Consider the following 53740-nt stretch of genomic DNA (forward strand, 5'->3'; position numbering starts at 1 on the left):
GGTGTATCCGAGGGCGGGACGGGGATTAGGGTAAGCGCGTGGAAATGGGCGGGGATGAAAAAACTTTGTTGTGTTGATTTTGTTGGGGGATTTTCTGAATTCATCCCCCTTTTTTCGGGAAATGGGGCGCGGACGGCGGCTTTCCTCTTCTCCCCAGCGGGGAGAAGGTGGCGCGAAAGCGCCGGATGAGGGGGCGGCGCAGCCGAATGCCGGCGGGCCAAGAATAGTGAGGAACCCTCAACCGCTGTACCATCTTGCCTTGCGCTTCGCGCCCCCCTCATCTGGTCCTTTGGACCATCTTCTCCCCGCTGGGGAGAAGCGGGAGCGAACCGCCGGGCGCAACGCCCATCTCCCCCTTGGTGGGGGAGAAAGCGATTTCGATGAATTAGGCGAGCGCAAGCCGCCTAAACATCAGAAATCGCAAGTGAGGGGGTCGGTTATGTCGTGCCCCCAGCACCGATCCCCTCTCCAGGAAAATCTGAAGTTTAGGCGGCTTGCGCTCGCCTAAGCCTTCGATTTTCCGTCCTCCCCCCGTATGGGGGGAGGTGGGGTGCCCAAAACCACTTCGGCCCGAGGTTTCCCCCGGGCCGAAATCTCGTTCAATTCTCAGCCAATCAGCTGCACCCGCTCGTAGCGCCGCACGTGTCGCACTTCTCGCAGGTGCCGTTCCGCACCATGGTGAAGTTCTGGCATTCCGAGCACATGTTGCCCGTATACCCCTGCGCAATCGAGCGCATGCGGCGGGAGGCCTCGAGCTTCTTGGCGTCGGCCTTGGCAGCTGCCGCCTCATCCGCCGTAGCGTCGGTGAAGACGCTTTCGGAGGCGATCTCCTCGGCCAGTTCCACGGCGCGCTCCTCGTAGTCGCGCTTGAAGGACACGACTTCGGAGGTGGCGATCGCGGTCGTTACTTCGAGCTTGCGGGCAGTGGCGCCCGAAGAGGAGAAGGCGGTGACGGTGGCCGAGGCCTTGGCGGGGGCGGCGGTTGCTGCACCCTTGGGCTCGGCGCTGGCCGCTGCCGGCATGTGGCTCGAGACGAGCGTCGGCTTGTAACCGCGGGTCAGGCCCTTGGAGACGACATCCGCCTTGCCTTCCTTCATGCCGCGGCCGAGTGCCGTGGTCGAGAAGTCCGAGGTGTCGACATGCGCGAGGTCGTGGCGACCGAGATAGGAGATCGCCAGTTCGCGGAAGACGTAGTCGAGGATCGACGTCGCATTCTTGATCGCGTCGTTGCCGGTGACCATGCCGGCCGGCTCGAACTTGGTGAAGGTGAAGGCGTCGACATATTCCTCGAGCGGCACGCCATATTGCAGGCCGAGCGAGACGGAGATGGCGAAGTTGTTGATGAAGGCGCGCAGGGCCGAGCCTTCCTTGTTCATGTCAAGGAAGATTTCGCCGAGACGGCCGTCGTCATATTCGCCGGTGCGCAGGAAGATGGTGTGACCACCGATCTTGGCCTTCTGGGTGTAACCCTTGCGGCGGGTCGGCAGCTTTTCCTGTTCGCGCACGACACGATCGACGATGCGCTCGACGATGCGTTCCGTGATGGTGACCGCCTGGGCCGCCATCGGCTGCTGCAGCAGTTCGTCGACGCCGTCCTCGTCATCCTCGTCCTCGATCAGCGAGGCGTTGAGCGGCTGGGAAAGCTTCGAGCCGTCGCGGTAAAGCGCGTTGGCCTTCAGTGCCAGTTTCCAGGACAGCATGTAGGCGGAGCCGCAATCTTCGACGGTGGCTTCGTTCGGCATGTTGATCGTCTTGGAGATCGCGCCTGAGATGAACGGCTGGGCCGCGGCCATCATGCGGATGTGGGATTCGACCGAGAGATAACGCTTGCCGATCTTGCCGCACGGATTGGCGCAATCGAAGACAGGCAGGTGCTCCTTCTTGAGGAAGGGGGCGCCTTCGAGCGTCATCGCACCGCAGACGTGGATGTTGGCGGCTTCGATGTCCTTCTTCGAGAAGCCCATGTGGTCGAGCAGGTTGAAGCTCATGTCGGCGAGCTGCTCGTCGGAGACCTTGAGGGTCTCTTTCAGGAAGTCGGCGCCGAGCGTCCACTGGTTGAAGACAAACTTGATGTCGAAGGCGGCCTTCAGCGCGCCGTTGACGGCTTCGATCTTCTCGTCGGTGAAGCCCTTGGCCTTGAGCGTCGAGGGATTGATGCCCGGCGCCTGGTTCAGGTTGCCATGGCCGACGGCATAGGCGTCGATTTCGGCGATCTGGCTTTCCGAATAGCCGAGCGAGCGCAGCGCTTCCGGAACGGCAGCGTTGATGATCTTGAAGTAGCCGCCACCGGCGAGCTTCTTGAACTTCACGAGCGCAAAATCGGGCTCGATGCCTGTCGTGTCGCAGTCCATGACGAGACCGATCGTGCCGGTTGGTGCGATGACCGAGACCTGGGCATTGCGGTAGCCATGCTTTTCGCCGAGCGCCAAAGCCTTGTCCCAGGCAGCCGTCGCATGGGCGATGAGGGCCGGATCCGTGCATTCAGCATGGACCAGCGGGACCGGGTTGACGGAGAGGCCTTCATAGCCGTCCGACAGGCCGAGCGCTGCGCGGCGATGGTTGCGGATGACGCGCAGCATGTTGTCGCGGTTCGGCGCAAAGCCCGGGAAGGGGCCGAGTTCCGAGGCCATTTCGGCTGACGTCGCATAGGAGACGCCGGTCATGATGGCGGTGAGCGCACCGGCGATGGCACGGCCTTCGGCGCTATCATACGGGATGCCCGAGGACATCAGCAGGCCGCCGATGTTTGCGTAGCCGAGGCCGAGCGTGCGGTATTCATAGGAGCGTTCGGCGATCTGGCGCGACGGGAACTGCGCCATCATCACGGAGACTTCGAGAACGACGGTCCACAGGCGAACGGCATGTTCGTAGTCGGCGATGTCGATGTTCTTGGTCTTCTGATCCTTGAAGCGGAGCAGGTTCAGCGAAGCCAGGTTGCAGGCCGTGTCGTCGAGGAACATGTATTCCGAGCACGGGTTCGACGCGCGGATCGGGCCCGCTGCCGGCGAGGTGTGCCAGTCGTTCATCGTCGTGTTGAAGTGCAGGCCAGGATCTGCCGATGCCCAGGCGGCATAGGAGATCTTGTCCCAGAGGTCGCGGGCCTTCAGCGTCTTCATCACCTTGCCGTCCTTGCGGGCGGTCAGGTTCCAGTCGCCATCATTCTCGACGGCGCGCAGGAAGTCGTCCTTCAGCGAGACCGAGTTGTTGGAGTTCTGGCCCGACACGGTCAGATAGGCTTCCGAATCCCAGTCCGTGTCATAGGTCTTGAAGTCGAGATCCTTGTAGCCCTGCTGGGCGAACTGGATGACGCGCTTGATGTAGTTTTCCGGAACCTGGTCCTTCTTCGCGGCCTTGATTTCGCGCTTGAGGGCAGGGTTCTCGTTCGGGTCGAAGCAGGCGCCGTTGTCAGCCTCGCAGTTGACGCAGGCCTTCATGATCGCCTTCAGATGCTTGGCGACGACCTTGGAACCGGTGACGAGGGCGGCAACCTTCTGCTCTTCCTTCACCTTCCAGTCGATATAGGCTTCGATATCCGGATGGTCGATGTCGACCACGACCATCTTGGCCGCACGGCGGGTGGTGCCGCCGGACTTGATGGCGCCGGCAGCCCGGTCGCCGATCTTCAGGAACGACATGAGGCCGGACGAGCGACCGCCGCCGGACAGCTTTTCGCCTTCGCCGCGCAGATAGGAGAAGTTGGAGCCGGTGCCGGAGCCATACTTGAACAGACGGGCTTCGCGGACCCAGAGGTCCATGATGCCGCCTTCGTTCACGAGATCGTCCTCGACGGACTGGATGAAGCAGGCATGCGGCTGCGGGTGCTCATAGGCCGACTTGGACTTGACGAGCTTGCCGGTGAAGGGGTCGACATAGAAATGGCCCTGGCCGGGGCCGTCGATGCCATAGGCCCAGTGCAGGCCGGTGTTGAACCACTGCGGCGAATTCGGTGCGACGCGCTGGGTGGCGAGCATATAGGCAAGCTCGTCCTTGAAGGCGGCAGCGTCTTCTTCGGAGGAGAAATACTTGCCCTTCCAGCCCCAATAGGCCCAGGTGCCGGCCAGGCGATCGAAGACCTGGCGAGCATCGGTTTCCGAGCCATAACGCTCGTTCTCGGGGAGGGCAGCGAGTGCCTTTTCATCGGCAACCGAGCGCCACAGGAAGGAAGGAACGTCGTTCTCCTCAACCTTCTTCAGCACCTTCGGCACGCCGGCCTTGCGGAAATACTTCTGGGCGAGAATATCCGCCGCCACCTGGCTGAACTGGACGGGCACGTCGATGTCGGCAAGACGAAATACGATTGAGCCGTCGGGGTTCTTGATTTCGCTGATGGCCTTGCGGAACTCGATCTCCGCGTAAGCGGACTGTCCCGGTTTGGTGAAGCGACGTTCAATGCGCATCTGCCTGTGTCCCTCGATCTAGGGCGCCGGAAATCGGCGCGAGAAATTTCGTTCGGTCGCACGATGGGTCGCGCAGCCGTTCACTGGTTCGTCCGTCAGGTGATTCATCCGGAGATGAGTGCACCCTCTATCTTGTGGTGATGGTGGCTGCAAATACTAAATATAGTTTTACCACACAATTGCCGCCAGACCCAGACCCCCTGTCCGGCGGTCAAAAATCGCACAAATTTCCTGCCGTGGAGGGCGTCGTCAGAACGCCGTTCCACCTCAAAGAAAGCCGCCACAATGTTTGATGACACCCGGCCTCGTTAATGCCCGGTCCAGTCGCCGCCGCAACAGGGTCCATTAACATCGTCCCGACTGATTCCGTCAAGGGGTGGTCTGTGAAGGAAATGTTAACGCTATATCTTGTGGTGTTGGATTGTGGATAACGGGCAAAAGAGCGAAGTCACGGGAATGAAAGGGCTTTCTCGGACGATGTGATGCAAGCGGCCCCGCATGTCGCTCCGTCAACCAGATGTCACGGGATAAAATTCGTGCCGAAATGAGCCGCCGGGGCAAACGGCGCCCCGCATTTGGGGGCTTTCGCGAAAGGCTGCACCTGTTGCTCAAAAACCTGGGGATTAGGCCTGCCAAGAATTTGCTCATTGACACGCTGCATCGCCCGCCCCGTCCGCGCCCCGCGGGGAGTGGCCTAAAAATCATCTGCGTCTTTCCTGTGTTGCGCAGCAACGAAATTGCAACATGTGACGCGTAGAAGAGGTGCAGACGTATGGAATGAGCTCCATGCCCGGCCGGTCAGGGCCGCCTGCCAGGATGGCGGGTTCGCACGGAGTGAGATTTTCCATGAGTATTGCCAATCTTTCCATTCTGAAGAAGGTCAGCCTTGTCGTCGTCCTGATGGGCGTGGCGGCTGCCGCTATTGCAGCCGTCGGCGCAAGCGGTCTCTCCTCGCTGGGCGCGGCCCTCAAGGATACCGGCGCCCGCGAGGAGGTGGCCCGCGAGGCCATGGACCTGCGCGTCGACATCATCGCCATTTCGCGCATGACCTACCAGCTGGCGCTGGCGCCTGAAAAGGCGGCAGATTTCGCGGCCGAAACCGACAAGCGTGCCGCCGAGATGCTCGCACGCCTGCCGAAGATCGCGACCACCGCGAGCCCGGCCGAAGCCCAGATCCTCGATCGCACCAAGCAGGCGCTGGATGCCTATTTCAACCAGATCCGCGCCATGGTGGCCGTCGCCGCCACGCCGGCTGGTCAGGATCTCGCCGTCATGAAGGCCGAGCTCGCCAAGGCGCTCGAGGCGCAGAAGACAGTGACATCAGTCGTCAAGGAATATTCGACCTCGTCGGCCGAGAGCCTAACAGGTTCGCGTGAAAACGCGCTGGCCGCCTCTGGCTTCACCATGCTGGTCCAGATCGTCACCGCCGCCGTCTGCATTCTCGCAGGCGTCGCGATCAGCTTCCTGCTTGCCCGCCGCGGCATCGTCAACCCGATCCGCAGCCTGACCGCCGTCATGACGGAAATGGCCTCCGGCAAGCTCGGCAACGCGATTGCCGGTACCGAGCGCAAGGATGAGATCGGCGAGATGGCGCGTGCGCTCGAAGTCTTCCGAACCAATGAAGCGCAGATGCGTGCCATGGAAGCGCAGGAAGCGGCCCTCCACGCCCAGAGCCGTGACCTGCAAACCTCGATCAGCGATATCGTCGCCGCTGCCGCTGCCGGCGACTTCTCAAAGCGCATCTCCAAGACCTATGAGGATGCGGACCTGCAGCGCTTTGCAGCCTCGGTCAACGAGCTGGTCGAAAGCGTCGATCGCGGCGTGACCGAAGTGCGCCGCGTCATTGCAGCGCTTGCCGATGCTGACCTCACGCATGACATGCAGGGCCAGTTCCAGGGCGCCTTTGCCGAACTGCAGGGCAACGTCAACCAGACCATGGCCGTTCTGCGCCAGACCATGCAGAACATCCTGAGCGCTGCTGGCACCATCACCGGCAATTCCGGCGAGCTGTCGTCGGCCGCCAACCAGCTCGCCCGCCGCACCGAGCAGCAGGCTGCTTCGCTGGAAGAGACCGCCGCAGCGCTTGAGGAAATCACCACCACGGTCAAGACCTCGACCCAGCGCGCCAAGGAAGCTTCGCACATGGTCGACGAGACCAAGTCGAGCGCTGGCAAGTCGGGCGATATCGTTCGCAACGCGATCGACGCCATGGGCCGCATCGAGCAGTCCTCGCAGAAGATCAGCCAGATCATCTCCGTGATCGACGAGATCGCCTTCCAGACCAACCTCTTGGCGCTGAACGCAGGCGTCGAAGCTGCGCGCGCCGGTGAAGCCGGTCGTGGTTTCGCCGTCGTCGCCCAGGAGGTGCGTGAACTGGCCCAGCGCTCGGCGAATGCTGCGAAGGAGATCAAGACCCTGATCAACACCTCGGCCGAGGAAGTGAAGGGCGGCGTGTCGCTCGTTCTGTCCACCGGCGAGGCGCTGAAGGAAATCGAATCGCTGGTCAACCGCGTCAACGATCACGTCGTGACGATTGCCCGTGCTGCCGAAGAGCAGTCGGCAGCGCTCGGCGAGATCAACACCTCGGTCAACCACATGGACCAGATGACCCAGCAGAACGCCGCCATGGTCGAAGAGACAACGGCCGCCAGCCAGGTTCTCGCCAGCGAAGCCCGCCAGCTGCAGGCGCAGCTCGCCCGCTTCAAGCTGGAAGGTGGCGCATCGGCCGGCTCGGCCGGCTATCGCACGGCCGCCTGAGAAACTTCGGGAAATCGCTAACTAGTTAAATGCAGAAGCGCCGCAGCAATGCGGCGCTTCTTTCGTTTGTGTGATGGAACGGGCAGTCTTGGCGTGCATTGAGGCCTGCATTGCGCCTTGGCACTGGCCCTGAGGCGAGACATCGGAAGAGGGAGACGGAATCATGCATCTGTTGCTGTTGGGCGCCACCGGACTTGTCGGCAGTCATGTCCTCAACCTGGCGCTCGCCGACCCACGCGTATCGGCGGTAACCGCCCCGACCCGCCGGCCGCTGCCGGAACGAGCTGGCCTTTCGGCGCCGGTGGTGGATTTCGACAATCTTCCGCAGGATCCGTCGATCTGGGCCGTCGATGCGGTGATCTGTGCTCTCGGCACAACGCTGAAGACGGCCGGATCACGCGAGCGCTTCCGTCAGGTCGACCACGACTATCCTCTGGAGATTGCAAGGCTTGCAAAGGCTCACGGCGCGCGGACCTTCGTTCTCAACTCGGCGAAGGGAGCCGACGTGACGTCGCTCTTCTTCTACAGTCGGGTCAAGGGAGAGACGGAGCGTGATATCCTCAAGATCGGCTTCCACCGGACCGTGGTGGTTCGTCCCGGGCTCATCGATGGTCCGCGCCAAGAGCCACGGCCGATGGAGCATTGGGCGGGCAGGGTGCTTTCGATTCTGGATCCGATCCTGCCGCCCTCCATCAAGCCGAACCCGCCGCACGCGATCGCCCGCGCCATGCTCGATGCCGCCGTGTCGACGACATCGGGGGTGACCATCGTGCCATCGCAGGCTCTGCTGTGACGGCACGCAAGACACCTTCTCAAAGGTCAGTTCGTGCCACCGATCGGTAGATGACGGCGCAGGTCGCCGGCCTCCGGCGCATTGATGTGCCGGTAGCGGGCCTCCACGAAGTTGTAGACGCCGAAGGCGGCGAGACCGACTGCGACCACGGCATAGATGATGCCGCCGAAGGGCAGGCTCTGCACCCAGGCCAAAGCGTCGGCCATGCCGCCGGCCTGGTCAGGATCAACAGTGAAGGCGGCATAGAGGAAGAAGACCCCGATGATGCCGAAGACCAGGCCGCGCGCGACGAGCCCGTAGATCGAAATCAGCACGGCCGGCGAGTTCTTCTCTGCGTCGAGGTCGAGATAGCGGCCGAACTTGCGCCTGATACCTTTCAAGGCCGTGACGATACCGCCGATGACAAAGCCGATGCCGATGATACCGGCGAGATAGCGACCGAAAGGCTGGGCCATCACCCAGGCGGCCAGACCTTCCTCGCCGCCCGAGCCACCGCCACCGGACATTTGGAGCGCCATCAACAGGCTGGTCATTGCAAGGCCCGCATAGGTGATCGCGCTGCCGAAAAGGGCGGCGCGGATCGCATAGCCCTTCATGTCGTTGTCCTGCCCGTCGGCATTGGCGAGCGACTGGGCGAGACGCCAGACGACGAAGCCCGCAAGGCCAAGGCCGATGAGGCCAATCCAGATCCGTCCGAACGGCTGCTGCAAGATTGTCTCCAGCGCCGAATTGGTGTCCGGCTTCGATCCGGCAAAGCTCGAAAACAGAGCGATAGCTGCAATCATCAGAAATACGATGCCGCGGGCGCCATAACCAGCCCGTGCCATCAGTTGAAATTTCGACCGCGTGTTCATGGAAATCCTCTCCTGCTGTGAGGAAGAAACGGAGGAGGGGGGGCAGGGTTCCTTGCCTTCTTGCGTCAGCCAACCGGACGGTCATCGGAACCAAGGGATAATCGACGGGTTACCTGCTGAGGTAACGACAAGGGAGACACTGATGGCGACGGAGCCAAGCGAAAACGGCGAAGGCACGGAGGTGCTACGGACCACCGATTACTCCGCCCAGTCAGACAGTGGCGCAAAGCCCGGCTTTGCGCTCTCGGCCTGGTCACTCGTCATCGGCGGCGGCTTCATCCTGCTGTTTGTCGCTGGGCTGCTACTCTTCTAGAGCTCCCAGATCATCCGTCATTAAACCAAGAGGTTGACAATCGAGTGATGTCCGCAGATATTCAACCACATGGTTGATATTGTGCAAAACCCCTTGGACATGATCTTTCACGCGCTGGGCGACGAAACGCGTCGGCGCATGCTGGCGGCCCTGTCGCAAGGAGAAAGGAGCGTCGGCGAACTGGCCGAGCCTTTTTCCATGTCGCTGGCCGCCGCCTCCAAACACATCAAGGTCCTGGAAGCCGCCGGCCTCATCCGCCGCGAGATCCGGGGCCGAACCCATCTCTGCCGACTGGATCCGGGACCGCTTGCCGGTGCCCACCAGTGGCTGAGCGCCTACGAGCACTTCTGGACCGGCCGGCTGGATGTCCTCGAACGGCTCCTCCACGCGGAGGATGCCGCATTTCCCCGACAGAAACCTGATGGAGAATGACGATGACGGAAAGACTGGACGTAAATCCCTATGGTCGATTGACCGAGCCCTCAACGCTGGTGATCGAACGGCTGTTGCCCGGACCCGCTTCGCGAATCTGGTCATACCTGACCGATGGCGAGATGCGGCGCAAATGGCTGGCGGCAGGCGCGATGGAAGCAAAGGCGGGTTCGACCTTTGAACTTGTATGGCGCAACGAGGAACTGACGGACCCGCCCGGGCATAGGCCGGAAGGGTTCAGTGAGGAGATGCGGATGACAAGCCGCGTGCTCGAGGTGCAGACGGAGAAACGGCTCGTGTTCACCTGGGGCGAGAGCGGTGAGGTCGCCTTCGATCTGAAGGCGGACGGAGATGAGGTGCTCCTGACGATCACCCATCGGCGCATTTCTGATCGTGCCAATCTGCTCATGGTCGGTGCCGGCTGGCACATGCATCTCGACATTCTCAAGGCCAAGCTCGACGGCACGCGGGCGGAGCCGTTCTGGGATGGCTGGCTCAAGCTAAGGGACGAATACGATCGGCGTTTGCCCGCCTGACCACAGAAGCGAGCCTGATCAAATCGAAAGCCCTCCGCCACATCCGGCAGAGGGCTTTCTGGTCTTTGGAAGCCGCAAAAGGTCAGGGCTGAGCAGGCGCTGGCGTTGCAGGCGTTGCATCCTGGACAGCACCCTCCGGTCCCGTTGCTGGCACATCCGTCTGGGGCGGTGTCGGAGGTGCGAGCGTGCCATCGCCAGTATTGGCCGGCGCATCCGGGGTTGGTGCTACCGCCGGATCTTCTAAGGTCGGCGGCGTGGAGGACGGCGTTGTGGCGTCCGGCGCAGGGGTGTCGCTGGCTGGTGTGCCCTCGGCCGGTGCGTTCGCCGGCGGTGTGCCTTCGACGGCTTCCGCCGCGGCAGCCTGTTCCGCGGCAACCGGAGAGCCCGGCGGCATTTCGTCCGTGCCGAGCGGTTCGGAAATCGCCGTCGCATTCTGCGCCGCGACGCGCCAGACCGTATTGCCGGCATCGTCGGCGACAAGCAGAGCGCCGGTGCCGTCGAAGCCGAGGCCGACGGGGCGGCCGCGTGCCTGTTCCTCGCCATTGAGGAAGCCGGTCACGACATCACGCGCCTCACCTGCGGGTGCGCCATTCTCGAAGGGCACGTAAAGCACCTTGTAGCCGTTGAACTGGTCGCGGTTCCAGCTGCCGCGATTGCCGACAAAGGCGCCGTTGGTAAAGTCGTCAGGCATGGCCATGCCCATGGAGAAGGCGAGACCGAGCGCGGCGACATGGCTCGAGAGCGCATAGTCCGGCTTGATCGCCTGCTCGACCATGTCAGGCCGTGGCGGATGCAGGCGCGGATCGACATGCTGACCATAATAGCTCCACGGCCAGCCGTAAAAGCCGCGGTCCTGCACCGAGGTCATGTAGTCGGGCACGAGATTGGGGCCGAGTTCGTCGCGCTCGTTGACGACTGTCCAGAGCGCGCCGCTCTCCGGATTGATCGTCAAGCCGTTCGGGTTGCGCAGGCCTGATGCATAGACGCGCGAGGCACCGGTTTCCCGGTCGATCTGCCAGATTGCGGCGCGGCCCTTCTCGGCCTCGAGACCGCGTTCGCCGGCATTCGAGTTCGAGCCGACCGAGGCGTAGAGGAAGCGGCCATCTGGGCTGAGCGCCAGATCCTTGGTCCAGTGGTGATTGATCGGGCCACCCGGCAAGGGGCTGAGCACGCGCGGTGGCGTGGTGATCGCGTTCTGCCCGAGCTGGTAGTCATAGGCGAGCACTGCATCGGCAGCCGCGACATAGAGCGTGTCGTCGACGAAGGCGAGGCCGAAGGGCGAATTGAGATCGGTCAGCAGATCGTGCCGTTCATCGACCGTGCCGTCGCGGTCCGTGTCGCGCAGCAGTGTGATGAGGTTGGTCGGCTTGTCGCCACCACCCCCACCCGATGCGATCGACATGATGAAGCCGCGAATGACGTCCTTCGGTCGCTCGACCGGCTTGCCGGGAGGTGCCTTGCTCTGCACGACAAGCACATCGCCATTCGGCAGCGTGTGCACCGTGCGCGGATTGACGAGATCTTTCGCATAGGCCGTGACCGTGAAGCCGTCGATGACGTCGGGTGTCTCGTCCGCACCCCAGCCAATGACCTCCGCGACCTTGAGGTCGGGCACAAGCGACTGGCTCGGTTCGGGCAGGACGGGGTCGGGTCCGATCTGGCTGGTGACGTCAAAATTGCCGTTGTCGTCGCTGCAGCCGGCAAGCGCCAGCGCCAGGACGGCGGTGGAGGCGAGGGCGGCGTGACGGAGCGTGAAGGTGGTGCGGGTCATGGTGTTCTCCAGGCGTCGGCGCTGCGCTGTTCGGCGGTGAGGTAGACGCAGGCGATCATCGCGATCACGGTGATCAGGGATGCGGCAAGACCGTAAGGTACGATCGCCGTCCAGCCGTCGCCGGCGTGGATGAAGCTGTTGATGAAGGCGAGCACCAAAACCGCGAGATAGGCCAGCACTGCAGGCCAGCTCGGGCGCAGCGCCCGAGTTGCCGGGCGGGCGAGATCGACGAGGCCGGCCAGGATGGACAAGCCGCCGAAGATCAGGCCGAAGAACAAGAGCCAGTCGGAGAAGTTGCTCCACATCAGATGTGACGTGCGCCAGTAGAGGATGTCGGTGATCAGCGTCAGCGTGAAGCAGACGAAGGGGAAGGGGACAAATAGCGCCGAAGCCGGATAGGCGTTCGAGGCTGTCGGCGGCGAGTGGAGGGTGGCCATCAGTTGCTCTCTACCGTTGGGAGTGGAACATGAGAGCCATACGGCCGAGCGGCCGAATTGTTCCGTCCTGTCATCAGGCGTGCGCAATAAGCGAGGCGTCTGGCCGAGATATTGGAGGGTAGGAGGGCTTTTGCCGGCCAAGAAAAAACCCGCCTGCGGGTGACAGGCGGGTTTGATGCTGGCGGCGGGGCTTGGATCAGCCCTTCGAGCCCTTGGCGATCGGCTCCTGATAGGTGAAGCCCATGTCCCAGGGGAAATAGATCCAGGTGTCCTGGGACACTTCGGTAACGAAGGTGTCGATGGTTGGCACGCCCTTCGGCTTGGCATAGACGCAGGCGAAATGCGCCTTCGGCATCATTTCGCGCACTTCAAGCGCGGTCTTGCCGGTGTCGGTCAGATCGTCGACGACGAGCACGCCTTCGCCGCCATTGACCATCAGCTCGGCGGTGATGCCCTTCAGGAGGTTCATTTCGCCCTGGTTGACGTAGTCATGGTAGGAGGCGATGCAGACCGTCTCGATCAGGCGGATGTTGAGTTCGCGCGAGATGATCGCCGCGGGTACCAGGCCGCCGCGGGTGATGCAGACGATGGCGCGGAAGTCCTGGCCGAGGCCGGCGAGGCGCCAGGCGAGCGCACGCGCATCGCGGTGGAACTGATCCCAGGAAACGGGAAAGGCTTTATCGGGGAGAGACATGCACGGGGCTCCGCTGGCTGGATGATATCGTCCGCGCCGGATTGCGGCGCCGTCGACCGGATCCTTTCAGGCGGACCGTCTTGCGCGGTCCCGAAACGCGTTTCGCGCGGCAGATACCGCGCGAACCTCGTCCCCTCAAAGGGTTCCAGTCTTTGGCCGTTGCTATTAGCGGGAATCCGAAGCCTCTGGCAAGGCCTCGCGTTCCCGCCCGATCAGCCGATCAATCAGCGCGACAGAAGCGTCAGTGCCGTCATCGAATCGAGCAGTGTGCGGGTGACGCCGCCGAACAGCATTTCCCACCAGCGTTTGTTGCCATAGGCGCCCATGACCAGGAGATCGATGGAGCTGTCCGACAGCCGGTTCTCGATGGCGATCGCCGGGTCGAGGCCGGTCTTTTCCGACGCCGTGACGGTCACCTTGATCCCGTGGCGGGCAAGCGAAGCGGCGATCTCGGCGCCGGCGATTGCGCCGGTCTGTGTGGAGGTGTCGGAAGCGTCGACGGTGAAGATCTCGACCTCTTCCGCCGCCATCAGGAAGGGCACGGCGTCGAAGGTGGCGCGGGCCGCCTCGCGCGAGCCGTTCCAGGCAACGAGCACCCGGCGGATCGGCTTCGGCGCCTTCAGGATATGCGGGATGAGCAGCACTGGGCGTCCGCTTTCGAACAGGAAGCTCTCGAGTTCGGAACGGGTCTCCGACAGCATGCCCGCTTCACCCTGGGCGGCGATGACGAGATCGACGCTGCGCGCACTGTCGATCAGGGCGGCGGAATTGAAGCCGGAGGATGTGACGAAGCTGCGCCATTCATGCGACAGGCCTTCGCGGTTGCCGATACCGCGGAAGATCCGCTCCACGCTTTCCGTCTCCTGATGCGCCATGTCCTGCAGCGCCTGCACGGTGGCGGGATCGGGGATTTCCATCGGCGCGACCAGCGGCACCATGGCCACGGCCTCCGCATGGGCGCCGATCACATGCGATTGAAACTGGTTGGCAATGGCGACGGCAAAATCCGTCACCTGTTGCGTGGTTTTCGGTGTGTCCAATATGGCAAGAAGTGTGCGGTAACCCATGGTCGTCTCCTCTTGCGGCCCATATTTAATGTCCGCATGAGATAACTATGGGTTCCATCACCAGGTTCCGCCTTGACCGAGGTCAAGTCGGGAGTGGCTTGAGCCGCGAAGGAAAGCGGGCTCAGGCCACCTCGCCGGTGCCGAGATCGCGCGTGGCGGCCGCATCCTTCTCGTTCCGGATCGCATCGATCATCGCCTCGACATCGGCGGCTGCCGCATCGACGATCGCCTGGTCGCGCGCCCGGACAATGAGTTCGGTCGAGAAGCGCCGACCGTCGAAATGCGGATAGGAGCCGATCGAGGTTTCCGGATGCGCTTTCTGGATCGCGCCAAGCGCCGTGCCGATATCCCCTTCACCGAACGGGCAGGCGATCGAGCGCGACAGCACGCGCTGGCCGGCCGGCAGTGTTTCGATCACATGCGCCATCATTGCCTGGAAGACCTGCGGCACACCCGCCATGACATGCACATTGCCGATGATGAAGCCGGGGGCGGTCGAGACCGGGTTCGGAATATGGCGGCTGCCTTGCGGCATGCGCGCCATGCGCTGGCGGGCCTCGGTGAATTCGAGACCGCGGCCGGCATACATGTCGCCGAGCAGCTTCATGGCGTCAGGGTCATGCAGGCACGGCACGGCGAAAGCCTTCGACACGGCATCCGCCGTGATGTCGTCATGCGTCGGGCCGATGCCGCCCGAGGTGAAGACATAGGTGTATTTCGACCTGAGCGCATTCAGCGCCTCGACGATCGCATCCTCCTCGTCCGAGACGATGCGGACCTCTTTCAGATCGATGCCGGCAACCGTCAGCAGGTCGGCGAGATGGCCGATATTCTTGTCCTTGGTGCGGCCGGACAGGAGTTCGTCGCCGATGGCGAGCATGGCGGCGGTCTTGATCGTCGAGGTCATGGATGAAGTCCTATGGGAATGGGGCAGGCGGGGACCGAGAGGTTACCGTTTTATGTCCGTGAAGAGAAGTAAAGGCACTCATTGATTGAACACTGCGTTCCCGCAGCCGCGACTGGTTCCCGGCGTTGAATGCGCTACATGTCGCACATCCACAGCGCGGCAGGGCCGCATGTTCAAAGGGAGATACGACATGGCCAAGGTACTGGTTCTCTATTATTCCGCTTACGGTCACATCGAAACCATGGCCTATGCCGTTGCCGAAGGCGCAAAGTCGGCCGGTGCCGACGTCACCGTCAAGCGCGTTCCGGAACTGGTGCCGGAAGATGTCGCCAAGGCTTCCTATTACAAGATGGACCAGCAGGCCCCGATCGCCGACCCCTCCGAGCTTGACCAGTATGACGCCATCATCGTCGGTGCCGGCACCCGGTACGGCACGGTCGCCTCGCAGATGCGCAATTTCTGGGATCAGACCGGCGGCCTCTGGGCCCAGGGCAAGCTGACCGGCAAGCTCGGCTCGATGTTCACCTCGACCGCGACCCAGCATGGCGGCCAGGAAACCACCATCATGGGCTTCATCCCGACCTTCCTGCATCACGGCATGGTCTATGCCGGCCTGCCCTATGCCTTCCAGGGTCAGATGGGTGTCAGCGAAGTCATGGGCAACTCGCCCTACGGCGCCTCCACGATCACGGCCGGCGACGGTTCGCGCCAGCCCTCCGAGATCGAACTCGAAGGTGCTCGCTATCAGGGCGCCCATGTGGCGAAGCTTGCTGCCAAGCTGGCCTGAGCATAGAATTGACTATCGTCAAAAGGCGGAGCGCAAGCTCCGCCTTTTTCGTCTTTGGGGCAACTGGGCCACCCGATCGGTAAAATGCGATCGATCGTTTCAAGGGTCTCTTGAGCGCTTTGGCGCATGCTTCGGGTTGTAAGACCTGAAAGGACGCATGCCATGGAACAGCCAGATCGTCGTCGCCAGCCCCGCCTGCGGGCGCTCAAAGCCGGCCGCGCCATCCTCCCCGGCGGCCATTCCACCTTCGACTGCATGATTCGCAATCTGTCGCCTCTCGGCGCCAAGATGAGCTTCGAATCGACCGCCGACATTCCCCCTCAGTTCCGCCTGCGCCTGGAGGACGGCACGACCCATGACTGCGCCGTCAAATGGCGCAGCCCCCGCGAGATCGGCGTCGAATTCCTGGATGCGCTCGCAAGCTGAGTGATCGATGACACGGGGCGGGCCACAGCATTGGCCCGCCACCCTTGACGCGTCCGCCGATCTGATCGAAACAGGGCCCGCACGCGGACGTGGCGAAACTGGTAGACGCAAGAGACTTAAAATCTCTCGGCCTTAGGTCATGCGGGTTCGATCCCCGCCGTCCGCACCAAACTTCCTGTGTTTTGACTGTTAGCGCTGGCCCGTTCTCTTCGGGACAGGTTCTTGATGTCGTACATCTCTTTGCACTCAATGCGCCAAATTTGTGCAAATCCATTGTTGGCGAAAGTTTGAGCATTTTTCCGCTTTGCGGCCTGCTCGATTCCTGCTTTGATGCGACCACCAAAAACAAGGGGAGCTCAAATCCATGATATCAAGACGTCTCTTTTCGGCCGCCGTTGTTGCGGCGGGTCTACTTGCCGGCGTGACGCTGCCGGTCGGTCAGGCGCATGCCGAGACGGCCATCAAGTTCACGCTCGACTGGAAGTTCGAGGGCCCGGCCGCCGGCTTCCTGCTGGCGCAGGACAAGGGATATTTCGCAGCGGAAGGCCTGGATGTGACGATCGATTCGGGCAATGGCTCGGTCGAGGCGATCCCGCGCGTGGCAACCGGCGCCTATCAGATGGGCTTCGGTGACATCAACTCGGTGATCAAGTTCTTGGACGAGGATCCGAGCCAGAAGGTCAAGGCCGTGATGATGGTCTATGACAAGCCGGTCTTCTCGGTCGTCGGCCGCAAGTCGCTCGGCGTGACGGAAGATCCGAAGTCGCTGGAAGGCAAGAAGCTCGGCGCACCGCCGCCGGATGGCGCGTTTGCCCAGTGGCCGGCCTTCAAGCAGGCTGCCGGCATCGACGACAGCGGCATCACCATCGAATCGATCGGCTTTCCCGTGCGCGAGCCGATGCTCGCCAAGGGCGACGTCGATGCCGTCTTCGGCTTTGCCTTCTCGGTCATCCTGAACCTCAAGGCGCAAGGCATCCCGGCAGACGACATCGCGACCATCCTGATGGCCGATAACGGCCTGAACCTCTATGGCAACAGCGTTCTGGTGAACTCCGACTTCGCCGCCGAAAACCCTGAGGCTGTGAAAGGCTTCCTGAGGGCGCTGGCCAAGGGCTTTGCCGATGCCGTTGCCAATCCGGAAGAGGGTGCCGCCGCTGTCCTGAAGCGCAACGAGACGCTGAATGTCGACATCGAGAAGGAACGTCTCGAAATGGCCAACGCCATGAACATCAAGACGCCCTATGTTGTCGAAAACGGCATGGGCAGCGTCGACATGGCGCGCCTTTCCGCCTCGATCGAGACGCTCAAGGTCTCCATGGGCCTGAAGGGCAATGTCACGGCCGAGCAGGTCTTCGACGCAAGCTTCCTGCCGGCCAAGGAAGAGCGGATGTTGCCTTGATGACCTCACCCTCCCCTTGAGGGGGAGGGTCGAACCGCAGGTTCGGGGTGGGGTGACCTTTTGCGAGATCACCCCACCCGCCGCTTCGCAGCGACCTCCCCCTCAAGGGGAGGTTGGGTAATCCCATTTAGACCGGAGCCCCGATGTCCCACCTCGTTTCCATCGACAATGTCGACATGCGCTATGGCGGCGCCGACGGAACGCTTGCCGTATCCGGCCTCACCATGCGCGTCGACAAGGGCGAATTCTCCGCCGTGGTCGGTCCGTCCGGCTGTGGCAAGTCGACCCTGATGAAGCTCGTGACCGGGCTGCACATCCCGCAATCCGGCGTCGTCATCGTCGCCGGCCAGCAGGTGACCAAGCCGGTGTCGATCGTCGGCATGGCCTTCCAGAACCCGACCATGTTGCCCTGGCGCACGACGCTCGAGAACATTCTTCTGCCGCTCGAGATCGTCGAGAAGCATCGGCATCGCCTGCGAGCGAACAAGAAGGAATATGTCGAAAAGGCCGAGAACCTCCTGGAGATCGTCGGCCTGAAGGGTGTCGGCTCGAAATTTCCCTGGCAGTTGTCGGGCGGCATGCAGCAGCGCGCCAATCTCTGCCGGGCGCTGATCCACGAACCGGAACTCCTGATGCTCGACGAGCCCTTCGGTGCGCTGGATGCCTTCACCCGCGAGGAGCTATGGTGCGTCATCCGCGATCTGCATGCGGCCCAGGGCGTGACCATCGTGCTTGTGACCCATGACCTTCGCGAGGCGGTCTTCCTCGCCGACCGGATTTTCGTGATGAGTGCCAGACCCGGCAAGGTGGTCAAGGAACACACAGTGCCCTTCGCGCGATCAAGGGATCTGGAGTTGATGTACCAGACCGAATTCAACGACATGGTGCATGTGCTGCACGGCGAGATCGCAAAGGCGAGGGTTGCGGCATGACGATGACGATCGAGACAGCGCCGACCCGCCCGGTCGTAAAGCCCCTGATGCAGCGCATCAACTGGGTGCGGGCAGCGCCCTTCCTCTACACGCTGGCCCTGTTTGCCATCTGGGAACTGACGGTCATCGTGCTCGACATGCCACCGACCATCCTGCCGGCACCATCACGGGTATTCGAGGCGGTGGTACAATACTGGTCGCCGATCTGGAAGAATTCGCTGCAGACGCTCTACACGACGACGCTCGGCTTCATGATCGCTGTTGTCGCCGGACTGGGGCTCGGGCTGTTCATCGGCTGGTCGAAGTCCATCTATGCCGGGCTCTACCCCCTGATGATCGGCTTCAATGCGATCCCCAAGGTGGCACTCGTGCCGATCCTCGTCATCTGGTTCGGCATCGGCACCGTGCCGGCTGTGCTGACCGCCTTCCTGATTTCCTTCTTCCCGATCGTCGTCAATGTCGCGACGGGTCTCGCCACGATCGAGCCGGAGACGGAAGACGTGCTGCGGGCGCTGGGCGCCAGGAAGCTCGACATCATGCTGAAGGTCGGCATTCCCCGGTCGATGCCCTATTTCTTCGGCTCGCTGAAGATTGCGATCACGCTCGCCTTCGTCGGCTCGGTTGTCTCGGAGACGGTGGCCTCGAATTACGGTCTCGGCAACATGATGAGCTCGGCCCAGAGCCAGTTCAACGTGCCCCTGGTCTTTGCCGGGCTTCTGGCGCTCGCCGTCGAGGGCATCGCCATGTATGCGCTGATGGCCTGGCTCGAAAAGCGCATGACCGGCTGGGCGCATCGCTCGACCATGGCGAATTGATCCGAAAAACTGGACGCCCGATGTGGGCGTTCAGCTCTTGTCCTTCAGCGTGAAGGGCAGTTCAAAAGGCGTCGAGCGTTCGGCGATTACGTCGTTTACCGTGTAGCGCAGCACATAGCCGCCGGGCTTGGCGCCATCGACGTCGAGCGTCAGATGCGTATAGACCTCGATCGCATCCGAATGGCCCGTAAAGGTGAAGTTGCCGAATTCCTTTTGCAGGGCGAGCGTCTTGCCTTCGTCGTCGGTGAGTTCGAGATCGACGGTGAAATGCGATTGCCGCTGGTTGTTGGGCGCCGGCTGCCATTTGAGCCCAGCCACCTCGACATAGGTGATGAGCTTCTCGCCGGTGACGAAGACCGGCTCCGCTTTTGCGGTATAGGCCCTGTAGGCCTTCGGGACTTCCGTGATGAAGACGGCGTGGGGGACCGTGAGCGGCAAGCTCTGGCTGAAGGCTGCAAGCCCCGAACGCATGGCCTCGAAGGCGCCCTTCGCATCGTTTTGTGCCGCAAGTTTCTCCGCCTCGATCGCCGCATCGAGAAGCGGGCCGGCCGCAACCGGTGCAGCAGAAAGGAATGCGCCGATCAGGGTGACGGCAAGGCCGCGGGCAGGGGCTGAGGACATCAGGGACACGTGATTCTCCCGCATTGATCTTGCGGGAGTGTGGGAAGAACCAGGCCCGGGCGTCAAGCGCAGAGCGGTTCTGTGCGATCACGTTGGCCTGATGGTCACGAGCGCCAGAACATTGGCACCAGCAGCACCATGACGGTCAGCACTTCGAGACGACCGAGCAGCATGGCAAGCGACAGGATGTAGAGTTCCGGATCGTGCATCGTGGCGAAGTTGCCGGCCGGGCCGATCAGCGACCCGATGCCGGGGCCGACATTCGAGAGCGCCGTGATCATGGCGGATGAGGCAGTGGCGAAATCGTAGCCGGCCAGCGCCATGGCGAGGCTGCCGATCACCCAGATGAAGATATAGGCGCTGAAGAACAGGAACACGGCGCGCTGCGTGTCTGCATCGACGATCTGGTTGCCGTAGCGGACAGAATATACGGCGTTCGGATAGATGAGCCGCTTCAGCCCCGTCACGATGATGTTGAAAATGATGACGAAACGGTAGGCCTTGATGCCCCCGGCCGTCGAGCCGGAGCAGCCGCCCATGAAGGTGGCGAAATAGGCTGCGGCCACTGCAAACGGCCCCCACAGAGTGTAGTCTTCACTGGCATAGCCGGTGGTCGACAGGATCGATGCGAAATTGAACAAGGAATGCGACAGCGCGAGCGGCAGGTCCACGCCATTGCGCAGGTGGTTGTAGAGTGCTGCAGATACGGCGAAGGCTGCGAGATAGCCAAGAAAGACGAGAATCTGTGGATCGCGCAGGGCGTCGAGGCGCCCCTTGATGAAGAAGACGATCAGGATCGAGAAAGGCAGGCTGCAGACCGTCATGAAGAAGGTTGCGATCCCGCGAAGCGCATAGCTGTCGAAATAGCCGAAGGAGGCGTCATGGGTTGAGAAGCCACCTGTGGCGATCGTCGTCAGGGCATGGTTGAGCGCATCGAAATGACTCATGCCGAAGATGTCGTAGGCGATCATGCAAATCAGGGTGATCGCGACATAGATGGCGACGAAGGCGCTGGTAAAGGTGGCGATCCGCGCGAACGGCTTGTCTGCGATGTCGGAGGATTCCATCTTGAAGAAGGAGACCCCGCCTACTCTCAGGAATGGCAGCACGAACAGCCCGAGCGCCACAATCCCGATGCCGCCCAGCCATTGTAGCAGCGAGCGCCAGACGAGAAGCCCGGGCGCCATGTCGTCCAGTCCGGCAAGAACCGTCGAGCCTGTCGTGGTGATGGCCGAAACCGATTCGAACAGGGCCTGGGCGAAGGTCAGGTCCAGTTCGGAGAAATAGATCGGGATCGCACCGACCAGCGAAAAGGTGGCCCAGAGCACGTTGACGAGCAGAAAGCCCATACGCTTGGAGAAGGCCGGCGGCGGCCCCCGCGTCGCCATGGCAGCCGTGACCGATAGACCGCCGACCATGGCGGCAGACACCGTGAAGACAGACCAGTGCGGGTCGCCGTAATAGAGGTCCACCATGGCCGGGATCAGCATGGCCGTGGACAGATAGAGCCCGCAAAGGGCTGCGATATAGACGACGGAGCGGAGCAGATTGGTGTTCAAGGAATGACTTCCGTCTGTTGCAGCGCAAAGAGGCTTTGTCTCTGCCCGATGTCTATGCCATAGCGGGGCTCTGTCCAAAATTCAACGGAGGCTGACGTGACCCCCGATCAGGTCGACGAAGCGCTGGAAGCCATGCGCGGGCTTTTTCCCGAGACACCGCTGCAGCTCAACGAGCATTTGAGTGCCCGTTACGGTGCGAATGTCTATCTGAAGCGCGAGGACCTGACGCCGGTTCGCTCCTACAAGATCCGGGGCGCCTTCAATTTCTTCCGGAAGATCGTCGAAGACAGCCCTTCCGGCACCACCTTCGTCTGCGCCTCTGCCGGCAATCATGCCCAGGGCTTTGCCTTTGTCTGCCGTCATTTCGGCGTTCAGGGCGTGGTCTTCATGCCGGTGACGACGCCGCAGCAGAAGATCGACAAGACCCGCATCTTCGGCGGCGAATTCATCACCATCCGCCTGATCGGCGACATTTTCGATCAGTGCTATCAGGCTGCCCGCGAACATGTCGAGGCGATCGGCGGCTACATGGTCCCGCCTTTCGACCATCCCGATATCATCGAAGGCCAGGCGACGGTCGCGGCTGAAATGATGCAGCAGTTGCCGGAAGGCGTGACGCCGGATCTCGTCATCATGCCGGTCGGCGGTGGCGGGCTCTCGTCGGGCATGACCGGCTATCTCGCCGGCAAGGTTTCGCCCGAGGCGATGATCTTCTGCGAGCCCCAGGGCGCGCCGAGCCTGAAGAAGAGCCTCGAGGCCGGCAAGGTCGTCACGCTCCCCAAGGTCGACAACTTCGTCGATGGGGCAGCCGTCGCCCGGATCGGTGACCATAATTTCGAGGCGCTGAAGGCTTTCCGCCCCGATCAGGTGCTGATCGTGCCGGAAAACGCGATCTGCGTGACGATGACCGACATGCTGAATGTCGAGGGCGTGGTTCTGGAGCCGGCAGGCGCGCTGGCACTTGCCGCACTCGACCTTCTGCCGCGGGTTGCCCTGAGTGGGCGGACAATCGTCGCCGTCGTCTCCGGCGGCAATTTCGATTTCGAGCGGCTGCCTGACGTCAAGGAACGCGCCATGCGCTACGCCGGCTTGAAGAAATACTTCATCCTGCGTCTGCCGCAGCGTCCAGGCGCCCTGCGCGATTTCCTCAATCTTCTCGGGCCCGAAGACGATATCGCCCGCTTCGAATATCTGAAGAAGTCGGCGCGCAACTTCGGTTCGATCCTGATCGGCATCGAGACGGGCAAGCGCGAGAACTTCGCAGAGCTGTTCGACCGTTTCGATCAGGCAGGTCTTGGCTTCGAGGACATCACCGAAAACGAGATCCTGGCCAACCTGATCATCTGATGCCCTGGCCGGCGAGCCAGTCCACAATGATCTTCGCGATCGGCTCGGTGGTCTCGGGCGAATAGGTGTCGCCGGCAATTACATGGTTGTTGGCGTCGCCGGTCGGGCCTGGATCGACGAGCTTGTGATCGGCACCCCAGCGCGCCGCAACCGCCGCCGTCCGATCCGGCCTGACAACCTTGTCCTCGGCCGACTGGAGGAAGAGGGCGGGGACGCGGATCTCCCGAACCGGTGTGTGGTTGGCCAGTTGGACCGATTGCGCCATGGGAATGAGCGCGGCCACCGGGTAACTTGTCGTCCAGTTGTGCGCGTTGAGCGGGCTGATCGGTTCAAAGCCGGCGCGCTCGCCGATGATCAGGCGGGCCAGTTGGACGCCGAACGGGCCTGTCAGCAGGAAGCTGCCGGATGCCTGCACGCCATAATTGGGTGAGAGGAACACAGAAGCCGCGATCTTGTCCGCAAGCTTAGGGCGACCGAGCGCCCAGGTGACAAGCGAGGCGCCGGTGGATGTCGAGATAATGACGACCCGCTCCCCCAGATGTTTACCGATCGCCAGCGCTTCACCCACATCCGCCGCCCAGTCATCGATCGTCGCGAGGCCCATGGCATCGGGATCATCAAGGCCATGACCGGTGAGCCGGGTGAGAAAGAGATTGGCGCCGAGCGCTTGTGCCACGAGGTCGGGCAGGGGGCGAACCTCGGCGGATGAGGCGGAAAAACCGTGCACATAGACCACCGAGACCGGCGTCTTCGCTTTGCGGATGGGGTCCGCCCAGACGATCTGCTTGGCAAGCCCTTCGCGGATGCGGCCTGCGTCATGCTCATTGTCGGCGATCAGGGCTTCAAGCGAATCGAGCGGCGTGTCCGCACCGATCTCTGCCTCTCGTTCCGGGGCGAGTACCGGAGGTCTGAGATAGAGAAAGACGATAGCCGCGATGCTGAGAGAAACGAGTGCAAGCAACAAGCCCATGACGATCCGCATCCTCAAGCCTCCCACGGTCCCTCCCGACCGGTGCCGACTGTATCACGCCATCATGATGCGGGAAGCCGCCCCACCTGCTCTTCCTCGGCAGGCCCGGTTATGCTAGGTCAGGCCATGTCTATTCTGTCCAGCATCCTCTCCATTTTCACCGGTGGTTCCTCTTCCGAGACCGCTACCAAGCCCCTGGCCGAGCCGCAGACCTATAAGGACTGCGTCATCCATGCCGAACCCATGCGTGAAGGCAGTCAGTATCGTCTGGCCGGTCGCATCGTCCAGACCGTGGATGGTCGGGTGCTCGAGCGCAAGTTCATCCGCGCCGACGTCTTCACCTCGCTCGATGATGCCCTCGATTGCACCTTCCGCAAGGCGCAGCAGATCATCGATCAGAATGGCCCCTCGCTGTTCGGTGATGGCGAGCAAACGCGCATCGTCTGACGTTGCACTTTGATATTGCGAAGAAATGTTTCTTCGCGATCACCGAATGTTAATGATGCGCCGCAACACTGGCCCCTGAGATATTGTCCGGGTTTTCCAGTGATCATTGCGTTTCGCTCCGTTTCATTCCTTGCTTTTCACGGTTTGGCAGCGAGCCTCGTGTTCGGCTTAGCGCTCCCTGTTCATGCCGCTGACGCAGTGTCCGTTCAGGCGGCCAAGGCTTCTGCCGATCTCGCCTGGCTGATGGCGGCGGCCGGCATGGTGATGATGATGCAGGTGGGATTCCTGCTTCTTGAAGCCGGCATGGTGCGCTCGAAGAATTCCATCAATGTCGCCCAGAAGAACCTCCTGGATTTTGTCTTCGGCGTTGTCGGCTTCGCAGTCGTGGGTTTCATGCTCGCCTTCGGTCGCTCCGGCTTCCTGCCGGTCGGGCTCGATCCTGACTATTTCCTGCTGCAGGGCCTAGATAGCTGGCTCGCCGGGTTCTTCGTCTTCCAGGTGATGTTCTGCGGTACGGCGGCGACCATCGTTTCCGGTGCCGTCGCCGAGCGCATGACACTCTCGGCCTATGTTCTCGGGTCAATCATTCTGTCGACGCTGATCTATCCAATTTTCGTGCACTGGGTCTGGGGAGCGGCGATCGGGCCGAACTCAGGTGCCTTTCTCGCCAATCTCGGCTTCGTCGATTTTGCCGGCTCCACGGTTGTGCACGCCACGGGTGGCTGGGTAGCACTTGCTGCATGCCTGGTGATCGGCGCAAGACGCGGGCGTTTTGATGCCGAGGGACGCCCGGTACGCCTTGCTGGCAACAATCCGGTTCTGGCGACCACCGGGGGCCTCATCCTGTTTTTCGGCTGGATTGGCTTCAATGGCGGTTCCACCCTGGCAGCCAATGCGGATGTGGCGCCGATCATTCTCAACACGGTTCTCGCCGGCGGAATGGGCACCTGCGTCGGCTATGTGATCGGTGCGAGGCAAGATGGTGTGGTGCTGCCGGAAAAGGCGCTGTGTGGCATGCTGGGTGCGCTGGTCGCCGTCACGGCGGGCTGCCACCTGCTTGAGCCGGGTGGGGCCCTCATCACGGGCGCGCTCGGCGCCATCGTCGCCATCGTCGGCAACCAGTATCTCGAAGAGAAGCTCAAGGTCGACGATGCCGTCGGAGCCGTCGGCGTGCACGCTTTCGCCGGTGTCGCCGGAACCGTGGCACTTGCACTGCTGGCGCCGGTCGATCGGCTGCCGCTCGGTGGACGATTCGATCAGCTCTACATCCAGATCTTTGGCTCCGCGCTGAACTTCTACTGGGCCTTCGGCCTCGGCTATGCCTTCTTCTGGACGCTCGACAAACTCGTGCCGGTTCGCGTCACGGCCGAGGCCGAAGACATCGGCCTGAACGTCGCCGAACATGGGACGCGGCTCGGTGTCGGCCATGTCGAGGACGCTCTTTCAAAGCTCGTTTCCGGCAAGGCCGATCTGGGCGACCGGTTACCGGTCGATCCGGGCGACGAGGCGGAGAAGCTGACCCGGCTGTTCAACCACCTGATGGACAATATCCAGCAACAGGAACGCAATCGAAGCGTACTCGAATCCCAGGTCCGCGACCAGGAAGAGGCGGATCGGGTGTCGGCGCTCGCCAACGCCACCTTTGAAGCGATCGTCATGCACGAAGGCGGCGTGATCATTGACGGCAACGAGCAGTTCGAGGTGCTGACTGGTCGCAAGATTGCAGATCTCATCGGAACGTCGATCCTCGATGTTGTCGACCAGACCGGGCGGCGCATGCTCATCGAGGATCCCAATCCGGCGCCCGACGTGTCGCGAGAGTTCCAGATCGTCCGCGCCGACGGCTCAAGCATCCCGATCGAGGCTCGGGGCCGCAATATAGAATATCGCGGCCGGCATATCCGGATCAGCTGCCTCGTCGATCTTCGTGAGCGCAAGGCCGTCGAAAGCCGCATGCGCCATCTGGCGCAGCACGATCCGCTGACAGGGCTTGCGAACCGTGCGCTGTTTACCGAAACGCTCGCCGCCCATGTCAAACAGGCGAATGACGGGTGGGGTTGCGGGGTTCTTCTGGTCGATCTCGACCATTTCAAGGACGTCAACGATCTTTACGGGCACCCTGCTGGCGACGAGGTGATCAGAGAGACGGCGCGGCGTCTGTCCGCAGCACTCGGTCCCGCCGACATGGCGGCTCGCCTCGGCGGTGACGAGTTCGCGATCATCCTCGGCAATTGCCATTTCGAAGCCCAATGCGAAGATTTCGGTCGCCGCCTGGTCGAAGCCTTCCGGCAACCCTTTGACACCGGCCAAGGCGAACGCATCAAATGCGGTGTCAGCATCGGTGGTGCGCTTTGCCCGGAGCATGCGGGCGAGCTCGACGAACTGATCGGCCGTGCTGACATCGCCCTCTATCACGCCAAGAAGTCCGGTCGGAACACGTTCAGATCCTACCGCAGGGGCATGGACGAACTGATCGAGAAGCGACGTGCGCTCGAAGCCGATATCGAGCGCGGACTGGAGCGCGGTGAGTTCGAGCTCTATCTCCAGCCTCGGGTGTCGGCATCGGATGCTCTGATCGTCGGATACGAGGCGCTGGTGCGCTGGAAACATCCGGAGCGCGGCATGGTGCAGCCGGGTGATTTCATCCCGGTCGCCGAGGTGTCCGGCAAGATCATCGAACTGGGAGAATGGGTACTGATCGAAGCCTGCCGTCTGGCAACCGATTTCCCAGAGCATCTGCATATCAGCGTCAACGTCTCGCCGGTACAGTTCCGCCATCCGCAGTTTCTGGAACGGATCGAAGCGATCCTGGATGCGTCCGGGGTTTCGCCGCATCAGCTGGAGCTTGAGATCACGGAGAGCGTGCTGATCGACGACGATCAACGGGCGCGCCTCATTCTCGGCCATCTGAAGACGCTGGGCTTGAGGATTGCGCTCGACGATTTTGGCACCGGCTATTCGTCGCTCAGCTATCTGAGCCGCTACCCCTTCGACGTGATCAAGATCGATCGCAGCTTCGTGTCTGCCCTCGGCACAGAGGAGACCGCCGACGCCATCGTCCGCACCATCATCGATCTCGGCAGCGGGCTCGGCATGCGGGTCGTGGCGGAAGGTGTGGAGACGGTGGACCAGGCTCGTTACCTGAGCGTCGCGGGCTGTGACGAGCTGCAGGGATATCTGTTGGGCCGGCCTCAGCCGCTCGACAGCGTCGCATCCGAGGTGAGCGCAGAGGTTGTCTCCGAGCTGACCAGTGTCGCGCGGCTGGCAGCGCATCGCCACAAGCGCCTGTCCCGAACTGGGAGCGAGACAGGGCTCGCTCTGGCGGCAAACGGCAACTGAAGGTTCTTGCCGTTTGCAGAAGTGGGGCGCCAGCGAGGCTGCCGCGCTGGATCGTCAATGGATCAGGCGGCGCGCGCCAGTTCCTCGACCTTGGCCTTGGCTGAAGCCACGGCCTTTTCGGCGGCTTCCGGACCGTATGCCACGCCTTCGACATAGACAGTCTCGACCAGCTCGATGCCGAGGAAGCCGAGGACCGTCTTGAGATAGGGTTCGGCATGGTTCATCGGGGCGCCGGGGCCGGAGGAGTAGATGCCGCCGGCGGCGAGCACCAGATAGGCCTTCTTGCCCTTGGCGAGGCCGACCGGGCCGTTTTCCGTGTAGCTGAAGGTGAGGCCGGCACGGGCTATGTGGTCGATCCAGCTCTTCAGCGAAGAATAGATGTTGAAGTTGATGAGGCCGGTGCCGATGACGATCGTGTCGGCGGCCATCAGTTCGGCGACGAGCGCGTCGGAGATGGCAACAGAAGCGGTTTCTTCAGCGGTGCGTGCATCGGCCGACTTGCGGATCGCAGTGGTGAAGGCGCCGTCGACGTGGTCGAGCTGGGTTTCGACGAGATCCCGGCGGACCAGCGTACCGGTTTGACCGGCGAACTTCTCGGCGAGCTCGGTGGCGATCGCGTTCGAGAGGGATTCCGAGCCGCGCGGGCTGGAGGTGACGAGAAGGATGGAAGACATGTGCAATTCCTCGAATGGTGTGGGCCCTTGGGAGCAGGCCTGCCATGCATCTATGTCCGAGCACGCATCAATGAAACTGTGATAATCTAGATCGGTCATATCGAATAACTGGATGGATGCCCGATCGCATGGATGCCAATCCCACTCTCGACCAGTTGCAGGTCTTTCTCACCGTGGCTGACACCGGAAGTTTTTCGGCCGCCGCCCGGCAGCTCAATCGCGCCCAATCCGTGGTGAGCTATACGATCGGCAATCTCGAAAGCCAGCTCGGCGTGACCCTGTTCGAGCGGACCGGCACACGGCAACCAAAATTGACGGAAGAGGGCAGGGCCATGCTGACCGATGCCCGCCGCATCGTCGGTGATCTGCAGGTGATGCGCGCCAAGGTGCGCAGCATGCATCAGGGGCTTGAGGCGGAACTTTCGGTTGCCATCAGCGTGCTCGTCCCGACCGGCGCCATGCTGGCGGTGCTCCGCGAATTTCAGCGGCAGTTTCCGTCCGTTTCGCTGCGGCTGGAAGTGGGCGAACTCGGGCGGCTGGTTGAGCTGGTGATGAGCGGCAGGGCGACCATCGGCATCGGCGGTGCGCCGACCCGGCAGGACGACACGCTGATCGTCACCCGCATCGGCCACAATTTCCTTCTGCCCGCGGCGGCGGCCGATCATCCGCTCGCTGAGCGCAGAGGCACGCTGTCCCTGCAGGATGTGCGTGAGGAAACCCAGATCGTCGTCAGCGACGCCTCGGATCTGACGTCGGGGCGTGATTTCAACGTGCTGTCGTTCAAGACCTGGCGGGTGAGCGACATGGCAACCAAACATCAGCTGATTCGTGGCGGTCTCGGCTGGGGCGGGCTGCCGGCCTCGATCATTCGCGAAGACATGGCAAGCGGCCGGATCGTGCATCTCGATCTGCCGGCTTATGAGCAGGGGTCTTACAATCTCTATGCCATCAGGCGGACCGACAATCCGCCGGGCCCCGCCGGAACCTGGCTGATCCGGGCCTTCGAAGAACAGCTTTCGAACTGCCCCATGGATCTGGCATCCCCACCGCCACTTGCAACGGCAGTTTAAGGAATCGATTCAACATCCTGAATCGACTCCGTTCTTGATGGATCAGCATCATGCTGGCCCTGCTCAGAGCATCAGCCGGAACTTCGCGAAACCTTCCGCCGCTTCGCCTGCATCTTCGATTTGGCCGCCCTTGAAGTCGGCGAGGAATTCGCGTGCCTTCGGGCCGGTCTCGAAGATCACGCTGGTCTCGCCGATCGGTGCAAACGACCAGTTGCCGTCGGCGGACGGATTGATCGTGCCCTGCTCGACGATGTAGCGGACGATGATGTCACGGTTGGTATCCGGGCCGACAAAGATCACCTTGTCGGATGCAATCTCCGGGAACTTGCCGCCGCCGCCGGCGCGGTAGTTGTTCGTCGCGACCGCAAAGGTCTGGCCGGGGTCGATCGGCTTGCCGTCGAATTGCAGGTTGACGATGCGGCTTGATTCCGGATGGACGACGACGCCGTCCTTGTCGTAGCGGGCGGGCTTGGTGAGATCGATCTGATAGGTCACGCCGTCAATGACGTCGTAATTGTAGGACGGGAAATCCGGATTGATCAGGGCCGCGTCCTTCGCGCCCTTTTCGACCTGGTTGAAGATGCCGGCCGACATTTCCAGCCAATTCTTCACCTGCTCGCCGGTGATCGCCACGGCCTGGATGGTGTTCGGATAGAGATAGAGGTCGGCGACGTTCTTGATCGCGATGTCGCCGGCCGGCACGTCGGTGAAATAATCGGCGCCGCCACGACCGCCAGCCTTGAACGGGGCCGCCGCCGACAGGACGGGCAGATCCTTGTGAGGCCCATCCTTCAACATGTCCTTGATGTACCAGGACTGCGCAATCGAGACGATCTGGATCGACGGATCGTCGGCCACCAGCGCAAAATAGGAATAGAGCGGCGCAGACGACTTGCCGACGGGGGTGCGCACATAGTCGAGTGTCGCCTGATGCTCTGTCGCGACCGAGGCGATGACCTCGGGCTTGTCCTTGACGTCGGCCACGACCTTGTGGTTGTCGTCGCGATGATAGATCGGGCGTGCCTCGCAGGTGAAGTCGACGATCTTCCAGCTTGCGCCGTCCTTTTCGAGAAGCAGGTCGATCAGCCCCATATGCGAGCCCCAGAATCCGGCCATCACGGCAGGCTTGCCGAGCAGCGTGCCCTTGACGGCGTCCGCGCCAGGCACGTCCTCGAAATCCTTCGGGCCGGGGAAGACGAGATGCTGGTGGCCGGTGAAGATCGCGTCGATACCTTCGACGCCTGCGAGATACAGCGAGGCATTTTCCATGCCCTCTGTCTCGCCTTGCCCGTCGATCCCGGAATGCGAAAGGGCAATCACGATGTCGGCGCCGTCCTCCTTCATCTGCGGCACCCAGGCGCGGGCCGCCTGCAGGATGTCGCGCGTCATCGCCTTGCCCTCGAGGTTCTTCGCATCCCAGAGCATGATCTGTGGTGGCACGAAGCCGATGAAGCCGACCTTGATCGGGCTGGTGGCCCCGGATCCGTCGCGGATCTGCTTTTCGATGATGTGGTAGGGCTTGAAATAGAGTGGATCCTGCTTGGGATCGGCCGCAAGCTGGCCCTTGGTCAGGTTGGCACAGACGAAGGGAAACTGCGCACCCGCCAGCGTGTTGAACATGAAGTCGAGGCCGTAGTTGAATTCGTGATTGCCGAGCGTGCCGCAGTCATAGCCGAGCACGTTCATCGCCTTGATCACCGGATGTACGTCGCCTGGCTTCATGCCCTTCTGATAGGCCATATAGTCGCCCATCGGATTGCCCTGCAGGAAGTCGCCATTGTCGATCAGCATCGAATTGCCGGCCTCGGCGCGGATGGAATCGATCAGGCTTGCGGTGCGCGAAAGGCCCATCGTGTCGTTCGGCTTGTCGGCATAGTAGTCGTAAGGCATCACGTTGACGTGGATGTCGGTGGTCTCCATCAGCCTGAGATGCGCCTGATTGCCATTGGCACGCGCCGCAAACGGATGAAGCGTGATTAGCGCCGCGGAGGCCGCGACGCCGCTGAGGAAAGATCGGCGGGAAATCGGATGAAGATCGAACAAAGACGGCATGGGGGCCTCGCGAAGAACAGGTTCTGAAAGCGACAGAGGTTAAGTCGCTTTCAAGAGGCTTGCACCTGTAAAATGACAGGGGTGAGACGTGCCGTGGCCGTGTCTAGTTCGGCACGAGGTTCCGCGGATCCCGATGGAAGTGGCGGAAATAGGCGGTGACCTGCGCAACCGCATTGGTGGTCTGCTCGAATTCGAGCCCCATCTTGCCGGCGCGGTACCAGCGGACGGTGCATTCGATGTGACCGAGTTCGGCGCAGCTGACGGTAACAGTCGCGCCGCGCTTGGCTTCGATCCAGCCCTCCAGATGCAGGGCCATGCCGGTTCGGGAAATGTCGAGAATACGGACGTTGAACTTCTGGCCGATGAATTCCAGCCTGCCCCTGATGTGACAGCGGATACGGTGGCTTCGGCGGCCGTCCGGATTGAGTTTGGCAGCAAGCATAAAATTGCGCTCCGTCAAATTGATGAAAGAAACGCAGAAAACCTCGGTCAGGCGCCTTAACGGCATCTGGCCAAGGTCATTAGAATGCGAGCGATCTCCTCAGGAGATTTTGGGTGTTTTGCCAGTTATGCGGGGTGTTTACCGTTAACTTCCGCTCGGCAGGGTCAGCCGCGCAGGACCGGCCGGACTTCCTGGTGGTAGTTGCGGAAATAGGCCGCGACCTTGGCGATCGAGTTGCTGTTCGGGCGGAACATGATGCCGATCCGGCCACCATAATTCCAGCGTACGACGCCTTCGAGATGGCCGATATCCGCGTTCTCGATGGTCACCTGGCTGCCGGCGGCGGCGGTCAGCTTGGTTGCGAGTTCCAGAGCAAGTCCGGTGCGCGAAATATTGATCACGCGCGCATCCGCCTGCTGCTGAAAATAGCGGATCTTGCTGTCGATCCGGCAGCGGTTGCGGGGTGATTTGCGAACATCCATACCGAGATTATTGCTCATGATGCCGTCCTGAATAGAAAAAGGAATGGCACGAACCTACGCCCGATCTGTGAGAACGGTCTAAACCAATTCATTAGGATTTTCAGGATCCTTCATCAAAGACCCACATTTGGACGTTCGATCACTTCGCGCAGCGCAAAGCTCGAATTGATCTTCACCACATGCGGCAGCGCCGAGAGCCAGTCGCGATGGATGCGCTCGTAATCCTCGAGATCCTTGGCGGCCACACGCAGAATGTAATCGTATTCGCCCGACATCAGATAGCACACAAGCACGTTCGGACAGCGCTTCACGGCGGCCTCGAATTCGGTCAGCGTCTTGGCGAACTGGCCGGACAGCGAGATGTGCACGATCACCATCATCTTGTAGTCGATCGCCTTGTGCGACAGGCGCGCATGATAGCCGCTGATCACGCCCGATTTTTCGAGCATGTCATGGCGTCGCGAGCAGGCGGAGGGCGATAAGCCCACCGTTTCGGCGAGCTCGGCATTGGTCATCCGTCCATTCTCCTGAAGCGCCTTCAGAATGGCACGATCAATGGCATCCAGTTCCGCCATTCGTAGATTTCTCCGTTTTGCAGCTGCCTGACGCAAGAAGCTGCGAATTGTCTGATGTCCCAGGCTTCACTTTGCAAGGACATTTTGCGCGGAGAATGTTTGAATTTCCGTATCTGAAACAAAGCAGCTTCGGCTGCGAATAAGAGAGAGGAACGCTTCATGCGTGTCGGTTGCCCGAAGGAAATCAAAAACCATGAATACCGTGTCGGTCTGACCCCCGGTGCCGTCAGAGAATATGTGGCTCATGGCCATGATGTCCTGATCGAAACGGGAGCAGGCGCCGGAATCGGCGCAGACGACCACGCCTATATCGCCGCTGGCGCGAAGATCGCAGCCTCGGCCAAGGACGTCTTCGAAAAGTCCGACATGATCGTTAAGGTCAAGGAGCCGCAGCCCTCCGAATGGGTGCAGCTGCGCGAAGGCCAGATCCTCTATACCTATCTCCACCTTGCGCCGGATCCGGACCAGACCAAGGGGTTGTTGGACTCGGGCGTGACTGCCATTGCCTATGAAACTGTAACCGACGAGCGTGGCGGCCTGCCGCTTTTGGCGCCGATGTCGGAAGTCGCCGGACGCCTGGCGATCCAGGCGGGTGCGACGGCCCTGCAGAAGGCTCATGGCGGCCGCGGCATCCTGCTTGGCGGCGTGCCGGGCGTGCTGCCGGCCAAGGTCACCGTCATCGGTGGCGGCGTTGTCGGCCTGCATGCGGCCAAGATGGCCGTCGGTCTCGGCGCCGATGTCACAATCCTCGATCGCTCGCTGCCGCGTCTGCGCCAGCTCGACGACATCTTCGGCGGTCGCGTTCACACCGTTTACTCCACCATCGATGCGCTTGAGCAGGAAACCTTCTCCGCCGATCTCGTCATCGGCGCGGTCCTGATCCCCGGTGCGGCTGCCCCGAAGCTCGTCACGCGCGAGATGCTGTCCGGCATGAAGAAGGGCGCTGTCATCGTCGACGTCGCCATCGACCAGGGCGGTTGCTTCGAGACCTCGCATGCCACGACCCATTCCGATCCGACCTATGTCGTCGACGGCATCGTGCATTACTGTGTCGCCAACATGCCGGGCGCGGTTCCGATTACCTCGGCGCATGCCCTCAACAATGCAACGCTGGTCCACGGTCTGGCGCTCGCCGATCGCGGTCTGCGCGCGATTGCCGAGGATCGTCACCTGCGCAACGGTCTCAATGTTCACAAGGGCCGGATCACCAACAAGCCGGTGGCCGATGCTCTGGGTTATCCGGCCCATGCGCCGGAATCCGTACTCAACGTTGCGTAAGGCTGCACTCTCCGGTCGCCTCACGCTGCGTCAGGTCCGCGAATGTAACGTGTAAAGCGGCCGATCCGGGCCGGCCTTCCCATCGGCCGGCCCGTTTTTTTATGCCTAGATCAAGGCAGATCGGGCCGGCTCTTCGGCTCATGCATCGGGCAGCCGATCAAGGCGCTGCGCTTTGCCGCCGCCACCGGATAGACCTCCCTGCGGGCGCGCATGACATTGCCGAGGGGTCGATGCTGCTCGATGCCGCGCCATGGGCGGAAGGTCAGTCCGTCATCGACGGCACGCGAACGACCTTCCGACCAGCCCGTCTGCGGCGCAACACTGATGGTCGCGATCTCCAGATAGGGGCTGTCTTCCTCTGGCCAGACGACGGAAGCATCCTCGATCGGCTGTGTTTCGAGATTGCGACAGAGCTGTGCGCGCAAGGTCCATTCTCCGCCATCGCGCGCCATCACCTCGGCAACCGCTTCGCGCAGCACGTCGGGACCCTCGGATAGATCGATCCTTTCGTCGACCAGGCGCTTGAAGCTCTCGGACCGCGGCACGATGTCGAGCTTTGCCACATAGTCGCCGAAGCGCAAGGGAACCTGGGTGTAGTAGTGCTCGCCGAGTGGATGGGTCTCCGGATAGCCGCCCATCGCCTTCAACGCTCCGGCATCCGCGCCCATGGCTTCCAGTCCACGGACGATGGGTCTCAGGATCCAGCTGAGCGCACTCTTGGCCCATTCCACCCGATCGGTGGTGCGGGAAATGAGTTTCAGGTTTTTGGCAAAACCTGCGGCATCCGGTGCAGCAAAAGCCGGCGCGGAGGCAAAGAGGAAATCCTGCGTGAGATCGCCTTCGCTGCCTGGCAACCGCGTGCCCTCGACGTCGAAGAGCTTGATGGCGAAACCGCGCGGCAGTGAAACACTGTCGCGCAAGGGATCGCCAGGGATGGTGGATATGCGGATGATCGCCGGATAGGTCCGACCCGGTTCGGCGAAGATCCCCTGCCGCAGTTCGGCCGAAAGATCCGGATGGACGGTGACAGAGGCTTCGAGCAGGGCGTGGCTCTTGGCATGTACGCTGCGCTGCGCATGGCCAAGATCCTCGTGTGTCTTCTCGATGATGTAGAGCATGCTCTCCTTGATATCCTCGATCGCCTCCTTTTCGTCGGCGGAGGGACTTTCGAGGTCGGCATGGTAGCGGATTGGCGGGGTGGGCTGCATCAAGGGCTCCGTTCTCTGTAGACAAGCGGACGGAACGCAGCGCCAGTGACCGGGGTTCCTCAGAGACGAAAGGCCGTTGCTTCAGCCCCGCCCGCTGCGATCAAGAGCATGGGTCGCGATGCGTCGCACACGAGGCCATGCCCGACCGTCGATCAGGGCGAGGCCGAGAAGGATGATCGCCATGCCGGTAAAATCCTCCGGATCAAGGCGTTCACCCAGAAAGACGGCGCCGAGCATGATGGCGCTGACTGGGATCAGGAAGGTCACCAGCATGATATTGGTGGCGCCGGCGCTCGCCAGAATGCGAAAGAAGATGACATAGGCAAGCGCAGTCGAGATGAGCGCGATGGCGATCACGGCGGCGATGGTGGCAGCACTTGGAGCCGGAAGGGTCCAAGGGTGATCGAAAGCCATGGCGAAGATCAGCATGACGACGCTCGACGCCGTGAGCTGGCCGCAGGCGGTGACCATCGGGCTGAGCCCCCAGAGCCGAAACCGACGGCCATACACGCCTGCGAAAGCGTAGGAGAGAGCGGCGCAGAGGATGGCGATCTGTGCGAGCAGATCCTGTCCAAGTTGGGACAGCGAAGATGAGCCGATCATCACGGCAACGCCGGCAAAGCCCACAAGCACGCCTGAGAGGCGGTTACCCGTCATCTTCTCGTCGCTCGTCAGCAGATGCGCCACAACCACGCCGAACAGGGGCGTCGTGGCATTCAGGATCGAGGCGAGGCCGCTTTCGATATGGGTCTGCGCCCAGACGATCAGGCTGAAAGGCAGGATGTTGTTGAGAAGCCCCATGCCGAGAAAGCCGAGCCAGATCTTCGGTGAAGTCGGCGTGTGTTTTCCGGAGAGGCGCACCACGGCGTGCAGGGCAAGGGCAGCAAGACCAACGCGCGCTGCGACGATCGTGAGCGGCGGCAATTCGCGAACGGCAACACCGGTGAAGAAGAAGGATCCGCCCCAGATGACGGAAAGCAAGAGCAGCAGGCCCCATTCGGTGGCGGTCATGGAGGGGCGGGCGGTAGTCATGCTTGTCTCCGGCTGTCGCTCACTGCCGTGTCGCCGCGCTCGATCCGGCATTGATAGCAGTTATTGCGTGCCGATCGGACATGCAGATAGGCGATCCCTGGACTGGCGAGAAGTTCCTGCGCCCGAGCGATGATGGCCTCTGTCTGGACCACGCTACCGCTGCCGTAGACGATCCGGTCGTCCGCGCCATAGCCGCGCACGATGTAGTCGGGGCTTTCCAGCATCGGCGGCAGGACGTCGCTCGCTTCATAGCCCGGGCAGGCATCGGCATGCAGGAAGACCGGCCCGGTCTCGGCATAGGGCTGGAGCGTCGGAAAAGGGCGATAGGCGAGCGTCAGATAGGCCTCACCTTCGGCAATGACGCCTAGGCAATGGCGGCAGGGATAACCGCCGGGGGAGATGCGACGCTCGGGCGCGAGCCCATAGGCGTCGGGGGCCCCCTGACGATAGGCTGCGGCCTGTTGCGAAGGCATGGCGAGAAAACGGAGATCGGACATCATGGAAGCCTCATGTCGACAGTTGAGATAGGCTAGCTTCTGTCACTGAGGCATCTGCGGCCACCCGATTCCTGCGTGCGTTCGTGCGGTCAGAAATGGTGCTTCTCTCTCGCCGCATCTCTGCTGTAGAGAATGGGCGAGGTATTAGGGGTTCGGGGTCTCTCATATGCTGTCGCTCAAGTCCGTCACAACAGTCATGCTGGCCTTCGCTGCAGCATGGCTTTTCCAGCCAACCACGCGTGTTCAGGCAGAAGATTTGACTGCCGAACAGGTGGAGGAAGGCCAGCAATTCGTCGTCAACAATGCCATCTTCATCCTCTTCCACGAGGCCGGCCACATGCTGGTCTCCGAGTTCAATCTGCCGGTGCTCGGACGCGAGGAGGACGCGGTCGATGCGCTCTCCTCTGTGCTATTGCTCGGCGCCGAGGACGAGGATCTCTACACGACCATGCAGGATGCCGCCGATGGCTGGTTCCTGCTCGATGAAGCCAATGAGGATGGTCCGCAGGAAGATGACTTCATGGGCACCCATGGCCTGGATCGCCAGCGTGCCTATTCGATCGTCTGCATGATGACCGGGGCGAATGCGGAGTTCTTCGATGAGTTTGCCGACTCGCTCGAATTTCCCGAGGATCGTCGCGAGGAATGCCTCTTCGAATACGAGAAGGCGCGCGACAGCTGGATGAGCCTGCTCGCTGCCAACATGAAGGAAGGCGCCAAGACCCGCTTCGACGTCCGCTACGAACCGGCGGGTGACGCGGATCTGCAGGCTTTTGCCGATCTGCTGAAGAGCGCTGGCGCTCTGGAGACGATCGCCACCGTCTTCGGCGAGGGCTACAATCTGAAGGACGGCATCAAGATCACCGGCACGGCCTGTGGCGTTGAGAATGCCTTCTGGGATCCAGAGGCGCGCGAAATCACCTACTGCTACGAGATGGCCGCCTTCCATGCCGGTCTCATCGCCAACTGGTTCGAGAATCAGGGCTCGGAGGACACCTCGAGCGACGACGACACGACCGGTTCCGGCGATGAGGCGACGTCCGTCAAGCTGAAGAGGAAGGAATGAGCGACGGCGGCGTCAGCCGTCGCGCTTGATGAGCGCCAACAGCTCCTGATCGGTCAGGGGATCGACCAGGGCGTCATAGGTGCCGACGGGCGAGAAGCCAAACTGCTGGTAGAGCTGCAGCGCGCGCGGATGGTCGAGCGAATTGGTGGTGACGGTGACTGTCTTCGGATTGCTCGCCCATGCGGCATAGAGACACTGGAGCAGGAACCACTTGCCGATGCCGAGCCCCAGCGCATGTTCGAAGAGGCCGAAATAGGAGAGCTCGACGAGATCGTCGCTTTCCTGGGAGAGCTCGTAGAAGCCGGCCGGCGCGCCGTTCACATAGAGAACCGAAATCGACACCTTCTGTGCGTGGATGATCGCCTTCAGCTGCTCGTCGGGCAAACGCAGGCGCTCATACCAGTGCCAGCGTGCACCAACCTGGCGGTGCAGGAAGCGGTAGAAGGAAAGCGGGATTTCATGCGTGCGCATGATTGCCGTCTGAATGTTGACCGGCACCGGAAGGCTGGATTTCGGCGGGGCCGTCATTTCGAGCCGCGTGACATGGGCGGTCAGCGGCCCCGACGTCTTCGAGCTGAGCGATGAAGCGTCGCCGGTGACGACAGGCGTATCGGTCTTCGACCCCCATTCCGACCAGGAGCCGTCATAGAGCGAATTGTCGGTATGCCCCAGGCTTTCGAGCGCCAGCGTCACGACGGCTGCCGTCACACCTGAGCCGCAGGACGTCACAACCGGATTGTTGAGATCGATACCGGCACTGGTGAAGATCGAGCGCAGGGTGGCGAGATCCTTCAAGCGGCCGTTTTCCGACAGCGATGATGCAGGCACGCTGCGTGCCCCGGGGATGTGGCCGGAGCGCATGCCTTCGCGGGGTTCGGGCTCTTCGCCGGTGAAGCGGCCGGCCGGACGGGCGTCGGCAATCTGCTTGTCGCCCTCGTCTGAAATCGCCGACATCTGGTCGAAGGAGGTGAGTCTCGAGCGGTCGAACTGCGCCTCGAAGGTAACAGGTGCCGGTTCCGGCAGGTCGGTTTCAAGCTTTCGCTCTTCCGCCTTCCAGCCATCGATGCCGCCTTCAAGCACGTAGACGCGCCGCGCGCCCATGACACGGAACATCCACCAGACACGCGGCGCCGAAAAGAAGCCGGGACCATCATAAACGACGATCGTATCCTCGGCGGAAATACCGAGCTGGCCGACGGCCTGGGCAAAAAAGGAGGGCGACGGCAGGGAATGGGGCAGGCCGGTGGTGGTGTCGGCAATCACGTCCTGATCAAAGAAGACCGCACCTGGAATGTGGCCGGAGGCATATTCCACGGCGCCGTTGCGGTTATGAGCCGGCAGATACCAGGAGGCATCGACGAGCTTGAAGCCGGGAGACCCGAGGTTCTTTTCCACCCAATCCGCCGAAACGACGAAACGGCTTCTTTCACCGGACATGCACTTCTCCCGTAAGTTCCTATGGCTTAGGTCTCCGGGGCTCCAAAGCGAATGCGGAACCGGCGGTTCTCCTTGCCCTTCTTTTCGATCTTGGCGATATGAATCGCACCGACCTCCTGGGTCTCGGAAACATGTGTGCCCCCGCAGGGCTGACTGTCAACGGCGGAATGCTCGCCGATACAGACCAAAGACACCCGACCAAGGCCGACAGGCGGGCGGACATTCTTCGACTTGACGATGCCGGGGTTGGCCGCGAGCTCCTCGTCGGTGATCCACTGGAGATAAACGGGGTGATTTTCGCCGACGAGCTTCATCAGGTCTGCCGTCACCTGGTCCTTGTCGATCGTCTCTGACATGTCGAAATCCACCCGGCTTTCCTCTTCGCCGACGGCCGCACCCGTGATCGGATAGGAGCAGACGACGGAGAGCAGGTGGCAGGCTGTGTGCATGCGCATCAGCTTGTAGCGGCGCGCCCAGTCGACATGCAGCACGAGCTTTTCGCCGACTGCGGGCAGAGGTTCGCCGTCGAGAGGGCGGTGCAAAATGATATCCTTGCTGGCGCCGTGGCGCGTCTCGGCAAGCTGGATGTGGCTGCCATCCTCCCGCTCCAGGAAACCGGTATCGCCCGGTTGCCCGCCGGAGGCCGCATAGAAACAGGTCTGGTCGAGTTCGACCGCGCCGTCTTCATGCACGGCCGTGACCACCGCTTCCGCCGTCGAGAGATAGAAATCGTCGCGGTAGAGGGCGATGGTGGTCATAGCTATGCTTTCAATAACAATCAGGCAGTTTCGAAGGGCAGGTCGAAGGCGGGGCGCTTTTCCAGCCAGGCCGGAACCGGCAGGCCCTTCGAACGCAGGAAATCCGGGTTGTAGAGCTTCGACTGATAGCGGTTGCCGTAGTCGCAGAGGATCGTCACGATCGTGTGGCCGGGGCCGAGTTCGCGAGCCAGACGCATGGCACCCGCAATGTTGATGCCTGACGAGCCGCCGAGGCAGATGCCCTCGTTCTCGACGATGTCGAAGACAATGTCGAGCGCTTCGGAATCGGGGATCTGATAGGCGAAGTCAGGCGCAAAACCTTCGAGGTTCGCGGTGATGCGGCCCTGGCCAATGCCCTCGGTGATCGAGGATCCCGAGGACTTGAGCTCGCCGTTCTTGTAATACTCAAAGAGCGCAGCACCCTCCGGATCGGCAAGGCCGATCTTGACGGATGGTTTCATGTTGCGAAGACCGATGCCGGTGCCGGCGAGCGTGCCGCCTGAGCCTACCGCGCAGATGAAGCCATCGACGGCGCCGCCGGTCTGCACATAGATCTCTTTCGCCGTCGTCTCTACATGGGCGTCACGGTTGACGGTGTTGTCGAACTGGTTCGCCCAGATCGCACCGTTGGGCTCGCTCTTCGCTAGCTGGGCGGCGAGACGGCCGGAGATCTTCACATAGTTGTTCGGGTTCTTGTACGGCACCGCCGGCACTTCAACGAGCTCGGCGCCGAGCAGCTTCAGCGCGTCCTTCTTCTCCTGGCTCTGGGTTTCCGGGATGACGATCACGGTGCGGTAGCCAAGCGCCTTGGCAACCAGCGTCAACCCGATGCCGGTATTGCCGGCCGTGCCCTCGACGATCACGCCGCCGGGGCGCAGCAGCCCGCGCCGCTCGGCATCACGGATGATGAACAGCGCCGCGCGATCCTTGACCGACTGGCCGGGATTGAGGAATTCGGCCTTGCCGAGAATGGTGCAGCCGGTCGCCTGCGAGGCGCCTTTCAGCCGGATGAGGGGCGTATTGCCGATCGCCTCGAGCACGGAGGGGTGAAATGCCATGATGCCTGCCTTTTTTGTCTGACGCGGACACTAGAACCAAATGCGCGGGGAAGAAAACCGGTATGCCGCGCAATTTTGTCCTTCTGGGCAAGATTCTGCGGGGCAGCGGTCAGCGCGAAACGTGGACAGGTCTTTTCCGCCCGAGGGCAGGCAAAGGCAAGGAATGGCTTTTCGCGTGGCGGCGGAGAGAGGGAAAATGCGTTCGGGACTAGGATCTGAGGGCTTCTGGAAAATCACAGGCCACGCCAAGAGGCATGAAGTGCTTCAGAGTGGCGGTAATCACTGTCAGCCCGTAAGCCTTTGCTGTGGCGGCAATCAGGATGTCGGCGAACCTGGGATGCGCGCCGCTCGCGGTAGCGACATCGTCGAGCCCGCCGGCGATCCGGGCAACGATGGGGTCGACGGGCAAGATTCGGTCGCCGAAGGTTTCAGTGATCGTATCGAGCCAGTCGCTTAAGCGCTGCGACCGCTCGAAGCCGCCGCGACGATGCAATTTGCGCAGGACCTTCTCGATCTCCGCCAGCGTGATGGCCGACACATAAAGGACTTCGCCTTCATTTCGAAACCACATACGCATCGCCTCGGATGGCGCCTGCTTCCGGTCGGGCGAAAAGAGCGAGATGATGTTGGTGTCGATGAGGAAGCCGTTATTCAAGCTCGACGTCCCGCATGGGGGATGGATTGCGGACTAGATCGGCGGGGCCGGGATAAGACATCAGGAACTCTCCGAAATTCGGTCTCGGCTTCGACATCGCCCGTTTCGCCGCCTCTCCGGCCTCGACGCTGACCAACATGGCGGCAGGCTTCCCGTGACGGGTAATCGTAACGAATTCGCCGTTGGCGGCATCATCGACGAGGCTGGCGAATCCTGCCTTGGCATCGGCAACACTCATGCTCGACATGTGGATCTCCTAAAATGACTATGTATGGTCATTTTAGCGGAGAGATGGATCAAGGTCCAGTGCGGGGGCTGAGTTTGCTGGCCGTCGAACTGGCCACTAGGGTCCTTCCCAAAGTCGATCAGTAGTGATGGCGGCACTGCGCGATCAGGAGCCCGTCTTCCGTCGGACGATAGACGAGCCGATGCTCCTGATCGATCCGCCGCGACCACCAGCCGCGCAACTCGCCCCGCAGCGGCTCCGGTTTGCCGATGCCATGAAAGGGTGATCGGCTGCTGTCCTTGATCAATTGATTGACGCGCGCCAGCATCTTCGGATCGGTAGACTGCCAATACAGGTAGTCCTCCCAGGCACGCGCATGGAAGATGAGCTTCACTCCGAGAGCTCGCGCGCCTCGCCCTTGCCTTCATCGAGGTCCCGCACCGCTTCAAGCAGGCGTTCGGCGTTGCGGGGGCTCTTTAGGAGATGCTGCGTTTCCTCATAGGACGCAAAATCCTCCACCGACATCAGAACGGCAGCGGGCTTGCCGCGATCACGGGTGATCAGCACAGGCGTCCGGTCCTCAGTCACGCTGTCGAGCAGAGAGGCCAGGTTCTTGCGCAGGTCGCTGTAGGATGTCGTTCTCATCTCTTTATTGTACTTGATCGCGTACAAGAAGCAACTCTTGCTCTCTTTTTGCAGGGCGCCCGTTGATTTGCACAACTCGGCGTGGCCGCATCACTCCCCCCTCAACCCCTGAAACGCCGCCATCGCCGCATCCCTTGCCTTGCCGTGATCGACGATCGGCAGCGGATAGGTCTTGCCGAGGCTCACGCCTGCTTCCTTCAGCATCGCGAAGGGCGCCTCCGATGGCTTGTGGATGAACTTGTTCGACATGCCTCTCAGCTCCGGTACGAAGCGACGGATGTAAGCCCCTTCGGGATCGAATTTCTCGCCCTGGCTGGTGGGGTTGAAGATGCGGAAAAAGGGAGCGGCATCGGCGCCGGAGCCGGCGACCCATTGCCAACTGGCTGCATTCGAGGCCGGGTCGGCATCGACAAGCGTGTCGCGGAACCAGCGTTCGCCTTCGCGCCAGTCGATCAAAAGGTCCTTGATCAGGAAGGAGGCGACAATCATGCGCACGCGGTTGTGCATGAAGCCCGTCTGCCAGAGCTGGCGCATGCCGGCATCGACGATCGGGTAGCCGGTCTGGCCGCGCTGCCACTTTTCGAGCAGATCCGGCGCGTCGCGCCAGGGGAAGACGTCGAACTTGGCGTTCCAGTTTTTGGTCGCGAGATCGGGAAAATGGAAGAGCAGATGATAGGAAAAATCGCGCCAGACGAGCTCCTTGCGGAAGTGGATATAGTCCTCACTCGAATAGGCGTCCGGCAGCCCGCGCGTTGCGTGCCAGACGGACGCGGGCGAAATTTCGCCCAGCGCTAAGTGCGGCGAGAGCATCGAGACATGCGCTTCACCGGGAAAATCGCGGCGGGTGCGATAGCCCTTGAGGCCGGATGCGATGAAAGCGGCGAGGCGCTTGCTTGCGCCGTCTTCGCCGGGCTGCCATTCGCTTTCAAAGCCTTTCGCCCAGTTCGGCCTGGTCGGCAGCAGTTTCCAGTCCGAAAGCGTCTCGCTCTTCGGCCAATGGTCAGGCGCGGTGAGCGAGTTCGGGGCGGGGATCGGCTCGGGCGGCTCGCCGGACCCGTCCAGCGCCTTCCAGAAGGGCGTATAGACGCGAAAATGGCCGCCGGCGCCGGTCTTGAGCTTGGTCGGCTCGTGCAGGATCTGGCCGGCAAAGGTGCGCACGTCGATGCCATCAGCGATTAGTTTTGCCTTCAACGCCTTGTCGACAGCAATGCCTGAGGGATCATAACGACGATTCCAGAAGACGGCCGAAGCGCCGGTTTCTGTGATGAGATCGGCGAGCACGGCGTCTGCGGCGCCGCTGCGCAGGATCAGATTGGAGCCGAGCCTTGCCAGCGATTCCCCGAAGGCTTCGAGCGAGTGATGCAGCCACCAGGCTTGCGCCGCGCCGAGCGGTCCGGTGCCGGCGTGCTCTGGCTCCCTTATATAAAGAGGTACGATGCGAAACCCCTCATCCGCCGCGGTTGCGAGCGCGGCGTGGTCGGAGATCCTGAGATCCTTGCGGAACCAGAGGATGAGCGTTTTGGCGGATTGCGGCATGCGTTGTTCTTCTTCGTTGGCTTTCAAAGCCATACGAAGGGTTACCGCGACAAGATCACGCCGCTGTCACGAATCTCACACTCTGGCATGCGCCCGCATGCTGACCTGTCAGGCGGCGGAGCGTGCAGGTATGCGCCGGGCCTGTTCGGCCCGAAGCATGGCCATGATTTCCTGGGCGTTTTCGCGGACATAGAGGCGATGCAGCTTTTCTGCGACCGGGGCGGTGGTCAGCAGGCATGTATAGCCTTCCCGCTCGTACCAGCGGAAATCCACCACATTGTCCATGTTGACGTAGAAGGGAAAGCCGTCCCCATCGTGAAGCTCAAGCCACATCGGCCGTCCTCCTTGCATTCTTTTCCGTACGAGGAGGGAAATAGCAGCGAAAGGTGAAGAGGGGGTTTCGGAACCATTGCCGGAAAGTCCACATTGGATCTTGTGGGCCGGCAACGCGCATTGAATCAAAAAGCCCGCTGCCTTTGTGAGGCGCGGGCTTTGAAATTAGATGGCTCCCCGGGCCGGATTCGAACCGGCGACCTGTCGATTAACAGTCGAATGCTCTACCGCTGAGCTACCAGGGAACAGCCGCTTGCCGCGGTGTGAGCGGGGTAATACTGATGCTCGCTCCGTTTGCCAAGCGGTTTTTCAAAAAAAATGTCATCGTCTTGTTTTTATTTGTGGGCTCACCATCTGGAGGGCCGTGGGAAGGGGGCCCAAAACCGCTGAAACGCAGGGAGTCTCGTGAATGCCAGAACGTCGGTATCGGCTCGACCAACAGCGAGGGCGCCTTGTCCTCGGCAGGCTGGAGATCCCCGTTCCGCGCTCCAAGGCCGGTCGAATCGTGACGGGAACGGCACTCGTCGGCGGTGGCTTTCTGGGCTTCCTGCCGATCCTGGGCTTCTGGATGGTGCCGCTTGGCCTGATCGTTCTCTCTCATGACCTGCCGGCCGTTCGACGCCGTCGTCGGCGTTTGACCGTCTGGTGGAGTCGCCGCAAGGACGCGTCACGCCCCGGCAGCGGGGGCTGACGCCCACAACGCGGCACATGTCATAGTGAAATGACCTGATGGTTCCAACCCGATACCCTGGGCGGACTCAATCGGGGATACCGAACGCGGCGCTCGCCGTCTGGTTCCCGGAAAGGTCATACGACATGAACATATTAATCCAGGCGGAGAGTTCCTTGATTCTGACGCCAAGAGATTTTCACATTATCGATCACGCGATGCGGGCGGCCGAACCGGCACAGCCCGCTTATTCCGATGACGGCCATCGCGAAGCGGTGGGCAAGGCGGTGATCCGGCTTTATACATCGGGCATGACCGATCCCGGACGCCTGGCCGAAGCCGCCAGCACCATGGCCGCAACACGTCTGCTCGATCGTCGTCGCTGGCCGACGCATTCCGCGTGAGGGCGTGAAGTGATCCGCGTGCGGACGCAAGGACACTGCCGGCCGCAAGAGACTTAAAATCTCTCCGGGCTACCGTCAGGCAGTCGTATCGTCGTCAACGCGTCGCAGATTTATCAGCGCTCTTTCGCCCAAAATTTGACTTACGGCCTCGGACAGTTCGTCAGCCAGCGTCTGTGCATGAGCCAGGTCAATTTTAATTTTTGTGTAGATGTCGGTTATCAAGAACTGCAATGCATTTATCTGGATCTGGGCCCGCCGGGCGACTTCTTCATCAGCAATTGTCGTCAGGATCTGGCTCTCACTTGTCGCCTCCGAGTGGGCCTCGAGGAGTTCTTGCAAAGACTCGCGCTTCGACCCATAGATCTCTAAGCTTTTCTCGATGACTGCATATCGGCGTTCGATGAGTCTGCATTCTTGAATTAGTTCGCTCTTCTTCGCGATCATCAGTGGGACGAAGTCTTCAGCACTGAATGTCGGCGTCTGAGTGGCGCCTCCAGCCTGTTGGCGGACTATTGCCCACAACGGCAAGTGGATCTGCTTCCGCTCGTTCGCTGTTCTGAAGCATTCCCAAAAGTACATCTTCTGAGTGTACAGCCCGTTCAGGATCTCCTCAATCTTAAGCAGCACTGACAAAGTCTGACTGTGGCTAAGCGCTAAACGCGCCTCTTCCTCCCGTCGAGCGTTTTCGATTGACGCCTGCTCGGCCAAGTGGATTGAAACTTTTGCTGCAACGATAGCGCCAGCGATTGCTCCGCCGAAACCGGAAACCAGAGTGGCTACGTCTGCTACAGTGAAGGGAAAGGTCAGGGAGCCGGCTGGATCAACAATATAGACAACAGCAGCCACGGTAACCGCGCCTCCGAGCGCACCTAGCAGTGCCGCATTGATAGCTTTCATGCCGGCGAAGGTCCCATCCATTTGTTATCGAAGACAGAACTAACCAGAAACATAATTTCAGAAAATTAAAAGGACGAATTTCAGAAAATGGGTCTTGCGGATTCTCTGGAACGCGTCTAAATCCCCGCCACCACACGCACTTTTCTACTCGGATGGCCTCGTGGCGGAGTGGTGACGCAGAGGACTGCAAATCCTTGTACCCCGGTTCAATTCCGGGCGAGGCCTCCATCCGAACTCTCTCCATAGATACAATCGACCTTATCCCGGCGGCATCGGCGATGTGGTCATTGCGCGTTCCGCAAGAGCGACTGCGTCACTTCGCGACCGCGATATTCTCGTGTGCGAGAAGAAGACCGGCTTGAAAGCGCCTCGCCCTGCAATTAAAGACACGGGTGGAATAAGCCGCTATGGCCGGTCGACACGGGGCGCGAATGAAATGATGGATTACGTAGCAGCACGCACCAAGATGGTGGACAACCAGATCAGGACGACGGACGTCACGTCCCATTCCGTGCTGACCGCCTTCCTTTCGGTGCCGCGCGAAGCCTTCGTTGCAGCCGAGCTGAAGCCGCTCGCCTATATCGACGAGGATATGCAGGTGGCGCCCGCCGCCAATGGCAATCCGGCTCGCTACATCATGGAGCCGTCGCCGCTCGCCAAGCTTCTGCAGCTGGCCGCCATCACCAAGGATGACCTGGTGCTCGAGATCGGCTGTGGCGCCGGTTATGCAGCAGCACTTCTGTCGCTGCTCGCCGGTTCCGTCGTGGCGACCGAGAGTGACGAGGCGCTTGTGGCCCGGTCGACCGAAACGCTCTCCGAACTCGGTTATGACAATGTCGCCGTGGTCTCCGCCAAGCTGGAGGACGGCTATGCCGCCGAAGCACCCTATGATGTCATCTTCGTCAACGGTGCCGTCGAGGAGCTGTCGGAAGCCCTGCTGGCGCAGCTGCGCGAGGGTGGTCGTCTTGTCGCCGTCGTCGGTTATGGCAATGCGGCCCGCGCCCGCCTCTATGTCAAGAACGGCGGCATCACCTCCCACACCGAATATTTCAATGCCGCCGTGAAGCCGTTGCCCGGTTTCCGTAAGGCAGCCGAATTCGTCTTCTGAAGCTCGACGTTCAACGAGTGCGTTTGAGGCCTGCCACGTGCGGGCCTTTTCGTTGGTGCGCAACAAAGCTGTGCATCACCGCAATTCATTCTGCGCACGTGATTTTTTTCGAGAGGCGCGTATCCTAGGGTGAGCGCGAATCGGTGTGGGTGCTTATGTCCCGACCGAGAATTTCTGAGGACAACGGGGATTAGTATGGCTCAGCCAAGCGTAGCGCGTGAACCGTCCATGGAAGAGATCCTGGCATCCATCCGCCGGATCATCGAGAGCAATGATCCCGTGAACGGTGGAAGCCTGACGCAGGATGCAGCGTCGCTGACCGACGATCAGGGCGAGAGCGACGAGGACATGGGCTATGATGGCGGCGAATTCGTCCCGGCCAACGATGCCGGTTCCGCTTTCCCCCTGTTTCCGCAGCGGGACATGGAGCGCGCCGAAGTCGAGCCGCGTCGCGAGCCGGTCCTCGAACAGGCTCCGGAAGCACCCAAGAGCGTGTCGCTTGCCGATCTCGCCGCCCGTGTACGATCCGCCTCCGAACGCACCGAACGTCCGAGCCCGCCGCAATTGTCCAACACGACTGCCCATGTGACGGTCTCGCAGCCACGTCGCGACAGCGAAATTTCTGCCGACGAGGCGCAGCATAGGGCGCCTGTCATGTCGACTCGTCTCTCCGAGATGCGCGACCAGCAGCTGCGCCCGACGATCGCCGCCGAACCGGCTCAGGCACCAGTGCCGCGTGCCGAACGGGAAGCCGAGCGCCCCGCAGAACCGTCGCCGATCGCGCGCATGGCCCATGTTGAGGTTCGCGCTGAACGCAGGGAGCCGACATTCCTGGAACCCGCCACGGAGCTGGCAGAGCCATCGTTCGAGGTGGACATGCAGGCGACGTCCGCGGCCACCGATATGCATCAGAAGACGGAAAACGAGGTACGGGATCCGACCGCCCTTGTTTCCGCCGCAACCGTCGAGCAGGTTTCGCGCTCCTTCTCCGAACTAGCGGCCGCCTTTGACGGCAGCGAGCGCCGTTCACTCGACGAGGTTGCCGAGGAGATGCTGCGTCCGATGCTCAAGGACTGGCTGGACGACAATCTGCCGACGCTGGTGGAGCGCCTCGTGCGCGAGGAAATCGAACGCGTCGCCCGCGGCCCGCGACGCTGATTGAACTCCCTTTGGGGATCATGGGCCGCTCGCAAGAGCGGCCTTTTTTATTGACTTGGTTTTGTCAGTCCTATTTACCAAGCCACATCCAGAACTCGAAAATCCGGTCGGAAAATGCTCGAAAAGACCTATGATTCAGCCGCCGTCGAACCGAAAATCGCGAAAGCATGGGAAGACGCCGATGCGTTTCGTGCTGGCGCCAACGCGAAGCCGGGCGAGGACACCTTCACCATCGTGATCCCGCCGCCGAACGTCACCGGTTCGCTGCACATGGGTCACGCGCTGAACAACACGCTGCAGGACATCATGGTCCGCTTCGAGCGCATGCGCGGCAAGGATGTGCTGTGGCAGCCGGGCATGGACCATGCCGGCATTGCGACCCAGATGGTCGTCGAGCGCAAGCTTGCTGAAAACGGCCAGAACCTTTCGCGCCGTGACATGGGCCGTGAGGCCTTTATCGAGAAGGTCTGGGAATGGAAGGAAGAATCGGGCGGGTTGATCTTCAACCAGCTGAAGCGCCTCGGCGCCTCCTGTGACTGGTCGCGCGAGCGCTTCACCATGGATGAGGGTCTGTCGGCCGCAGTCCTCGAAGTTTTCGTTTCGCTTTATAAAGAGGGCCTGATCTATCGCGGCAAGCGGCTGGTCAATTGGGATCCGAAGTTCGAGACCGCGATTTCCGACCTCGAGGTCGAGAACAAGGAAGTTGAAGGCCATATGTGGCACTTCAAGTATCCGCTGGCCGGTGGGGAAACCTATACCTATGTCGAGAAGGATGAGGACGGCAACGTCACCTTCCAGGAGGAGCGCGACTATATCGCGATCGCAACGACGCGGCCTGAGACCATGCTCGGCGATGGCGCGGTGGCCGTCCATCCCTCGGATGAGCGTTACGCGGCGATCGTCGGCAAGCTCTGCGAGATCCCTGTTGGACCCAAGGAGCATCGCCGTCTGATCCCGATCATCACCGACGAATATCCGGATCCGAAGTTTGGCTCAGGTGCGGTGAAGATTACCGGCGCGCATGACTTCAACGACTACCAGGTCGCCCGCCGCAACAAGATCCCGCTCTACCGCTTGATGGATACCCAGGCGAAGATGCGCGCCGATGGCGAGGATTATGCCGTCTACGCCGCGCGTGCCCTCGACATCGCCAAATCAGGCGAACTGCCGAACGAGACCGAGGTTGACGATATCAATCTGGTCCCCGAAGAATATCGCGGCCTCGACCGTTACGAAGCCCGCAAACGCATCGTTGAGACGATCAATGCGGAAGGTCTCGCCGTCACGGTGAAAGACGCCGAAGGCAACGACATTCCCTTCGTCGAGAACAAGAAGATCATGCAGCCCTTCGGCGACCGTTCCGGCGTCGTCATCGAGCCGATGCTGACCGACCAGTGGTTTGCTGACGCAAAGACGCTGGCCGAGCCGGCGATTGCCTCCGTGCGCGAAGGCCGCACCAACTTCGTGCCGAAGAACTGGGAAAAGACCTACTTCGAGTGGATGGAGAACATCGAGCCCTGGTGTATTTCCCGCCAGCTCTGGTGGGGTCACCAGATCCCTGCCTGGTATGGTCCCGACGGTCAGGTCTTCGTCGAGAAGACCGAGGAAGAGGCGCTGCATTCGGCGATCCAGCACTACATCGCCCATGAAGGTCCCTGGAAGGCCTGGGTCGAGGAGAAGCTCGAGAACTTCCAGCCCGGCGAGATCCTGACCCGCGACGAGGATGTGCTTGACACCTGGTTCTCGTCGGCGCTCTGGCCCTTCTCGACACTCGGCTGGCCAGACGAGACGCCGGAGCTGGCGAAATACTACCAGACCGACGTTCTCGTCACCGGCTTCGACATCATCTTCTTCTGGGTCGCCCGGATGATGATGATGGGCCTGCACTTCATGAAGGACGAGGACGGCAAGCCGGTCGAGCCCTTCCACACGGTCTATGTGCATGCGCTGGTTCGCGACAAGAACGGCCAGAAGATGTCGAAGTCCAAGGGCAACGTCATCGACCCGCTGGAGCTGATCGACGAATACGGTGCCGACGCGCTGCGCTTCACCCTCGCGATCATGGCAGCGCAGGGTCGCGACGTGAAGCTCGACCCGGCACGTATTGCTGGCTACCGCAACTTCGGCACCAAGCTGTGGAACGCCACGCGTTTTGCCGAAATGAACGGCGTGAAGGCCGATCCGGCATTCCTGCCGGAGACAACCTCGCTCGCCATCAACCGCTGGATCCTCACCGAGCTTGCCCGCACGGAAGCCGAGGTGACAGAGGCGATCGAGAACTATCGTTTCAACGACGCCGCCGGCAGCCTCTATCGCTTCGTCTGGAACCAGTTCTGCGACTGGTATCTGGAATTGCTCAAGCCCGTATTCATGGGCGAGGACGAAAGCGCCAAGAAGGAAGCGCAGGCCTGCGCGGCCTTTGTGCTTGAGCAGATCTACAAGCTCTTGCATCCCTTCATGCCCTTCATGACGGAAGAGCTCTGGGCCCATACGGCAGGCGAGGGTGTGTCCCGCGATACGCTACTCTGCCACGCCGACTGGCCGACGCCGGAATTCTCCGATGAGAATTCGGCAGCTGACATCAACTGGCTGATCGATCTGGTCACCGGTATCCGCTCTGCCCGTTCGGAAATGAATGTGCCGCCGGGCGCGACAGCCCCGCTCGTCGTCGTCGGCGCCAATGGCGTGACCCAGGAGCGGTTGATCCGTCATGATGCGGCGATCAAGCGTCTCGCCCGTGTCGAGGCGATTACCGTTGCCGATGTCGCACCGAAGGGCGCTGCCCAGATCGTCGTCGGTGAGGCAACCGCCTGCCTGCCGCTGGGGGCCTTGATCGATCTCTCTGCCGAAAAGGCCCGAATCGAAAAGGCAATCGCCAAGGTGGACCAGGAACTGGGCCGCATCGCCGGAAAGCTGGGCAACGAGAAGTTCGTCGCCAATGCCAATCCGGAGGTGGTGGCTGCCGAGCGCGAACGCCAGCAGGAGCTTGAAGTGCAGAAGGCGAGCCTCCTGACCGCGCTTTCGCGGGTTATCGAGGCAGGTTGATCTGCAAAAGCTTCAGGAATGAAATTCTAAAGGCCGGATCTTGCATCCGGCCTTTTCTTTTTTGCGCTGCACCATGCTGAAAAGGGTGTTTTGCTCTATTTCATATTGATTCTGAGCGTTATCTCGTTGCCAAGGTCCTCATTGCCTGCCTGGGTCGGGCGAGATGCATAAAATTCGACCAAGGTGATGATCGGCAATACTGTGGCGCACGCGCAACGCATGGTGTTGTGTGTAAAATTTTTTTCTCACAGATCAGGATTTTTGGACGGTATTTGAGAAATTTTGTCCACGGCTCGGGTGTTTTGACGTGCGCGTAAGGATCGTTACGTAAAAATTTGGGTGAGGGAACAATCCTGTGATGGCCGTCACCGGATTGCCATCCTCTCCCACATGTCTAGTATGCCAATCACAGTTTTGCCTGAATTGGGGAGAGACATGGCGAACCATTTGATGAAGACAACGGCCCTCGGGCTGATCGCAGCATGCGCATTCGTGGGAGGCGCGCAGGCAGGCGGTCTTGAACGTGGCGGTTACAACATCGACCTTCTGTTCGATCCGGGCCAGTATGTGTTCGAGAGTGGCGTGACATATGTGGCGCCTGATAGGAGCCTTAACAATGCAGTTGATAGAGTAGCTGCTGATGGCGACCTAAATACCCGACCTTCGAGTGTTGATGAAACGGAAAGCTATTTCGTTCCGCGGGTCGGCTTCAAAGCAACGCTGACCGAAGGCGTCGACTGCTTGGCCGATTACTCTCAGCCCTGGGGTGCGCATACTAAGCCTGGTTTGAACTGGGCGGGTGCTAACGACAATGCCGAGACCAAGGTCAACAGTCACAACTACGGATTGACATGCTCTTACAAGTTCGACATGGGCGCTGGTCAGTTGCGGATCATTGGCGGCGCTTTCTATCAGGTGGTTGATGGATTCAAGGAGCGGCTGGTTAGTGGGCTGGTTCCTGCTTCGTTGACAGGCGTCGGTCGACTTGAGCTCGAAGGCGATGGTTACGGTTGGCGGATTGGCGCAGCATACGAAATCCCCGAATACGCACTTCGGGCAAGTCTTGTTTACAATAGCCAGGTGAAGCTGAACGACATTACCGGAACCCTCGACCTTCGGGGCGTCAATCAGGGTGTTGAGAATGTCTATGGCTCTGCACAAATGCCTGATTCATTGGAACTCAAGGTGCAGACTGGTATTGCACCTGACTGGCTGGCTTTCGGATCGGTTAAGTGGGCAGACTGGAGCCAGCTTCAGAAGGTCCGCTTTTTCAACTCAACGACCAACGTGCAGCGCACCACTCTCGACCTCGGATATCGCGACGGCTGGACCGTATCGGGAGGCATCGGGCATAAGCTTAATGACCAATGGAGTGTCGCCGGTTCTGTGACATGGGATCGGGGTACGTCACAGGGGTTTGGCGCGCAGACGGATACGTGGACGTTCGGGACGGGCGTGTCATACGCGCCTTCGGAAAACGTAGAGTTTCGCGTTGCTGGTGCGGTCAGTTTGCTGACATCAGGGTCTTCGAGCCAGGTTGTCCTTGATGGCGAGACCTATGGCAGTGCGGTTTCCTACGACTTTGGCACCGACCTCGCCGCAGCAGTCTCGACCTCGCTCAAGGTTCGCTTCTGATCTCTGCAACATCGAATTGATCGAAGCCCGGCTTGTCCGGGCTTCTTTCGTTTGACCCCGTGCAACGGTCTTTCAGCTTTCCGGAATGTGATGATTCTGCAACATCGCCTCTATCCTTCCTGTCAGGCCGTCCATCGGGCGAATTTGTCCATTTCCCGCCACAAACGAAGAGCACCGGTGTTGCGTGGAACGGCGGGGG

50 protein-coding genes and 3 tRNA genes are annotated in these 53740 nt (G+C 61.3%); 24 read left to right on the forward strand and 29 right to left on the reverse strand.

Annotated features, from left to right (window positions below; genetic code table 11):
- Positions 1-614: 614 nt before the first annotated feature.
- Positions 615-4397, reverse strand: a complete 3783-nt coding sequence (locus IP85_RS12900) for a vitamin B12-dependent ribonucleotide reductase (RefSeq protein WP_054150091.1) — start codon at positions 4395-4397, stop codon at positions 615-617.
- A gap of 846 nt (positions 4398-5243) precedes the next feature.
- Between IP85_RS12900 and IP85_RS12905 the strand changes: the two genes are divergently transcribed.
- Both IP85_RS12905 and IP85_RS12910 read left to right on the forward strand, forming a co-directional pair.
- Positions 5244-7154 (forward strand): methyl-accepting chemotaxis protein, encoded by a 1911-nt coding sequence (locus IP85_RS12905; protein WP_054150092.1) that lies wholly within the window; start codon positions 5244-5246, stop codon positions 7152-7154.
- 163 nt (positions 7155-7317) lie between these two features.
- On the forward strand, positions 7318-7947 hold the full coding sequence (locus tag IP85_RS12910) for an NAD(P)H-binding protein (RefSeq protein WP_054150093.1): 630 nt from the start codon (positions 7318-7320) through the stop codon (positions 7945-7947).
- Positions 7948-7973: 26 nt separating this feature from the next.
- On the opposite strand, the gene IP85_RS12915 is transcribed toward IP85_RS12910, so the two are convergent.
- Entirely contained in the window at positions 7974-8801 is an 828-nt protein-coding gene (locus IP85_RS12915) for a DUF1206 domain-containing protein (protein ID WP_054150094.1), read from the reverse strand.
- 142 nt (positions 8802-8943) lie between these two features.
- Between IP85_RS12915 and IP85_RS22200 the strand changes: the two genes are divergently transcribed.
- The 3 genes from IP85_RS22200 to IP85_RS12925 all read left to right on the forward strand — a co-directional run bounded on the left by IP85_RS22200 (position 8944) and on the right by IP85_RS12925 (position 10082).
- A complete protein-coding gene (locus tag IP85_RS22200) occupies positions 8944-9114 on the forward strand; it encodes a hypothetical protein (RefSeq protein WP_156322874.1) in 171 nt (56 codons plus the stop codon).
- 69 nt (positions 9115-9183) lie between these two features.
- Positions 9184-9546 carry a metalloregulator ArsR/SmtB family transcription factor gene (locus IP85_RS12920; RefSeq protein ID WP_054150095.1) on the forward strand — a complete coding sequence of 121 codons (363 nt, stop codon included), beginning with the start codon at positions 9184-9186 and terminating at the stop codon, positions 9544-9546.
- 2 nt (positions 9547-9548) lie between these two features.
- Positions 9549-10082, forward strand: a complete 534-nt coding sequence (locus IP85_RS12925; protein ID WP_054150096.1) for an SRPBCC family protein — start codon at positions 9549-9551, stop codon at positions 10080-10082.
- A gap of 82 nt (positions 10083-10164) precedes the next feature.
- On the opposite strand, the gene IP85_RS12930 is transcribed toward IP85_RS12925, so the two are convergent.
- From IP85_RS12930 to IP85_RS12950, 5 genes are all read right to left on the reverse strand, one after another.
- Positions 10165-11853: a sorbosone dehydrogenase family protein gene (locus IP85_RS12930; protein ID WP_054150097.1), complete on the reverse strand. Its 1689-nt coding sequence runs from the start codon at positions 11851-11853 to the stop codon at positions 10165-10167.
- Entirely contained in the window at positions 11850-12290 is a 441-nt protein-coding gene (locus IP85_RS12935; protein ID WP_054150098.1) for a DUF2231 domain-containing protein, read from the reverse strand. The genes IP85_RS12930 and IP85_RS12935 overlap by 4 nt, the downstream gene beginning before the upstream one ends.
- A gap of 196 nt (positions 12291-12486) precedes the next feature.
- On the reverse strand, positions 12487-12984 hold the full coding sequence (gene gpt, locus IP85_RS12940; RefSeq protein ID WP_054150099.1) for a xanthine phosphoribosyltransferase: 498 nt from the start codon (positions 12982-12984) through the stop codon (positions 12487-12489).
- Positions 12985-13208: 224 nt separating this feature from the next.
- Positions 13209-14051 carry a universal stress protein gene (locus tag IP85_RS12945; RefSeq protein WP_054150100.1) on the reverse strand — a complete coding sequence of 281 codons (843 nt, stop codon included), beginning with the start codon at positions 14049-14051 and terminating at the stop codon, positions 13209-13211.
- Between the two features lie 121 nt (positions 14052-14172).
- Positions 14173-14958, reverse strand: a complete 786-nt coding sequence (locus tag IP85_RS12950) for a competence/damage-inducible protein A (RefSeq protein WP_054150101.1) — start codon at positions 14956-14958, stop codon at positions 14173-14175.
- A gap of 190 nt (positions 14959-15148) precedes the next feature.
- Between IP85_RS12950 and wrbA the strand changes: the two genes are divergently transcribed.
- The 6 genes from wrbA to IP85_RS12980 all read left to right on the forward strand — a co-directional run bounded on the left by wrbA (position 15149) and on the right by IP85_RS12980 (position 19317).
- Entirely contained in the window at positions 15149-15745 is a 597-nt protein-coding gene (wrbA, locus tag IP85_RS12955; RefSeq protein WP_006728622.1) for an NAD(P)H:quinone oxidoreductase, read from the forward strand.
- 162 nt (positions 15746-15907) lie between these two features.
- Positions 15908-16171, forward strand: a complete 264-nt coding sequence (locus IP85_RS12960) for a PilZ domain-containing protein (protein WP_054150102.1) — start codon at positions 15908-15910, stop codon at positions 16169-16171.
- Between the two features lie 83 nt (positions 16172-16254).
- Positions 16255-16340 (forward strand) — tRNA-Leu (locus IP85_RS12965).
- A 195-nt stretch (positions 16341-16535) separates the two neighbouring features.
- Complete coding sequence (locus IP85_RS12970; protein ID WP_054150103.1) at positions 16536-17570, forward strand: ABC transporter substrate-binding protein; 1035 nt, start codon at positions 16536-16538, stop codon at positions 17568-17570.
- Positions 17571-17713: 143 nt separating this feature from the next.
- Entirely contained in the window at positions 17714-18502 is a 789-nt protein-coding gene (locus tag IP85_RS12975) for an ABC transporter ATP-binding protein (protein ID WP_054150104.1), read from the forward strand.
- A complete protein-coding gene (locus IP85_RS12980) occupies positions 18499-19317 on the forward strand; it encodes an ABC transporter permease (protein ID WP_054150105.1) in 819 nt (272 codons plus the stop codon). The genes IP85_RS12975 and IP85_RS12980 overlap by 4 nt, the downstream gene beginning before the upstream one ends.
- A 30-nt stretch (positions 19318-19347) precedes the next feature.
- Here the strand turns inward: IP85_RS12980 and IP85_RS12985 are convergent, their stop codons facing one another.
- Entirely contained in the window at positions 19348-19938 is a 591-nt protein-coding gene (locus IP85_RS12985; protein WP_054150106.1) for a hypothetical protein, read from the reverse strand.
- 104 nt (positions 19939-20042) lie between these two features.
- The gene (locus IP85_RS12990; protein ID WP_054150107.1) at positions 20043-21497 is read right to left on the reverse strand and encodes a TrkH family potassium uptake protein; all 1455 of its coding nucleotides are present in this window, start codon (positions 21495-21497) and stop codon (positions 20043-20045) included.
- A 96-nt stretch (positions 21498-21593) separates the two neighbouring features.
- Between IP85_RS12990 and ilvA the strand changes: the two genes are divergently transcribed.
- Positions 21594-22844, forward strand: coding sequence for a threonine ammonia-lyase (ilvA, locus tag IP85_RS12995; RefSeq protein WP_054150108.1), 1251 nt, complete (start codon positions 21594-21596; stop codon positions 22842-22844).
- Here the strand turns inward: ilvA and IP85_RS13000 are convergent.
- Positions 22837-23826, reverse strand: a complete 990-nt coding sequence (locus IP85_RS13000; RefSeq protein WP_054150109.1) for an alpha/beta fold hydrolase — start codon at positions 23824-23826, stop codon at positions 22837-22839. The two genes, ilvA and IP85_RS13000, sit on opposite strands and share 8 nt — an antisense overlap.
- A 114-nt stretch (positions 23827-23940) precedes the next feature.
- Here IP85_RS13000 and IP85_RS13005 point away from each other — a divergent pair, with 114 nt between their 5' ends.
- Positions 23941-24261, forward strand: coding sequence for an HlyU family transcriptional regulator (locus IP85_RS13005; RefSeq protein WP_054150132.1), 321 nt, complete (start codon positions 23941-23943; stop codon positions 24259-24261).
- Between the two features lie 159 nt (positions 24262-24420).
- Positions 24421-27600, forward strand: a complete 3180-nt coding sequence (gene amt, locus IP85_RS13010; protein WP_054150133.1) for an ammonium transporter — start codon at positions 24421-24423, stop codon at positions 27598-27600.
- 62 nt (positions 27601-27662) lie between these two features.
- On the opposite strand, the gene IP85_RS13015 is transcribed toward amt, so the two are convergent.
- A complete protein-coding gene (locus IP85_RS13015) occupies positions 27663-28274 on the reverse strand; it encodes an FMN-dependent NADH-azoreductase (protein ID WP_054150110.1) in 612 nt (203 codons plus the stop codon).
- Between the two features lie 128 nt (positions 28275-28402).
- Here IP85_RS13015 and IP85_RS13020 point away from each other — a divergent pair, with 128 nt between their 5' ends.
- The gene (locus tag IP85_RS13020) at positions 28403-29344 is read left to right on the forward strand and encodes a LysR family transcriptional regulator (protein ID WP_054150111.1); all 942 of its coding nucleotides are present in this window, start codon (positions 28403-28405) and stop codon (positions 29342-29344) included.
- Between the two features lie 63 nt (positions 29345-29407).
- On the opposite strand, the gene IP85_RS13025 is transcribed toward IP85_RS13020, so the two are convergent.
- The 4 genes from IP85_RS13025 to IP85_RS13040 form a co-directional block, all read right to left on the reverse strand.
- Positions 29408-31396, reverse strand: coding sequence for a bifunctional 2',3'-cyclic-nucleotide 2'-phosphodiesterase/3'-nucleotidase (locus IP85_RS13025; protein WP_054150112.1), 1989 nt, complete (start codon positions 31394-31396; stop codon positions 29408-29410).
- Positions 31397-31499: 103 nt separating this feature from the next.
- Complete coding sequence (locus IP85_RS13030; protein WP_054150134.1) at positions 31500-31838, reverse strand: PilZ domain-containing protein; 339 nt, start codon at positions 31836-31838, stop codon at positions 31500-31502.
- Between the two features lie 164 nt (positions 31839-32002).
- Positions 32003-32338: a PilZ domain-containing protein gene (locus IP85_RS13035; protein WP_054150113.1), complete on the reverse strand. Its 336-nt coding sequence runs from the start codon at positions 32336-32338 to the stop codon at positions 32003-32005.
- Positions 32339-32433: 95 nt separating this feature from the next.
- Positions 32434-32895 (reverse strand): Lrp/AsnC family transcriptional regulator, encoded by a 462-nt coding sequence (locus tag IP85_RS13040; protein ID WP_054150114.1) that lies wholly within the window; start codon positions 32893-32895, stop codon positions 32434-32436.
- Positions 32896-33054: 159 nt separating this feature from the next.
- Here IP85_RS13040 and ald point away from each other — a divergent pair, with 159 nt between their 5' ends.
- Complete coding sequence (gene ald, locus IP85_RS13045; RefSeq protein WP_054150115.1) at positions 33055-34173, forward strand: alanine dehydrogenase; 1119 nt, start codon at positions 33055-33057, stop codon at positions 34171-34173.
- Between the two features lie 110 nt (positions 34174-34283).
- On the opposite strand, the gene IP85_RS13050 is transcribed toward ald, so the two are convergent.
- The 3 genes from IP85_RS13050 to IP85_RS13060 all read right to left on the reverse strand — a co-directional run bounded on the left by IP85_RS13050 (position 34284) and on the right by IP85_RS13060 (position 36910).
- A complete protein-coding gene (locus IP85_RS13050; protein ID WP_054150116.1) occupies positions 34284-35381 on the reverse strand; it encodes a catalase family protein in 1098 nt (365 codons plus the stop codon).
- A gap of 81 nt (positions 35382-35462) precedes the next feature.
- The gene (locus tag IP85_RS13055) at positions 35463-36413 is read right to left on the reverse strand and encodes an EamA family transporter (RefSeq protein ID WP_197278011.1); all 951 of its coding nucleotides are present in this window, start codon (positions 36411-36413) and stop codon (positions 35463-35465) included.
- Positions 36410-36910 (reverse strand): DUF1203 domain-containing protein, encoded by a 501-nt coding sequence (locus tag IP85_RS13060; RefSeq protein WP_054150136.1) that lies wholly within the window; start codon positions 36908-36910, stop codon positions 36410-36412. The genes IP85_RS13055 and IP85_RS13060 overlap by 4 nt, the downstream gene beginning before the upstream one ends.
- A gap of 166 nt (positions 36911-37076) precedes the next feature.
- Between IP85_RS13060 and IP85_RS13065 the strand changes: the two genes are divergently transcribed.
- On the forward strand, positions 37077-37976 hold the full coding sequence (locus IP85_RS13065) for a DUF4344 domain-containing metallopeptidase (protein ID WP_054150117.1): 900 nt from the start codon (positions 37077-37079) through the stop codon (positions 37974-37976).
- Between the two features lie 12 nt (positions 37977-37988).
- Here the strand turns inward: IP85_RS13065 and sseA are convergent, their stop codons facing one another.
- The 10 genes from sseA to IP85_RS13115 all read right to left on the reverse strand — a co-directional run bounded on the left by sseA (position 37989) and on the right by IP85_RS13115 (position 44869).
- Entirely contained in the window at positions 37989-39413 is a 1425-nt protein-coding gene (gene sseA, locus IP85_RS22675; protein WP_054150118.1) for a 3-mercaptopyruvate sulfurtransferase, read from the reverse strand.
- Positions 39414-39439: 26 nt separating this feature from the next.
- Positions 39440-40171 (reverse strand): alanyl-tRNA editing protein, encoded by a 732-nt coding sequence (locus tag IP85_RS13075; protein WP_054150119.1) that lies wholly within the window; start codon positions 40169-40171, stop codon positions 39440-39442.
- A gap of 20 nt (positions 40172-40191) precedes the next feature.
- Positions 40192-41229 (reverse strand): cysteine synthase A, encoded by a 1038-nt coding sequence (locus tag IP85_RS13080; RefSeq protein ID WP_054150120.1) that lies wholly within the window; start codon positions 41227-41229, stop codon positions 40192-40194.
- A gap of 208 nt (positions 41230-41437) precedes the next feature.
- Entirely contained in the window at positions 41438-41884 is a 447-nt protein-coding gene (locus IP85_RS13085) for a PIN domain-containing protein (protein ID WP_054150121.1), read from the reverse strand.
- The gene (locus IP85_RS13090; RefSeq protein ID WP_054150122.1) at positions 41877-42131 is read right to left on the reverse strand and encodes a type II toxin-antitoxin system Phd/YefM family antitoxin; all 255 of its coding nucleotides are present in this window, start codon (positions 42129-42131) and stop codon (positions 41877-41879) included. Before IP85_RS13090 ends, IP85_RS13085 begins: the two co-directional genes overlap by 8 nt.
- 118 nt (positions 42132-42249) lie before the next feature.
- Positions 42250-42504, reverse strand: a complete 255-nt coding sequence (locus IP85_RS13095; protein WP_054150123.1) for a Txe/YoeB family addiction module toxin — start codon at positions 42502-42504, stop codon at positions 42250-42252.
- Positions 42501-42755 carry a type II toxin-antitoxin system prevent-host-death family antitoxin gene (locus IP85_RS13100; protein ID WP_054150137.1) on the reverse strand — a complete coding sequence of 85 codons (255 nt, stop codon included), beginning with the start codon at positions 42753-42755 and terminating at the stop codon, positions 42501-42503. The genes IP85_RS13095 and IP85_RS13100 overlap by 4 nt, the downstream gene beginning before the upstream one ends.
- A gap of 90 nt (positions 42756-42845) precedes the next feature.
- Positions 42846-44291, reverse strand: a complete 1446-nt coding sequence (locus IP85_RS13105; protein ID WP_054150138.1) for a deoxyribodipyrimidine photo-lyase — start codon at positions 44289-44291, stop codon at positions 42846-42848.
- A 108-nt stretch (positions 44292-44399) separates the two neighbouring features.
- Positions 44400-44624 carry a hypothetical protein gene (locus IP85_RS13110; RefSeq protein ID WP_054150124.1) on the reverse strand — a complete coding sequence of 75 codons (225 nt, stop codon included), beginning with the start codon at positions 44622-44624 and terminating at the stop codon, positions 44400-44402.
- 170 nt (positions 44625-44794) lie between these two features.
- Positions 44795-44869, reverse strand: a tRNA-Asn gene (locus tag IP85_RS13115).
- A 164-nt stretch (positions 44870-45033) separates the two neighbouring features.
- Here IP85_RS13115 and IP85_RS13120 point away from each other — a divergent pair.
- Complete coding sequence (locus IP85_RS13120) at positions 45034-45315, forward strand: hypothetical protein (protein ID WP_054150125.1); 282 nt, start codon at positions 45034-45036, stop codon at positions 45313-45315.
- A gap of 155 nt (positions 45316-45470) precedes the next feature.
- Positions 45471-45698, forward strand: coding sequence for a hypothetical protein (locus IP85_RS13125; protein WP_054150126.1), 228 nt, complete (start codon positions 45471-45473; stop codon positions 45696-45698).
- Between the two features lie 75 nt (positions 45699-45773).
- On the opposite strand, the gene IP85_RS13130 is transcribed toward IP85_RS13125, so the two are convergent.
- The gene (locus IP85_RS13130; protein WP_156322880.1) at positions 45774-46595 is read right to left on the reverse strand and encodes a hypothetical protein; all 822 of its coding nucleotides are present in this window, start codon (positions 46593-46595) and stop codon (positions 45774-45776) included.
- 154 nt (positions 46596-46749) lie between these two features.
- On the opposite strand from IP85_RS13130, the gene IP85_RS13135 reads away from it, so the two are divergent.
- From IP85_RS13135 to IP85_RS13155, 5 genes are all read left to right on the forward strand, one after another.
- Positions 46750-46823, forward strand: a tRNA-Cys gene (locus IP85_RS13135).
- Between the two features lie 211 nt (positions 46824-47034).
- Positions 47035-47703: a protein-L-isoaspartate O-methyltransferase gene (locus IP85_RS13140; protein ID WP_054150128.1), complete on the forward strand. Its 669-nt coding sequence runs from the start codon at positions 47035-47037 to the stop codon at positions 47701-47703.
- Between the two features lie 195 nt (positions 47704-47898).
- On the forward strand, positions 47899-48861 hold the full coding sequence (locus IP85_RS13145; protein ID WP_082347679.1) for a DUF2497 domain-containing protein: 963 nt from the start codon (positions 47899-47901) through the stop codon (positions 48859-48861).
- Positions 48862-48975: 114 nt separating this feature from the next.
- Positions 48976-51906, forward strand: coding sequence for a valine--tRNA ligase (locus tag IP85_RS13150; RefSeq protein WP_054150130.1), 2931 nt, complete (start codon positions 48976-48978; stop codon positions 51904-51906).
- 450 nt (positions 51907-52356) lie between these two features.
- On the forward strand, positions 52357-53541 hold the full coding sequence (locus tag IP85_RS13155; RefSeq protein ID WP_245280865.1) for an OmpP1/FadL family transporter: 1185 nt from the start codon (positions 52357-52359) through the stop codon (positions 53539-53541).
- Positions 53542-53740 lie beyond the last annotated feature (199 nt).

This window comes from Rhizobium sp. AAP116, from assembly GCF_001295785.1.
Taxonomy (GTDB): domain Bacteria; phylum Pseudomonadota; class Alphaproteobacteria; order Rhizobiales; family Rhizobiaceae; genus Allorhizobium.

What these genes read in the sequence shown, in the direction of transcription:
- IP85_RS13150 (WP_054150130.1), top strand. Translation starts at nt 48,976, where the DNA reads ATGCTCGAAAAGACCTATGATTCAGCCGCCGTCGAACCGAAAATCGCG.
- IP85_RS12925 (WP_054150096.1), top strand. Translation starts at nt 9,549, where the DNA reads ATGACGGAAAGACTGGACGTAAATCCCTATGGTCGATTGACCGAGCCC.
- IP85_RS22200 (WP_156322874.1), top strand. Translation starts at nt 8,944, where the DNA reads ATGGCGACGGAGCCAAGCGAAAACGGCGAAGGCACGGAGGTGCTACGG.
- IP85_RS12985 (WP_054150106.1), bottom strand. Translation starts at nt 19,938, where the DNA reads ATGTCCTCAGCCCCTGCCCGCGGCCTTGCCGTCACCCTGATCGGCGCA.
- IP85_RS13155 (WP_245280865.1), top strand. Translation starts at nt 52,357, where the DNA reads ATGAAGACAACGGCCCTCGGGCTGATCGCAGCATGCGCATTCGTGGGA.
- IP85_RS13080 (WP_054150120.1), bottom strand. Translation starts at nt 41,229, where the DNA reads ATGGCATTTCACCCCTCCGTGCTCGAGGCGATCGGCAATACGCCCCTC.
- IP85_RS12900 (WP_054150091.1), bottom strand. Translation starts at nt 4,397, where the DNA reads ATGCGCATTGAACGTCGCTTCACCAAACCGGGACAGTCCGCTTACGCG.
- IP85_RS13120 (WP_054150125.1), top strand. Translation starts at nt 45,034, where the DNA reads ATGCCAGAACGTCGGTATCGGCTCGACCAACAGCGAGGGCGCCTTGTC.
- IP85_RS13055 (WP_197278011.1), bottom strand. Translation starts at nt 36,413, where the DNA reads ATGACTACCGCCCGCCCCTCCATGACCGCCACCGAATGGGGCCTGCTG.
- sseA (WP_054150118.1), bottom strand. Translation starts at nt 39,413, where the DNA reads ATGTCCGGTGAAAGAAGCCGTTTCGTCGTTTCGGCGGATTGGGTGGAA.
- IP85_RS12970 (WP_054150103.1), top strand. Translation starts at nt 16,536, where the DNA reads ATGATATCAAGACGTCTCTTTTCGGCCGCCGTTGTTGCGGCGGGTCTA.
- IP85_RS12980 (WP_054150105.1), top strand. Translation starts at nt 18,499, where the DNA reads ATGACGATGACGATCGAGACAGCGCCGACCCGCCCGGTCGTAAAGCCC.
- IP85_RS13090 (WP_054150122.1), bottom strand. Translation starts at nt 42,131, where the DNA reads ATGTCGAGCATGAGTGTTGCCGATGCCAAGGCAGGATTCGCCAGCCTC.
- IP85_RS12920 (WP_054150095.1), top strand. Translation starts at nt 9,184, where the DNA reads ATGGTTGATATTGTGCAAAACCCCTTGGACATGATCTTTCACGCGCTG.
- IP85_RS13145 (WP_082347679.1), top strand. Translation starts at nt 47,899, where the DNA reads ATGGCTCAGCCAAGCGTAGCGCGTGAACCGTCCATGGAAGAGATCCTG.
- IP85_RS12975 (WP_054150104.1), top strand. Translation starts at nt 17,714, where the DNA reads ATGTCCCACCTCGTTTCCATCGACAATGTCGACATGCGCTATGGCGGC.
- IP85_RS13015 (WP_054150110.1), bottom strand. Translation starts at nt 28,274, where the DNA reads ATGTCTTCCATCCTTCTCGTCACCTCCAGCCCGCGCGGCTCGGAATCC.
- IP85_RS13030 (WP_054150134.1), bottom strand. Translation starts at nt 31,838, where the DNA reads ATGCTTGCTGCCAAACTCAATCCGGACGGCCGCCGAAGCCACCGTATC.
- IP85_RS13100 (WP_054150137.1), bottom strand. Translation starts at nt 42,755, where the DNA reads ATGAGAACGACATCCTACAGCGACCTGCGCAAGAACCTGGCCTCTCTG.
- IP85_RS13035 (WP_054150113.1), bottom strand. Translation starts at nt 32,338, where the DNA reads ATGAGCAATAATCTCGGTATGGATGTTCGCAAATCACCCCGCAACCGC.
- IP85_RS13025 (WP_054150112.1), bottom strand. Translation starts at nt 31,396, where the DNA reads ATGCCGTCTTTGTTCGATCTTCATCCGATTTCCCGCCGATCTTTCCTC.
- IP85_RS13005 (WP_054150132.1), top strand. Translation starts at nt 23,941, where the DNA reads ATGTCTATTCTGTCCAGCATCCTCTCCATTTTCACCGGTGGTTCCTCT.
- IP85_RS13130 (WP_156322880.1), bottom strand. Translation starts at nt 46,595, where the DNA reads ATGAAAGCTATCAATGCGGCACTGCTAGGTGCGCTCGGAGGCGCGGTT.
- IP85_RS13040 (WP_054150114.1), bottom strand. Translation starts at nt 32,895, where the DNA reads ATGGCGGAACTGGATGCCATTGATCGTGCCATTCTGAAGGCGCTTCAG.
- IP85_RS13075 (WP_054150119.1), bottom strand. Translation starts at nt 40,171, where the DNA reads ATGACCACCATCGCCCTCTACCGCGACGATTTCTATCTCTCGACGGCG.
- IP85_RS12960 (WP_054150102.1), top strand. Translation starts at nt 15,908, where the DNA reads ATGGAACAGCCAGATCGTCGTCGCCAGCCCCGCCTGCGGGCGCTCAAA.
- gpt (WP_054150099.1), bottom strand. Translation starts at nt 12,984, where the DNA reads ATGTCTCTCCCCGATAAAGCCTTTCCCGTTTCCTGGGATCAGTTCCAC.
- IP85_RS13140 (WP_054150128.1), top strand. Translation starts at nt 47,035, where the DNA reads ATGGATTACGTAGCAGCACGCACCAAGATGGTGGACAACCAGATCAGG.
- IP85_RS13060 (WP_054150136.1), bottom strand. Translation starts at nt 36,910, where the DNA reads ATGTCCGATCTCCGTTTTCTCGCCATGCCTTCGCAACAGGCCGCAGCC.
- IP85_RS13110 (WP_054150124.1), bottom strand. Translation starts at nt 44,624, where the DNA reads ATGTGGCTTGAGCTTCACGATGGGGACGGCTTTCCCTTCTACGTCAAC.
- ald (WP_054150115.1), top strand. Translation starts at nt 33,055, where the DNA reads ATGCGTGTCGGTTGCCCGAAGGAAATCAAAAACCATGAATACCGTGTC.
- IP85_RS12935 (WP_054150098.1), bottom strand. Translation starts at nt 12,290, where the DNA reads ATGGCCACCCTCCACTCGCCGCCGACAGCCTCGAACGCCTATCCGGCT.
- IP85_RS13050 (WP_054150116.1), bottom strand. Translation starts at nt 35,381, where the DNA reads ATGCAGCCCACCCCGCCAATCCGCTACCATGCCGACCTCGAAAGTCCC.
- IP85_RS12910 (WP_054150093.1), top strand. Translation starts at nt 7,318, where the DNA reads ATGCATCTGTTGCTGTTGGGCGCCACCGGACTTGTCGGCAGTCATGTC.
- IP85_RS12915 (WP_054150094.1), bottom strand. Translation starts at nt 8,801, where the DNA reads ATGAACACGCGGTCGAAATTTCAACTGATGGCACGGGCTGGTTATGGC.
- IP85_RS12930 (WP_054150097.1), bottom strand. Translation starts at nt 11,853, where the DNA reads ATGACCCGCACCACCTTCACGCTCCGTCACGCCGCCCTCGCCTCCACC.
- IP85_RS13000 (WP_054150109.1), bottom strand. Translation starts at nt 23,826, where the DNA reads ATGCGGATCGTCATGGGCTTGTTGCTTGCACTCGTTTCTCTCAGCATC.
- IP85_RS13105 (WP_054150138.1), bottom strand. Translation starts at nt 44,291, where the DNA reads ATGCCGCAATCCGCCAAAACGCTCATCCTCTGGTTCCGCAAGGATCTC.
- IP85_RS12950 (WP_054150101.1), bottom strand. Translation starts at nt 14,958, where the DNA reads ATGACCTCGACGATCAAGACCGCCGCCATGCTCGCCATCGGCGACGAA.
- IP85_RS13020 (WP_054150111.1), top strand. Translation starts at nt 28,403, where the DNA reads ATGGATGCCAATCCCACTCTCGACCAGTTGCAGGTCTTTCTCACCGTG.
- IP85_RS12905 (WP_054150092.1), top strand. Translation starts at nt 5,244, where the DNA reads ATGAGTATTGCCAATCTTTCCATTCTGAAGAAGGTCAGCCTTGTCGTC.
- wrbA (WP_006728622.1), top strand. Translation starts at nt 15,149, where the DNA reads ATGGCCAAGGTACTGGTTCTCTATTATTCCGCTTACGGTCACATCGAA.
- IP85_RS12945 (WP_054150100.1), bottom strand. Translation starts at nt 14,051, where the DNA reads ATGGGTTACCGCACACTTCTTGCCATATTGGACACACCGAAAACCACG.
- IP85_RS13065 (WP_054150117.1), top strand. Translation starts at nt 37,077, where the DNA reads ATGCTGTCGCTCAAGTCCGTCACAACAGTCATGCTGGCCTTCGCTGCA.